The following is a 56,762-nucleotide window of genomic DNA, read 5'->3' as shown; positions in this document are numbered from 1 at the left end:
TTTTATTGCTTTCGTTTGCCTTACTCAGACGGCACTCGTTGCAAACGAGCGCTAGCGGTGGGAAACCAATCTAAACTTTACCAACATTCATTTAGGACAATCCACAATTATTTAATTATTTGAGTTAGTCACCAAATTATAATTTTTGGGATCCTTAAAGCCCGCTTTTAGAAGTGCGCTTTTTTTATTTTACAAGTATTATAAATAATCGCTTATTCCTTTAAAAAACAGTTTTGTCATCTCAATAAAGAATCAGATTTTTCAAGCCATAAAGCTTAACCAAGAGTTTAGAAATTATTAACAAAATCTTCAAAAGCATCATTATAGTAAATGGTAATTTCAGTCCCCTTTAAAATATCCGTTTTAGCCACAAATGTTTGAATTAGGTTTTCAAAATCCCGCTCATCAACTTTGGCATTCGGTTGACTACTATGATTAAAAAAACTTCCCGCATCACTTATGCAAATAGCATCATATTCCTCTGTCCAAGGAAATTGAAGGGTTGCCAAAACTTCTGGCAAGTTTTCATTTACATGAACCAACACCATGTGACTCGTAACTAATTGCTCTCCTCTTGTAATGTTTCGTGTTGCAAAAACACCTTTTCCGTGTAATGGCGATTGTATTATTTCTAATAGAGTACCCATTTTTTTTCTTGTGATTTTACACTTATGGCGTAAATGCTTTAATTTCAACAATACCTGTTTCTAAACCATTAGATTTGGCAGTAACTTTTATAGTTCCCATTTCACCTTTTTTAGAGCGCACAATAACCAATGCCAGTCCATTAAAAGCATGACGTTTTTTTGAAACAAACGCTGTTAAGTCGGATGCATCACCATTATCCGTCGCAATAATTTCTCCAGGCCCTTCTATTTCAAACTCCAATAAGTTATTGGCGGTTGGAACTATCAATCCATTTTTATCTTTCACTTCAATGGTTATAAAAGATAGATCTTTCCCATCGGCATCAATCGTAGTTCTATCTGCCTTTACCATTAATTTAGAAGCTTCCTCAGTCGTTTTTACTGTTTTCTCTGCCCAAACTTTTCCGTTTTTATAAGCAACAGCTTTTAGTTCTCCGGGTTGATACGTCACATCATCCCAACGCAAACGGTATTCATAATCGCCCTTTTTCTTTTTTCCCAGCGATTTTCCGTTAAGAAATAATTCAACTTCATCACCCGAGGTAAATACATGCACAGGAGTTATTTTGTCCATACGCTCAGGCCAATTCCAATGTGGCAAAATATGAACCATTGGCAAATCTGGTCGCCATCTCGATTGGTATAAATAAAAGCGGTCTTTCGGGAAACCTGCTAAATCTATGATGCCGTTATAAGAACTTCGTGCATCATAATAAGGCGTTGGTTCGCCTAGATAATCAAAACCTGTCCACACAAATTCCCCAGCGGAATAGGGATGTTTGTCTAACGAGGCAAAAACCTTATCGGCACTAGATCCAAAATCAACAGCATAAAGCTCATAAGCGCTTACTTGTTTTATTTTAGAATCACCACCCATACCATCGCGAATGGGTGAACTCATTAAATCTGATACTGGAAACAAATACACACCACGACTACTAGCAGCAGAAGCCGTTTCGCTACTAAGAATCACTTTGTTTGGAAACTTTTTGTGATACGGTTCGTATTGTGGTTTTGTTTTAATTCTATCGGTAACGTTATCAAAAATGGGGTCTTGGCGAATGCCTTCCCCTTGATAATTAAAACTTATCACATCCATCGCATTTGAAAAAGGCATATCTGATTTTGCCCAATTCATAGCACTAGTTGTTGGCCTGGTTGAGTCTTCTTCTTTCACGATATCAGACAATCTTTTCCCTATCGCTGCGCCTTCTTCATCAGTATATTGCTCACCAACCTCGTTGCCATAACTCCATATTATAATGGATGGATGGTTTTTATCTCTCCGTACCATCGCTCTTGTGTCAGCTTCATGCCAATCTGGAAAAATCAAATGGAAATCGTGGGGCGTTTTCTTCCGTTCCCAAGAATCAAACACTTCATCAATGACCAAAAAACCCATTTTATCTGTTAGTTCTAACAATTCTGGTGCGGGTGGATTATGTGCCATACGAATGGCATTCACGCCCATTTCCTTTAAAATTTCTAATTTACGTTCTGCTGCACGCACGTTAAATGCCGCTCCCATAGCTCCCAAATCGTGATGTTCATTAACGCCTTGTATTTTTATTAATTCGCCATTGACCAATATGCCTTGATTAGGGTCTAGTTTGATGTTTTTAATACCAAACGTTGTTTCGTATTCATCGATTAAAACACCTTCACGCAGTATGGAAGTGATGGCTTTGTACAGATTTGGTGTTTGCGTTGGTGGAGGCCCCCAAAGCTGGGGATTTTCTACGGTTACTGAACCTTTTATGGTTTCACTATTTCCTGCTGAAATTTTAGTCGTAGTCTTTTCTATCGTGGCGACATTTGCTCCGATGTCATCATTGTTGCATGTGTAAATTTCTGTGATGGTTTCAATGTCTGCATCTGAATCAGAATTATTTTTAACTGTAACATCAAAATGAATGTTTGCTGATTCTTTAGAAACATTTGAAGTTGTTACCGTCGTTCCCCAATGCGACACATGCACTTTATTAGTTTTAGTCAACCAAACATTACGATAGATGCCACCACCTGGATACCAACGTGCCGAATGATTCGGATTGTCTAATCGTATCGCAATTTGATTTTCTCCTGAAAAGTTAAGGTAAGGTGTTAAATCTAATCGAAACGAATTATAACCATAAGGCCAACCGCCCACCAACTGTCCATTTAACCAAACTATGGCATACGACATGGCACCGTCAATATCTAAATAAATCGATTTATTTTTATCTGCTTCTGTAACATCAATTTTTCTTCTGTACCAAGCAATCCCATTACTAGGTAAACGTCCCATGCCACCGCCAACTTCCGCATTTGAGCCTTCTTGGAACGGTCCTTTTATCGCCCAATCGTGTGGTAAGTTTACGTTCTCCCAGCTGCTATCATCAAACGTTGCTTGCACAAATGGGAAGTCGCTTCCTGGATGTCCTTCTGGACGTACATGATGATTAATTGTATCTTTTATAAACGGATTCGCTGCTGGTAAAATATACGGTTTCAATGCTTTTTTAGAAGCCTCAAGTTTTTCCGCTTCTGTTGCAGGCGTATCGGCTTCTTTTGCATCATTTGCATTCACTACTTCTGGACGAACATCATAAAACAAATCATCAGCGTCTTCTAAAGAAGCGTATTTCATAAACTTCCAGTTGTCATTTATGGAAATACATTCCCTTGGAATTTCGTTTTTTGTTGTTGATGATTTACAAGATATTATAATAATAAAACATGTTGATATCAATAAATTAAGTACACGAGAAGTCAATTTGCACATATATTTCCTTTTAAATTATTAATGTCGAAAACAGAATGAAATTCCATTTTTTAAACCTGTTCAAGATAAGAAATCTATGAGAAATTTTAATGAATAGTGGGTATTCGTTTAGTCTTGCGTTACGAATGTTGTCGCCTTGCCAATTTTGAAGCAACCACACTAATAATTAATATTTGAATGGCATGAAATAGCATAAGGGGTAATAAGATGATTCCAATGGACGCCATATTTCCAAAAAGTATTTTAGAAAAAACAGTGCCATGTACCAAGGATTTTTTGGTTCCACAAAACTGGGCGGTGATTTGGTCTTCTTTATTGAAATCTAACTTTTTGGCCATAAAACCTGTCAAGAAGAAAGCTAAGAAAAATAATAGCATTACCCCTATAAAAAGTAATAACAAATCTAAAATTGATACCGAACTAAATATGTTTTCTTCAAACGATTCAGCAAAACTCTTGTAAATAATTAGTAAGATGATAGACTTATCAAACATCGTCAATTTTGCACTGTGCTTCAGAGCAAAAGTGCCTAGAAAACGTTGCAACAATAGTCCTAAAATAACAGGTAGGATAATTTGTAGAATGAGTTTTGTATAAATTTCGGTAAAGTCGAAATCCGTTTGCGCCGGATTTACAAACAATCCCATCCACAATGGCGTAAGAGCAATGCCTATAATTCCAGAAATACTGGCATTAAAAATGGCCGCAGGTATGTTTCCTTTTGCCATAGACACCATGACTACAGATGATGATACCGTTGATGGTAAGGCTGCTAAAAAAAAGAATGCCAACCACATCGTGTTTTGCTCTTCTGTTTGCAAAAATGGATGAAAAGCTAAAACAAGAAGTGGAAAAATTAAAAAGGTTGAGACTTGAACTAAAATGTGTAATTTCCAGTTTTTAAGACCTGCTTTTAATTTATCTGGACTTAATTTAAGTCCGTAAAAAAAGAAAATCAACGAAATTCCTATGGTGCTAATCGTGTCAAGAGGAATGGGGCTTTCTTTTGTCCCCCAATGTGGAAAGAGATAAGCCATAACAATTACAGCTATAATGGCTATTACAAACTTATCAATCTTTAATTTCATATTTTTAAGATGAGGAAAATATTAAAGAAATTCACTTAGTATTATATACTTTTCTCAAAACAATAAAACATACCCTTTCTAAAATATACTTGTCCGGCTGAACTATAACCTAATCTCTGATAAAATTCCAGAGATTTTGGGTTACCAGAAAATGCATCTAGTCTTATGGCGACATAGCCGTCATTTTTAGCTTTTGTTTCAACAAATTGCATTAATTTTTTAGCAATTCCTATACCCTGAAATTTAGATTTAACCGCTAAACGATGAATAATTAAAGGTTTATCATCATGAAATTTCCAATCAATAGCATTATATTCCTCATTAAAAATTTCGTTAAAAGCAATATATCCTATTAGTTGCTCATTATCAAAATATCCATATCCATGATGATTAATAATATCATTTTCAATAATCTTGAAATCTGGATAAATTTCATCCCATTGATCAATATTATTTTCTAACATATTTCTTTTAACATCATTAAAAATATCAAGCGCATTTTTTAAATAGTCAATCGAAATCTGTTTAATCATTTGCCTTCAAATAAACATAAATACTTTGGCTTTTACTTGTATCAAAACCTAATCAGGAAACTTAGCCCGAATTTTATCCAAACACAAATTATGAATACTACCAACGTGTGTATGTTTTTTTGAGGTGTCTGGTTTGTATGTGCCATCTTGTACTTGTCCACCAATTTTTTGGTAGGCTTCCCTAAAACTTTGCCCTTCAACAACAAGCGTGTTAATATTATCAACCGTAAAAAGGTATTTGTACAAATCGTTATTTACATCAACATCTTTCACAATAATTTGCTGAATCGAGTAATTGAAAATATCTAAAATATCCTTGACGTCTTCAAAAGCTGCAATCATGTTTTCTTTTAGTAACTGAAAATCCCTGTGGTAGCCACTTGGCAAATTGTTTGTTATTAACAGCATTTCAGTTTGTAGCGCTTGTATTTTATTGCATTTACCACGAATCAACTCAAAAACATCTGGATTCTTTTTGTGTGGCATGATGCTACTACCCGTTGTTAAGGCATCCGGAAAGGAAATAAATCCGAAATTCTGACTCATATACAAACAGACATCCATGGCAAAACGGCTCATGGTATTACACAAACTGCCTAAACTGGCCGCAATGGTACGTTCACTTTTCCCTCTGCTCATTTGTGCCGCAACCACATTGTATTTTAAGGTTGCAAAATCCATTTCTTTAGTTGTGAATTCCCTATCAATTGGAAATGAACTACCATACCCGGCAGCAGAACCTAACGGATTTTGATCGACGGTTTTCAAGGCGGCATTTAGTAAATATACATCGTCAATTAAGACCTCAGCATATGCTGAAAACCATAACCCAAACGATGATGGCATGGCAACCTGTAAATGTGTATAACCTGGAAGGACTTTGTCTTTATACCTATCGGCTAAACCTAAAAGGGTTTCAAAAAGGATTTCTGTTTTTTGTTTTACTAAACCTAAATTCTCCTTGTAATATAGCTGCAACGCCACTAACACTTGATCATTTCTAGAACGCGCGGTGTGGATTTTTTTTCCAACCTCACCTAGGGTTTTTGTTAATTCAAACTCAATTTTAGAGTGTACATCTTCAAATTGTGGGTCAATAACAAAGGTTCCATTATCAATTTGAGTTTCAATTTTTTTTAAACCTCCTAACAATTCTATCAGTTCGTTAGCAGTAAGAATGCCAATTTTTTGAAGCATTTTAGCATGTGCCCTAGATGCAATAACATCGTACTTTGCTATATGAACATCAATTTCCCTATCATTGCCAACAGTAAATTGCTCTATTTTTTTATCGATTGATATGCCTTTGTCCCAGAGTTTCATTTCTTAATGTTTAGTCGTTTGTTGTTTAGTTGTTGAGTCGACCATACGACCGAAAAACAAACTCACAACAAACATTTATATAATTACATTATTCAAAAATTTTATTTCTTTTTATGCTAAATTGTTTAGTTGTTAAGTCGACTCTACGACAAACAACTAAACAACAAACATTTATACAATTACACGATTTAACAAATCTATATATATTTTAATTCCTTCTTCTATTTCATGCAAATAAATAAATTCGTCTGCTGAATGTGAGCGCTGACTATCACCTGGTCCTAATTTTAATGATTTACATGATAACCACGCTTGATCTGATAAGGTTGGTGAGCCGTAGGTTGTTCTACCTAATGCAATCCCTGCTTGTACCAATGGATGTTCAACAGGAATAGAAGAGGAGTTTAAATGCAAACTACGCGGCACAATACTAAAACATGGCGCGTTTTTTTGTAAAAACTCAGCAATTTCAGTATTGGTATAGGCATCGTTTACACGAACATCAATAACCAACTCCACATCGGCCGGCACCACATTATGCTGTTTTCCTGCATTAATTTGCGTCACCGTTAATTTTACATCGCCCAATGCTTCCGTGCTTTTTTCAAACTTTAAATCCCTGAACCACTGTAATGTTTCAATGGTTTTATAAATCGGGTTATCGTCATTAGGATGTGCCGCATGACTTGCCGTTCCTTTTACTTTGGCATCGAAAACCACCAAACCTTTTTCGGCAACTGCTAAATTCATCAAGGTCGGTTCGCCTACAATGGCAACATCTATCTTAGGAATAGTAGTAAGCATACTATTTAATCCGTTTGGACCACTGCTTTCTTCTTCCGCGGAAGCGACCAAAATCAAATTATATTTTAAATCTTTTTGATTGTAAAAATGGGTGAATGTTGCTATTAAAGACACCAAACAACCACCGGCATCGTTACTGCCCAAACCATACAATTTACCATCCTCAACAATGGCTTTAAACGGGTCTTTTGTATAGGCTGTGTTTGGTTTTACGGTATCGTGATGTGAGTTAAGCAACATATTTGGCTTGCTGGCATCAAAGTATTTGTTAACGGCCCACACATTATTTTGGTTTCTTTTATATTCGATGTTATAGCGCTGCATCCAAGCTTCAATATGCGATGCCGTTTGGTCTTCTTCCGATGAAAAAGATGGGGTTTCTATCAACTGTTTTAATAGTGATATCGCATCGTTTGTTAATTGTTGAATAGACATATTATAAAGATATTCTTGTAAAATTATCATTTTCTTGGGTTAACATGGACGTGTTTCCCATATTTATGGTTTTTACACCGTGGTTTAAAGCATCGAAACAGTTTTCTAACTTTGGCAGCATGCCATCTGCAATAATGCCTTGCTCCAATAATTCATTGTATATATTAGAATCGATATGTTTTATGACTGAATTTTTATCGTTGATGTCTTTTAAAACACCATTCAACTCAAAACAATAATAAATGGATGTTTCGTAAAGTTCGCTCATACCAACGGCTACTTGTGAGGTAATGGTATCGGCATTGGTGTTTAATAATTGTCCCTTACCATCATGCGTAATGGCACAAAATACAGGAGTAAAATCTGCCTTAATTAATGTATCGATAGACTTGTGTGCTACTTTTTTAACATCACCCACAAAACCAAAATCAACCTCTTTTACAGGTCTTTTTTCTGATGAAATACTATTTACATCAGCTCCCGTTAACCCAATCGCATCCACATGTAACGCTTGTAATTGCGCTACAATATTTTTGTTTACCAAACCACCGTAAACCATGGTAATAACTTCCAGGGTTTCAGCATCAGTAATACGTCTGCCATTGACCATTTTAGATTCAATGCCTAATTTTGCTGCCATACTAGTAGCACGTTTTCCACCACCATGTACTAAAATTTTTTTTCCTTTTAAGTTAGCAAATAGCTTTAGAAATGCTTTTAAAGACGCATCGTCTTCAATAATATTTCCTCCTATTTTTACTATGGATAGTTTTTCCATATTCTTAAAGCCTCCCCTAACCCCTCCAAAGGAGGGGGATTAGTTAAGCGTTTTTAATTTATAATTCTTTTTAATTTAATCATTTTTGCCACAAATATCTCGATTGAGTGAGCATCTCTCCCCTTTGGGGAGATTAAGAGGGGCTTCTTTCTAATATTTTTTTCAATACCAATTGTGCTGCATACGTTCTGTTATTGGCTTGTTGGATTACAATAGAGCTATCGCTATCTAAAACAGCATCTTCAACGATGACATTTCGTCTTACGGGTAAACAGTGCATAAATTTAGCATCGCCCAATTTCGCTTTGGTTATCATCCAATTAGGGTCGGTATTCAATATTTTTCCATAATCGCTATAACTACTCCAATTTTTCACATATACAAAATCAGCATTTTTAAAGGTTTCCTCCTGGTTATGAGTTATCGGCGTATTACCAGTTATCTCTGGATTTAAATTATAACCTTCAGGATTTGTAATCACAAACTCCACATCCATTTTTTGCATGGCTTGGACAAAACTATTGGCTACGGCGTGTGGTAATGCTTTCACATGAGGTGCCCAACTTAACACCACTTTCGGTTTTGCTTTTTTAGCAAATTCTGAAATGGTAATGGCATCCGTAAACCCTTGTAATGGATGTCCTGTGGCACTTTCCATATTTACAATCGGCACAGAAGCGTATTTTATAAATGCATTTATAACATGTTCACTTTCATCTAATGTCTTATCAGTCAACGTTGGAAATGCTCTAACGGCAATGATATCACAATATTGGGACACGACAGCAGCAGCTTCTTTAATATGCTCTGCCGTATTACCGTTCATAACCGTACCATCTCCAAACTCAATACCCCAAGCATCTCCAGAAACATTCATCACAATAGGATTCATTCCTAAATTTAAAGCCGCCTTTTGAGTACTTAAACGTGTTCGTAAACTGGAATTAAAAAACAGCAACCCAATGGTTTTATGCTGCCCCAGAGTGACATGCTTTAACGGATTTGCTTTTAATGCTTTAGCGTCCTCAATCCAAGAATGGAGATTGTCTATATCGTGTATAGAGGTATAATTCTTCATCTGTAATCTATTTTATTTTAGTAAACGGCACTTTATTATTGAAAGCATTTACCATAAAATTATCTTCCAATCCGTTTACAATCCAAGTTTCTATATTTGCTTTTTTAGTAACCGCAGCAGCTTCAATTTTAGACTGCATGCCTCCACTGCCATGAGACGATTTTGAACTTACTACCTGCTTTAACAACTCCTCAAAATCTTCAACAACTTCAATGGTTTTTGGCGTCCCATTTTCCATAGATTCTTTGGTATAAATACCATTTGTATTGGTTGCAATAATGAATAAATCTGCTTTCAAAAGTGAAGCCGTTAATGCCCCTAATTTATCATTATCACCAAACTTAATTTCATCGGTTGCCACGGTGTCGTTTTCATTAATGATTGGAATGTAATTATTACTAACCAAAACATTAATGGTATTGACGATATTCGTTCTGCTTTGCTCTCTTTCAAAATCGGAATACGATAACAAACACTGCGATGTCAACAAACCAGCTTCTCTAAAAATTTCTTGATAAATGCGAATTAAATGTGGCTGACCAATAGAAGCTAGAGCCTGTTTCACATTAATATCTTTCCCTTTGCTTTCTAATTTTACAAACTGTTTCGCGACAGCAATCGCCCCAGAACTTACAATAATAAACTCACAGCTATCCTGTAAATGAGCGATTTGATTCGCCATATCCTCAATCTTACCTCTCGAAATATTATCAGTTTCTTTGGTCAGCGTGTTAGAGCCCACTTTAAGTAATATTCTTTTCTTTTTCTGCATTATCTTATTTGTCCATTGCCGTGAATATACCATTTATTGGTTACTAAATGTTGTAAACCTATCGGACCTCTTTGGTGCAATTTATCGGTACTGATAGCCAATTCACCACCTAAACCTAATTGATAGCCATCCGTAAATCTGGTAGAGGCGTTATGGTATACAGCAGCATTATCAATATTTGCCATGAATGTTTTAGCTTCCATATCATTCTTAGTTATTATTGAAGAAGAATGTCCGCCAGAATAAGTGTTTATCATCGCAATAGCATCTTGGGTCGAATCAATTTCACCAATGACAATTTTATAGTCTAAAAATTCTTCAGACCATATGTTTTTTGAAGGAATTAAAGCAACCTCATCATACTTTGACAAAGTTTCATCACCCAAAATCTCAACTTTAAATTCTTTTAGTTTTGAAATTAGGTTTTTTACAAAAGACTCTTTATTAGGCAGTTTATTATCAATCAGCACCTTATCCAATGCATTGCACGCCGAAATTTTTGTGGTTTTCGCATTTATAATCACATCCATGGCTATTTGCAAATCGGCTTCTTTATGCACATACACAAAATTGTTCCCACGACCACTAATAATAACTGGGCATGTCGCATGTTCTTTCACAAAAGCAATTAATCGTTCGCCACCACGAGGCACAATTAAATCCACTTTTTGAGTTGGTTTTTCTAAAAACGCTTGGGTTTCGGTTCTATCAAATTGTAAATATTCCACCCAATCGGTTGAAACACCATTTTCTTTCAAAGCTTGATGCCACAAGTCAACTATTTTTAAATTCGATTTTAAGGATTCTTTTCCTCCTTTTAATAAAATTTTGTTTCCTGATTTAAAAGCAATTCCAGCAGCCTCCACCGTCACATCTGGACGCGATTCATAAATAATTAACACCGTTCCAAACGAGGCTGTTTTATTATAAACTTGCATGCCATTATCGTGCTTGAAAGCAAAACGCTCTACACCTACAGGATCTTCTTGAGATGCTAAATGCGTTACCGAGGCAATCATATCGTCCACTTTGGAATCATCAACTTTTAAACGGTCGTACATAGAAATATCATTCCCATCATAAGCATCTAAATCGGCTTTGTTAATCTTGATAATAGCGGCTCTTTCAGAATCTAAAAGTGCTGCCATTTTAAGTAATACGGCGTTTCTTGTTTCTACGTTTAATAATGTTTTCATTTTTTTGTTTTTTTTTGAGTTGCAAAGCTGCAAAGTTTCAGAGTTTCTAAGCTTTGAGGCTTTGTTACTTTGAAACTTTGAGACTTTATTTCTCTGTTTTTATTTTTCAACTTCTATTGGCACTAGAGTTTTCTTAAGCGCTTCAAAAAATTGATTTACATGTACTTTTTTAATGGTTAATGGTGGTAAAATTCTAATTAACTTTTTATTTGAAGCACCACCTGTAAAAATATGATGCTCGTAAATAAGCTTTTTTCTAAGGTCTCCGATTTCAAAATCGAATTCCAATCCAATCATTAATCCTTTTCCTTTAATTGTTTTTATCTGCGGAATTGTTTTAGCTATGCTAATAAAATACTCTGAAATGACATTGACATTATCTATCAATTTTTCTTCTTCAATCGTGTTTAAGACTGCTAAACCAGCGGCACACGCCAAATGATTTCCGCCAAATGTAGTGCCTAACATACCATGTTTTGCTTCAATATTTGGGTGAATTAAAATACCTCCTATTGGGAATCCGTTCCCCATGCCTTTAGCAATGGAAATAACTTCAGGGGTTACGTTGTAATACTGAAATGCAAAGAATTTACCTGAACGTCCGTAACCCGATTGTACCTCATCTGCAATAAAATAGGTATTGTTCGCTTTACAAAGAGCATCTACTTGTTCGAAAAACGCGGCAGTTCCCTGATCTAATCCGCCAACACCTTGAATAAACTCCACAATAACGGCGCAGACATCTCCTTTTTCTACTTCTCTTTTAACGCCTTCAATATCATTCAACGCTAAAAAAGTGACTTGTTGTTGCGCGTTGATTGGTGCTACAATATTTTTATTATCGGTTGCGGCCACCGCTGCTGATGTACGTCCGTGAAATGAATTATTAAAAGCAATAACGCGTGCTTTCCCTGTTTTAAACGATGCTAATTTTAAAGCATTTTCGTTGGCTTCGGCACCAGAATTGCAAAAAAACAATTCGTAACCTTTACATCCTGATAATTTTTCAATCTTATCAGCTAATTCAACTTGTAACGGATTTTGAATCGCATTCGAATAAAATCCAAGTTTAGAGACTTGATTGGTAATGGCCTTGACATATTTGGGATGTGAATGCCCAATTGAAATCACGGCATGACCTCCGTAAAGGTCTAAGTATTCAACTCCTTTTTCGTCGTAAACGTACATATCTTTTCCAGATACAGGCGTTACATTATATAATGGATAAACGTCAAATAATGGCATTTTAATTCTTTTTTATTTGGTTAATTTTCTCAAAAGACGCTACGATACCTTGTATTAAAGCCGAACTCAACCCTTGGTGCTCCATCGCATTTAAACCTTCAATCGTACAACCACTTGGAGTTGTTACACGGTCTATTTCCTGCTCAGGATGTCTTCCAGATTCCAGTAACAAACTGGCGGCTCCAAAACACGTTTGCGTAGCTAATTCATGTGCCTGCTCTGCTTCAAAACCTAATTGTATGGCACCTTGCGTTGTAGCACGCACAAGGCGCATCCAAAATGCGATACCGCTTGCGCAAATAACAGTTGCTGCTTGCACTAAATCTTCAGGAATGACCATCGTAGTCCCTAATTGGTTAAATATGGTTTGGGCCATCTCTACTTTATCTTGCGCTTTTTCATTGGCGGCAATACAAGTCATGGATTTTCCAATAGAAATAGCGGTATTTGGCATGACGCGAATAATATTTTTATCTTTCCCAATAATGCCTTCAATTCTAGCAATATCAACACCTGCAGCTACGGAAATAACGACATGGTTCGTGGTAATTTTTGAAGCTACACTTTCAAGAACTGCATTGATATGTTTGGGTTGCAAAGCGAAAATAACCATTTCGGATTGTTCTACTGCCAACACATTATCGCTGGTAATAGTTACATTTTCGACCGAATTAAAACTATTTACAGCCGTCGTATTCTTATCGCTTAAGTATAAAGATGTAAACGTTTTGTTTTTAATAAGCCCTTTGGCGATGGAGCTTCCTAAATTTCCTGTTCCTATAATGGCTATTTTCATTTTTATTGTTTTTAATTGTTTCCTCCCCTAACCCCTCCGAAGGAGGGGAAACCCGCATGAGTTCCTCCCCTTTGGGGAGGTTAGGTGGGGCTAAAAATACGTTGCTTTTAATTGCAATCCTGTTGTTTCTTCTAAACCAAACATTAAATTCATATTCTGAATCGCTTGTCCGGAAGCTCCTTTTAAAAGGTTATCTATAATACTTGTCACTAACAATTTATTATTGTGTTTATGCAAATGAATTAAACATTTGTTGGTATTCACTACTTGTTTTAAATGCAACACCTCATCTGAAACGAATGTAAACTTAGCATCTTTATAAAACGCTTTAAACAAATCTATAGCTTCTGCTAAACTACCTTCAAAATTGGTATAAACCGTAGCGAAAATACCTCGCGAAAAATTTCCTCTATTTGGCATAAACAGAATTTCGGAAGAAAAGCTATTTTGCAATTGCTTAACCGACTGATTAATCTCTCCTAAATGTTGGTGCGTAAATGGCTTATAATAAGAAAAGTTGTTATCTCTCCATGGAAAATGTGAGGTTTCCGATAATGACGTTCCTGCTCCCGTAGCACCAGTGACAGCGTTCACATGTACATCATCACTCAACACATTTTGCTGTGCCAATGGCAATACTGCCAATTGAATTGCTGTTGCAAAACATCCTGGATTTGCAATATAATCTGCTTTTTTAATGGTTTCTCTTTGTAATTCTGGCAAACCATAAACAAAAGATTTCCCATTGAATTCTTTATCTTTCTCAAGTCTGAAATCATTACCTAAATCAATAATTTTAGTTTTATCAGAAAACGTATTCGCCGATAAAAACTTAACCGAATTTCCATGACCCAAACATAAAAACAATACATCTACATTCGGATTGATGGTATCAATAAACTTAAGGTCTAAGTCTCCTAATAAATCTTGATGAACGCTACTAATTTTATTGCCAGCATTAGATGTGCTATACACAAAATTAATATCGGTTTCAGAATGATTGATCAATAATCGTATCAATTCTCCTGCCGTGTAACCTGCGCCACCAATAATCCCTACTTGTATTTTTTTCATTTTTAAATTTCTTTTACAAACTTTTTAATTGAGATGCTGAAACAATCCCGATAGCTATCGGGACAGCATGACAAAGCTCAGCAACTAAATTATAATTATGGTTCCGAATTTACTTGTTGATATATTTTGTTCTGATTACCAAAAATTTTAATAAACCCTTTTGCTTCTTCTGGAGTCCAGCCTTTATTTTCTTCACCATAACTTCCAAACTTCGCATTCATTAAATCGTGTTTAGATGTAATTCCATCCAACGTAAAATGATATGGCTTTAAAGTGACTACAACATCGCCACTTACTTTATCTTGACTGCTTACTAAAAATGCTTCTATATTTCTCATTACGGGATCTAAATATTGACCTTCGTGCAAATGCATCCCATAAAAACTAGCTAAATATTCTTTATGTTGCAACTGCCATTTTGTAAGCGTATGCTTTTCCAATAAATGATGGGCTTTAATGGTTATTAATGCAGCAGCAGCTTCAAAACCAACCCTCCCTTTTATACCAACAATCGTATCTCCCACATGAATATCCCTACCAATAGCATAAGCTTTTGCTAGATTGTTTAATACTTCAATATTTATTTCAGGGTCATTTTCTATACCATTTATAGCTACCAGTTCCCCTTTCATAAAAGTCAGTTTTACTTTCTCAGGTTCAGCGTGTTTTAGTTGCGATGGATAGGCTTCTTCAGGTAAAGGTTTATTGGATGTCAAGGTTTCAGAACCGCCAACACTAGTCCCCCACAGTCCTTTGTTTACTGAATACTTCGCTTTTTCCCAAGACATATCAATGCCGTTGGCTTTTAAATAGTCAATTTCTTCTTGTCTGCTTAACTTTTTATCTCTAATAGGGGTAACGATTTGAATTTCTGGTGCCAATGTTTGGAAAATCATATCGAAACGTACTTGATCATTTCCAGCCCCCGTACTTCCATGAGCTATATATTCTGCATCTATACTTTTAGCATACTCAACAATTTCAATGGCCTGAATGATTCGTTCAGCACTTACAGATAAGGGATAGGTGTTATTTTTTAAAACATTTCCAAAAATTAAATACTTAACCACCTTTTGGTAAAATGTGGCTACTGCATCAATATTTTTATACGTAGTAACGCCCATTTTATAAGCATTCCTTTCAATATGGTCAATTTCCGATTTGGTAAATCCGCCAGTGTTTACGCTCACCGCATGTACATCAAATTCTTTTGACAAACTTACTGCACAGTAAGAAGTGTCTAAACCACCACTGTATGCTATTACTAATTTTTTCATTGAAAATCTTTTTTACTTTTTATCTTTTTTTAAAAACATGGTTTCTTTAATATGCTTTAGTCTATTAAAAACCTTTTCTGTTATTTTTCTGGGTTCGCTTTTATCTTGATTCTTAGGATCGTACAACATCCCAGTACACAAACACATTTTTCTATTGGTACGTGTTAAAACATCGTAATTTTTGCAGGTTTGGCAACCGTCCCAAAACGTTGGATCGTCTGTTAATTCTGAAAACGGTACTGGTTTGTAACCTAAATCCGTATTCATTTTCATAACCGCTAAGCCTGTTGTAATACTAAAAACTTTAGCATCTGGAAACTTAGTCCTTGAATGTTTAAATACCTTATGCTTTATTTTTTTTGCTAATCCAGCACCTCGATAAGCTGGGTGGACAATTAATCCTGAATTGGCTACAAACTTACCATGACCCCAAAGCTCAATATAACAAAATCCTGCAAATTTATCACCATCTAAGGCAATAACCGCATTTCCATTAACCATTTTTTTTGTTATATATTCGGGTGTACGTCTAGCAATACCCGTACCTCTAACTGCGGCTGACTCTGCAATAGTTTCGCAAATAATTTCTGCGTATTTAGAATGTGATTGATCGGCAATTACAACTTCCATTATAATTATATAATATTTTAAAATTAGAGTTATTTTTATTGGTGAACTAGATGTATCAGTTCTTTAAATTTAAGTTTATACGCCCTACGGGCGGCGCGGGTAAATAAAGCACATAAAATATGTGTTAATTACTATATTAAATAAATTTTGAAATGTTATGGATGAAGTTTTATACACTATAAAAAAAATTAAAATTACGTTTCGGTTTTTGGTCATTGAATGACTAGAAGCTGCGACGAGATATACTCGCGCGGAAACCGGGTGATGAAGGACGTATTTTATTTTTTAATGTATTCATAGTGTAAAATTATGATTTTATTCATTAAGTCTGTTAAAATTATATACTTTTTTATAAAAATTATTAATATCTCGTCTTTTTTAGAGTTTTGTTTTTAATTCTTCAAGATTAAACCCATTTAATTATGCTTATAAAAGCAAAAAGCGCATACAATTGTAAGCGCTTTCTTGATGTTATTTGTAGGCTTTTTATAATTAAAGCTCTCTAACCCAAATGTTTCTATAACTTACTTCACTATTATGATTTTGTAAAAGTAAAGGGGCTTTTCCATGCGGTTTGTATTTAGGCCACCCGATGAAGGTCATGGGGCCGATTAATTCAAAATGATCCTGAATTAATACCCCATTATGCAACACGGTCATGGTTGCTTTTTTAACAACATCTCCATACATTCCAAATACTGGTGCATGATATATAATATCATACGTATTCCATTCGCCTGTTGGAACTGATGCTTTTGCTAAAGGAATGGATTGCTTATAAACAGACCCAACTTGTCCGTTTACATACGTTTCGTTATCATTATTATCAAGTACTTGTACTTCATACAACTTTTGAATAATAACGCCACTATTTCCTCTATTTTGTCCGTCACCAACTATTTTTTCTGGCGATTTCCATTCTATATGCAGTTGTACGTCTCCAAAATTACGCTTGGTTTGTATATCTCCTACACCTCTGCCTAATTTCACCGTCATACTACCATCCTTATTGAGTGTCCATTTAACTTCCGAAGAATCTCTAGGACTTACCCATTCGTTAAAATTAGTTCCATCAAATAACACAATAGCATCACTTGGAGGCGCCCCATTTTGTCCTGGAGTAACTGTTGGCGGCTTAGGACTCCATATTTCCGTAGCCTCAGGTTTGGTAGGCTCCGTATAATCTTCATTGCTGTTTTCTTGAGCCCACAAAGCGAAAGAAACCAAAGTAACGAAAAGAGATAAACTTATTTTCTTCATAATCCTAAGATTTTCTTTAGATGCTCTTTATCAACGTCGCCACCTGCAAAATCATCAAAACTTCTTTCAGCAGCTTCAATAATATGACTTTGTATGAAAGGAGCTCCTTCTCTAGCACCTTGCTCAGAAGATTTTATGCAACATTCCCATTCCATAACGGCCCAAACATCACATTTATACTTCGTTAATTTTGAAAAAATACTTTTAAAATCCACCTGTCCATCTCCCAAAGAACGAAAACGTCCTGCGCGGTCTGCCCAATCTGAATAACCACCATAAACACCTTGTTTCCCTGTCGGGTTAAATTCGGCATCCTTAACATGGAATGCTTTAATAAATTCGTGGTAGTAATCAATGAATGTTAAATAATCCAATTGTTGAAGCACATAATGACTAGGGTCGTAAAGAATGTTAGCCCGTTTATGATTACCTGTGGCTTTTAAAAAACGTTCAAAAGAAATACCATCATGTAAATCTTCTCCAGGATGGATCTCATAACAAACATCAACCCCATGTTCATCAAAATGATTTAAAATAGGCAACCAGCGTTTTGCTAATTCTTCAAATCCCATTTCTACAAGCCCTTTAGGTCGTTGTGGCCAAGGATAAACGGTATGCCATAAAAATCCACCAGAAAATGTAGCGTGGGATTTTAATCCCAATCGTCCACTAGCAGTACCTGAATTCTTAACGGTTTTAATAGCCCATTCTGTTCTAGCTTTAGGATTGTTTCTAACTGACTCTGGTGCAAAACCATCAAACATGGTATCATAAGCCGGGTGAACAGCCACCAATTGTCCTTGTAAATGTGTGGACAATTCAGTGATTTCCAATCCGTATGAATTAACTTTCCCTTTGAGTTCATCACAATAGGTTTGACTTTCTGCAGCCTTATCTACATCAATTAAATGTGTTTCCCAAGTTGGGATTTGAATGCCTTTATAACCTAAATCTGCTGCCCATTGGCACATCCCATCCAAACTATTGAATGGTGCTTCGCTTCCTGCGAATTGCGCTAAGAAAACAGCAGGTCCTTTTAATGTTTTCATATGTAGTTTATATTTGTTTTTTTAATGGTCATATGTTATCGCCTTGAGGAAAATCTTCACTTCTTTTACGATTGCAAATCATGGCGATTTCATCTGTTTATGTTTATAATTAATTTAATTTTACCCAAGCGGCATTATTTTTATCACTTTCTACTGAAGCGTAGATAAATTTCATGCCTCTTATGCCATCTTCAACGGTTGGATAATCTGGTTTTTCAATGTTTCTGCCTTCTTTAAGAGCCATTAAATGCGTAGCAAAGTTTTTATAAATAGTTGCAAATGCCTCTAAATATCCTTCTGGATGTCCCGCAGGAATTCTTGTAACGGAGGATGATTCTGGATATAAACCATTTCCATTAGGCGTATATATTTGTTTTGGTTTGTCTAACCAACGTGTTATTAATTCGTTAGGGTTCTCTTGATGCCACTCGATGCTTCCTATTTCGCCATATACTCGAATGGCTAAGTTATTTTCTTCCCCTAAAGCAATTTGAGAAATCGACATGGTTCCTTTAGCACCGTTTTCCATACGAAGCAATAAATTACCGTCGTCATCTAAAATCCTGCCTTTACCAAATCTCCCCAGGTCGGCTGCTAATTCTTTAATTTTTAAACCAGTAATATATTCAACCAAATTTTCTGCATGTGTTCCAATATCTCCCAAAGCACCACCTATTCCAGAACGTTTTGGATCTACACGCCAAGATGCTTGTTTGTTATCCGTGCTTTCAACAGCGGTAGATAACCAACCTTGTAAATACTGTACTTGTATTTTTCGAATGTTTCCTAAATCACCATTATCAACCATCGCTTTTGCCTGTTTAACCATGGCGTTTCCTGTGTAGTTGTGCGTTAATGCAAATAATTTGTTACTTTTTTCAATTACTTTTTGAAGCTCTATAGCTTCATCTAAAGTGAGTGTAACAGGTTTATCGCAAACGACATGAAAGCCATGTTCTAAAGCAAACTTAGCTGGTGGAAAATGCATATGATTGGGAGTTACAATGGCAACAAAATCCATTCTTATATCCTCTGGGAGCTCTTTTTCCTTTAAAATCATTTCCTCATAGCTTTCATAACACCTGTTTTCTGGAAGAAATAAATTTTTTCCTGATTGAATTGATTTTTCTGAATTGCTACTAAAAGCCCCACAAACTAGTTCAATTAATCCGTCAATTGAAGCCGCTTTTCTGTGTACATCACCAATGAATGATCCTGTGCCTCCACCAATCATTCCCATTCTTAATTTTCTTGTCATTCTTCTTTATGCTTTTAGTGTTTTACTTCTTTTCATATAAACATTCAATCCCAAAAAGGCAATAATTAGTATAGCTGGTAAAATAGACATGGTTCGTAACGCTTCTCCTGGGCTGGCATTATCCATTAAATTCCCCATTATTGGCAATACTAAAGAAACCGAAAACATACCCGCTCCTCCCATAATAGAAAGTCCTAAAGCTCCTGTTTCTGGCAAATATTCAGCCACAAATCCGAGCATTGTTGGCCAAAAGAACGTAACGCCAATAGCGAAAACTGCTGCTGCCAAAAACACCATTCCGCCACTGGTAACGGTTAATAACCATAACCCAATGAATGTAAAAATGGCTGAATACAATAACATGCCAGCCGGTTTTAATTTATGTACAACCTGACCAGCAAACATTCTACCCAATGCCATTATTCCGTTAATAAATGCCAATACTAAAAGTGGCACTTCAACGGATTGTTTTAATAAAGATTCTATACGTTGTGTAGTCCCTAATTCGGAGGCTGCTGTTAAAAACATACAAAACACCATAAATAGGAATAAGGGTTTGCCTATACTTGAAAACATTTTGCTATTACTAATGCCCATTTGGACACGCTCTGTAACTGGGAATTTTTGTCCATAAAATAACACTCCATAAATAATAGCAGGAATAAATAAAGTTGCCACCATAATTTGCCAACTTAAGCCCAAAACATCCATTACCAACCATCCAACGAGTGATCCAATTACTATACCACCAGGAAACCAAACATGAAATCTATTAAGCATTTTAGTTTTTTCGTTGGTGTACATAGAGGCTATCATAGGGTTTAAAGCCGCTTCAACCATACCATTTCCAATACCAACAAACAGGGTCGCTAAGAATAATGAAGTCATAGAATCCGCCATTATTGTCCAAATAATACCAATAGCATGTGTTACAAAAGCCATCCAAGTAATTTTTTTAATTCCTAAAAAATCAACTAATGGCCCTCCAAAAAGCATAGCCAAAGTAAAACCAAAAAATGCTGGGGTGAAAGCATACCCAATTTGCTCTAGGGTCAATCCTACGCCTTCAGGTCCAAAAACGGTTTCCAATCTTGCTCTAATAGCAAATGTCATCGCTGTTGTGATTAAAGCTAGACAACTTGCCAAAAAAAGCCTGTTCTTATTAATGTGTTCCATATTTAATTTAGTTTAGTTAGTAAAAGTTTAAGATGTTTATTAAAAATGCCTTATAAAAACAGCTATATTTTTCAATAAAAATAAATTTTAATTATTGAACTCTTAGCTTATTATTTTTTAATTATTTTAAAATGTATTTTTAACACTTTACCGCTAAGATATAAAAAATAGTTTTTTATTTTGTTATGAATAATGTAAGCAAAAAAAAAGCCCTTTTTAATTAAAGAGCTTTTTTTAAGTGAAAAACCACCTAACGAATATCTAGTTATAAATTTATTCCACTATAAACTTACCTTTCATCAAAGCATAATGCCCTGGAAAGCTACATAAAAAATCATAAGTCCCAGCTTCGGGAGCATCAAACTCCACAGACGTCGTTTGTCCTCCGCCTATTAAATCGGTATGTGCTACAATATCATTTTCCGAACCTACAGGAATGTACTTCGTATCTCTAGCAACAGCGGCTTTAGCGCCAAATTCAGCCACATCAACACCTTGTTTAAGTATCACAAAATTGTGCCCCATAACATTAACATCCATCTTGCCTTTGTGTCGCAAGGTTATTTTAATTTTTTGACCTGCTTTTACTTTGATTTCAGACAAATCAAACTTCATCATATCATCGCCTGAAATAACAATCTCAGTAACGTTGCTATTAATTTCAGCTTTTGGTTCTTCTTCTTTTTGAACCCCTAATTTAATAGTTTCTTTTGGTTCTTCTTTCTTTTCTCCACCACAGCTTGTTAAAACGACTAGTGAAAAAATAGTTCCCAATACATAGTTAATGTGTCTCTTGTTCATGCTTAAATTTAGTTTTGTTTTATAAAATATAATCTGTACTAATAAAATTGGATGTTTTCTTGTTTAACAACTCATTCAAAATAGCATTGTTGTATTCATTATCTTTTGATGCTACAAATGTTCTGATAGAGAAAGACCTTAATGCATCATGCACACTCAATGTACTAACTGCTGAATCCTTTCTACCTGTGAATGGATATACATCCGGTCCACGTTGACAAGAACTGTTCAAATTTACTCGACACACCAAATTTACTAAAGTATCTATTAACGGTGATAGTGTATTAACATTTTTTCCGAACAAACTGACTTGCTGACCATAATTTGATTCGGCCATATCGTCTAATGGTTCTTCAATATCTGAAAAAGAAACCACTGGAATTACTGGTCCAAACTGCTCTTCAATGAACACTCTCATGTCTTTTTTAACAGGATATAATACGGCAGGGTAAATAAAATTCTCTGACGTTTCACCTCCTTTTTTGTTAAGAATTTTAGCTCCCTTGCTAATAGCATCATCAATTAATTCTTGTATATATGCTGGTTTATCCACTTCGGGAAGCGGTGTTAACTTAACCCCAGGTTCCCAAGGGTTCCCAAATTTTAACGAATCAACTTTATATGAAAAACGTCTGTTAAATTCTTCAACAACAGATTCATGAACATATAATATCTTCAATGCCGTACAACGCTGCCCATTAAAAGATAAGGTGCCCGTAATACATTCATCTACGGCTAAATCTAAATCGGCATCGGGCAATACGATGGCAGGATTTTTAGCCTCTAAACCCAATACCAAACGTAATCTGTTCTTTTTCGGATGTTTTTCTTGAAGTATATTGGCCGATTTGCTATTCCCAATCAATGCTAAAACATCAACCTTCCCAGATTCCATAATGGGGGCAGCCAACACGCGACCTCTACCATAAATTATGTTTACAACACCTTTAGGGAAACTTTTTTGAAACGCCTCAAGTAATGGGTAAATTAAAAGCACTCCAAGTTTTGCCGGTTTAAAAATAACCGTATTACCCATAATCAATGCAGGAATAAGCAAGGTAAAAGTTTCGTTAAGTGGATAATTATAGGGCCCTAAACATAAAACAACACCAAGAGGTCCTCTACGGATGTGCGCATATACACCGTCATTTTTTTCAAACTTTGCAGAATCTCTATCAATTTGTTTATAAGCTTCAATAGTATCATAAATATAATCAACCGTTCTATCAAATTCTTTTTCAGAATCGGGTAGATTTTTACCTATTTCCCACATTAAAAGTTTCACAACCTCTTCTCTTTTGGTTTTCATAAGCTTAACAAAGGTCTCCATACAAGCTATGCGGTCCACAACCTTCATGGTTGGCCACAAACCTTGTCCGTTATCATAAGCTTCATGTGCCGCATTTAAAGCTTCTATAGCTTCATTTCCCCCAAGTTCTGGAACAGTCCCCAATAAGGTTGGTTTATAATCTTGGGTTGAAGAAATAGTAGAATATACTTCGGAAGTAGCTCCTTGCCATTGTTTAAGTTCTCCTGAAACCAAATATGATTTTTGATGTAAAAGAGAATTGATTTTATATGCTTCTGGTATTTCTGAAAATGTTGTAGTCATGACGAAAATTTATATATGTAAACTATTGCTAAGATACCTATATTTTTTATCATGAAGCTTTCAATAAGAGGACACCTACCAAAAAATAGTATATTCTTAACACTTAGTTAAATTGTATATAAGATGTATAAACCGAAATCGATTTCGCGAATATATTTTAATAGCTAAAATCAAACTAAAAATCGAAATAAGTCTGGTTTGTCATTAAGATAATCTCCAAAAAAGTTACGCTGCTTCATTTTTGTGATTAATGGCTCTAAATCGTTGGCAGATTTTAATTCAATCCCAACCAATGCCGCTCCATTTTCGCGGTTTGTTTTTTTGGTATATTCAAAATGCGTGATGTCATCTGTTGGCCCAAGAATATCAACCACAAATTCTCTTAAAGCACCAGCGCGTTGCGGAAATTTTACAATAAAATAATGTTTTAAATTGGCATATAATAAAGCACGCTCCTTTATTTCGGCCGTTCTGGTAATATCATTATTACCTCCACTAATCACACACACTACATTTTTGCCTTTTATCGCTTCAGCATAAAAATATAATGCCGAAATACTTAAAGCACCTGCAGGCTCAACAACAATAGCATCTTTATTATAAAGCTCTAAAATGGTCTGGCACACTTTTCCTTCAGGCACGGTGATCATGGCGTGAAGATTTTCTTTGCAAATAGGAAAGGTAAGGTCTCCCACACGTTTTACAGCGGCACCATCAACAAATTTTTCAATGTGTTGAAGTTCCGTGTTTTTATTGTTTTTTATTGAAACAGACATAGAAGGAGCGCCTTCAGGCTCAACGCCTATGATTTTTGTGCTGGGTGATAATTCTTTAAAAACAGATGATAAACCCGCTGCCAAACCACCGCCACCAACGGCTATAAACACATAATCAATAGGCTCTTTTGTTTGCTCTAGAATTTCTAGACCAATGGTGGCTTGTCCTTCAATAACTTTTTCATCATCAAAAGGGTGAATGAATGTTTTATTAAGTTCTTTACATTCTAACATAGAGGCATGGTAAGCATCATCATAGGTGTCGCCAACCAACTTTATCTCTATAAAATCCTCACCAAACATTTTAACCTGTTCGATTTTTTGGTTTGGCGTGGGTGTGGGCATGTAAATGGTTCCTTTTATCTTCAATAACTTACAAGATAAAGCAACGCCTTGGGCATGATTGCCAGCACTGGCACAAACAACGCCGTTTTTAGATTCCTCTATTGTTAGTGAGCTAATTTTGTTGTAAGCACCTCTGATTTTATAGGAACGTACTTGTTGAAGATCCTCACGTTTTAAAAGGATATTTGCTCCAAACTGTTTTGAATATCTTTCGCTAGGGCTTAAAGGCGTAACTGCCGACACCTTCTTAATGGTATCGGCAGCTACTTTTATATTTTTAATACTAGGAAAATATATGGTCTTTTCCTTATTCATAAATATATGTATTAAACTATAGGTTTCATAGCTTTCATGGAAGCTCTTAAGAACGTTCCTATTTTTTCAACAGGATGATTTCTTAAAGCTGCATTTACATGTATTAACTTGGCGTTATCAACACTTTTCCCGTTGTCTTTAGCATACGCTTTACCAATGACGTCGGTATCTATTTTTTCCATGAAGTCTCCTAATAAAGGTTTACAAGCATGATCGAATAAATAACATCCGTATTCAGCGGTATCAGAAATCACACGGTTCATTTCATATAATTTCTTTCTTGCGATGGTATTGGCAATAAGTGGTGTTTCGTGTAATGATTCGTAGTAAGCCGATGCATCAATGATTCCAGAATCGGTCATCGCTTCAAAAGCAAGCTCTACTCCAGCTCTTACAAAAGCAACCATGAGCACGCCTTTATCATAATATTCCTGTTCAGAAATAGTGACATTACCAGCAGGTGTTTTTTCAAAAGCTGTTTCTGCAGTAGCCGCTCTCCACCCTAATAAATTTTTATCATCATTAGCCCAATCTTCCATCATCCCTTTAGAAAAGTTTCCTTCCATAATATCATCCATGTGTTTTTGAAACAATGGACGCATGATATCTTTTAACTCTTCCGATAATTCAAATGCTTTAATTTTTGCTGGGTTTGAAAGTCTATCCATCATATTGGTAATACCACCATATTTTAGACCTTCTGTAATAGTTTCCCAACCGTATTGGATTAATTTTGAAGCATAGCCAGCATCGATTCCTTTTTCAATCATTTTATTGAAACAAAGAATAGAACCTGTCTGTAATAATCCACATAAAATGGTTTGTTCTCCCATTAAATCACTTTTAACCTCAGCGATGAATGATGATGCCAAAACACCTGCTCTATCACCACCAGTGGCAGCAGCATAGGCTTTTGCTTGAGCCCAACCTTTTCCTTCGGGGTCGTTTTCTTGATGTACAGCAATTAACGTTGGTACACCAAATCCTCTTTTATATTCCTCCCTTACTTCTGTACCAGGACATTTAGGAGCCACCATAATAACGGTTAAATCTTTACGTATTTGGGTGCCTTCTTCAACGATATTAAACCCGTGGGAATACGATAACGTTGCGCCTTTTTTCATTAACGGCATAACCGCTTTAATAACACTTGTATGTTGTTTGTCTGGTGTTAAATTCAATACCAAATCGGCCGTTGGAATCAATTCTTCATAAGTCCCAACTTTAAATCCATTTTCAGTGGCATTTAAATAAGATGTACGTTTTTCTTTAATAGCCTCTGCACGTAATGTATAAGAAATATCCAAACCAGAATCCCTCATATTCAATCCTTGGTTTAAGCCTTGTGCCCCACATCCTACGATGACAATTTTTTTACCTTTTAAAACTTCTACGCCATCTGCAAATTCTGCAGTTTCCATAAATCTACACTTCGACAATTGATTTAATTTATCTCTTAGCGACAGCGTATTAAAATAATTTCCCATTCTTAAATGTTGTTTTTATGTTATAATTGGTTATTGAATGCTGATAGCATTTCACTTATTTTCATTTCTTCTTTAGTCACGGCAATGCGTCCAGAACGTACAAATTGCATGATTCCGAAAACATTAAGTTCTCTTCGTAATAATTCAATTTCGTGACGTCTGCCAGATTTTTCAAGCACAAAAAACTTTTTGTTTACTGTTACAATCCTTGCATTACTATCTTTTATAATATTCTGAATTTGTGGTTCTTCAAACAATAAATCAGATTTTATTTTAAACATACACGATTCTGTATAAATGGTTTCTTCATCTGTATGGTAATAAGCTCGCAAAGCTTCAACTTGTTTCTCAATTTGCTTAACCACTTTAATTGCTTGACTTTCAGTGATATTTACAACAATAACAAATCTGTTGACGTTTTCAATTTCAGATTGAGACGTTGTTAGGCTTTCAATATTGATATGTCTGCGCTGAAAAATAGCAGATATGCGATTAAGCAAGCCAATATTGTTTTCGGTATAAACCGAAATGGTGAATGATTTTATTTCTTCGCTCATTTTTTTAAGAGATATTAGAGAATAGATATAAGAAAAAAGACTTTTACAATCCTGTTTTTAACACTTACACCTCTCTTGTTTTCTATATTCTTTTATCTGTGTTCTTGTTTCTTCAATTAACTTAAACGTATATCTGAAACTGAGGCTCCAGATGGTATCATTGGAAACACATTATCTTCCTTCTCTACGCAAACCTCTAAGAAATACGCATCTTTTGATGCAATCATTTCTTTTACGGCAGTAGCCAATTCGTCCCGTTTTGTTACACGTTTGCCTTCAATATAATAGCCTTTGGCGATGGTAACAAAATCTGGGTTGGTCATTTCGGTTGAAGCATATCTTTTGTCAAAAAATAACTGTTGCCACTGACGCACCATTCCTAAAAATTCATTGTTCAAAACTACGATTTTTACTGGTACTTTATTCTGAAAAATAGTCCCGAGTTCTTGAATGGTCATTTGATAACCACCGTCTCCTATAATAGCGACAACTTCTCTATCTGGCGCTGCCATTTTAGCACCAATGGCGGCAGGGAGCGCAAAGCCCATAGTACCCAATCCACCAGAAGTGATATTACTTTTAGTGATATTAAATTCCGAATAACGACAGGCAATCATTTGATGTTGACCGACATCGGACACAATAGCGGCATTACCCTTGGTATTGATATTTATCTGTCTTAATACCTCTCCCATGGTTAAACCTTCTTTTGTGGGCGTAATATCATCCTTTATGATTTTTTCAAATTCAATGGCGTATAAATCCTTAAATTTTTGATGCCATTCATTGTGAGTATTATTATTTAACAAAGGCAATAATGCTGTAAGACTTGATTTAGCATCACCTAAAACAGCCACATCCGTTTTTACATTTTTGTCAACTTCTGCTGGATCAATTTCAAAATGGATAACCTTAGCTTGTTTTGCATAGGTATTCAAATTCCCTGTAACTCGGTCGTCAAAACGCATTCCTATGGCAATGAGCACATCACATTCATTAGTTAATACATTTGGCGCATAATTACCATGCATACCAACCATTCCTATATTTAAAGGATGTGATGTTGGTATGGCCGAAGCTCCAAGGATAGTCCATGCAGATGGAATACCTGCTTTTTCAATAACTGCTTTTAATTGCTCTTCTGCCTGACTTAATATAATACCTTGTCCCCAAACAATTAATGGTTTTTTAGCATTGTTTATTAACTCGGCCGCTTTAGCAACTGTCTCTAAATCTGTTGGCGGTACAGGTATATAACTTCTTACGCCTTTACATTTTTCGTATTTAAAATCAAGTTCCCCAAATTGCGCATCTTTAGTAATATCGACCAAAACAGGTCCTGGTCGCCCACTTTTTGCTAAATAAAATGCTTTAGCTAATGCTTCTGGGATTTGAGATGCTTCAGTAACTTGACAGTTCCATTTTGTTACCGGGGTAGAAATACCCACAATATCCGTTTCTTGAAAGGCATCGCTTCCCAATAAATGGGATGCTACTTGGCCTGTAATACAAACTAAAGGTGTGGAATCTATTTGCGCATCGGCAATACCCGTCACTAAATTGGTAGCTCCAGGACCCGATGTTGCCATGGCAACGCCTACTCTACCAGAAATACGTGCATAACCTTGGGCTGCGTGTGCAGCGCCTTGTTCGTGACGCGTTAAAATATGACTTATTTGATCTTTGAACTTATATAGTTCATCATACACTGGCATGATAGCACCTCCTGGATATCCATAAAGTATATCAACGCCTTCTGCTATTAAACATCTTATTATAGCTTCGCTGCCCGTTATTCGTTCTGTTTTTTCAGTCACGTTCTGTGTTTTATTGGCTGTTTGTGTTTTCATACTCATTATATTGAGATTTCCGCCTTTGCGGAAATGAAAAAATTTCTATTTAGAATGCATCAGTTACACAACCCTTTGAAGCTGATGATACTGATTTTGCATATTTATATAATATACCTTTATTATGTTTTAACGCTGGTTCAATCCATTGCGACTTTCTTTTAGATAATTCTTCATCAGAAATCAATACGTTGATGGAATTATCTTCTGCGCTAATTTTAATTTTATCGCCCGTTTTAAGCAATCCTATGGCGCCACCAGATTGCGCTTCAGGAGTGATATGACCCACTACAAAACCGTGAGTACCTCCAGAAAAACGACCATCTGTTATTAATGCTACGGATTTCCCTAAACCTGCACCCATAATGAGCGAGGTTGGCTTTAACATTTCTGGCATACCTGGACCACCTTTTGGCCCTACATATCTAATAACAACAACATCTCCTTTTTCTACTTCACCATTAGAAATCCCTGTATTTGCTGCTTGTTCACCATCATAGACAACCGCTTTTCCTTCAAAAACCAATCCTTCATTTCCTGATATTTTTGCAACAGCACCCTCAGTTGCTAAGTTTCCATAAAGAATTTGTAAATTCCCTGAAGATTTTAAAGGGTTCTCTTTTGGATGAATGACATCTTGATCATTTTCAAACTTAAGTGGTTCAACATCTTTTAAGTTTTCAGCCAAGGTTTTTCCTGTTACGGTCATACAATCACCATGTAAATAACCATTGTCCAGTAAATATTTCATCACGGCAGGTGTTCCACCAATACCATGAACATCTTCCATTAAATATTTTCCGCTAGGTTTTAAATCCGCTATTAAAGGTGTTCTATCGCTAACTTTTTGAAAATCCTCTAAAGTAAACTCGATATCAGCCGCATGTGCGATCGCTAAGAAATGTAAAACGGCATTGGTAGATCCTCCAAGAGCATTTACAAGCGCAATAGCATTTTCAATAGATTTTTTAGAAATGATATCTAAAGGTTTTAAATCCAGTTCTAAAAGATTTTTGATAGCGATTGCTGTCCTTTCGCTTTCTGATAATTTATTCGGATTTTCTGCTGGAATAGACGAATTATAAGGCAGCGCAAAACCCATACATTCTATTGCAGATGCCATTGTATTTGCTGTATACATACCGCCACATGCTCCTGCACCTGGAATGGCACTTTTTATAATCTCTCTATACTCTTCTTCACCAATTTCACCTGCCACTTTTTGTCCTAAAGCTTCAAAAGCGGAAACAATATTTAATTTTCTTCCTTTATATTTACCTGAAGCTATGGTACCACCGTACATCATTATTGATGGTCGATTTAAACGCAACATAGCAATAACTGCTCCTGGCATATTTTTATCACAACCTACAACAGATATAAGCGCATCATAACTTTGAGCATTCACAACCGTTTCAATAGAGTCTGCAATGATATCGCGAGAAGCTAAAGAATAATTCATACCTGAAGTACCCATGGAAATACCATCACTAACGCCAATAGTATTAAATCCTAAACCAACCAAACCAGCTATTTTACACTCAATTTTAACCTCGGCAGCCAAACCATTTAAATGCATATTGCACGGATTTCCATCATATCCAGTACTGGCAATACCCACTTGAGCTTTATGCATATCCTCATCAGACAAACCCACAGCGTATAACATGGCTTGGGATGCTGGCTGAGACTCATCTTGTGTTAATCTTTTACTATGTTTATTTAGTTCTTTCATAATTATTTATAGAAATTTAAGCTCTATAATTGGTTAATTACTAATATCTTAAGTTATTAAGAATTTTGTTAAAAATTCAATAATGATTAAAATGAGTTCCAAAATTAAATCATTACCGCTTTCATATCATGATTTATAGTTATTGACGGTTAAATCCACAGCTAATAAAAATCATTTAATTCATTTATAATCAAATATTTAATTCATTTTTTTTATGATGTCCAATATCAAAAAATTCTTCATAAAAAAACCTTCCGTTTAGGGAAGGCCGTAATTTATATAGTTATTAAATACGCTCCCTATCGTTGTGAAATAATCACAATGACGATGACAGAAACTATATTTAAAATTTGTTTTTTCATTTTTGCGTTACAAATATTTCGATTTAAAAATAAATAACCTAATCTTTTCTATAAAAAATGAAAATCAATTTGTTTTTCCTTTTATTTTTTTACTTTTGCAAGCATAATAACAGAGGAAAGATTTGACTGATTGCAACCTCTTTATGTAGAACTTCTTTTTAAAAGATACTGAAACAAGTTCAGCATAAATAAAAATGCTAAAGGCAGTGAAAACTCCCTGCGACGTTATCGTCAAATCTCCCTTATAATATATAATTCAATGGCATATTTATTTACTTCGGAAAGTGTATCTGAAGGACATCCGGACAAAGTAGCAGATCAAATTAGTGATGCTTTAATCGATAATTTTTTAGCATTCGACAGAGACTCTAAAGTCGCTTGCGAAACCTTGGTAACAACAGGACAAGTAGTCCTTGCTGGTGAGGTAAAATCACACACCTATTTAGACGTACAAAAAATTGCAAGAGATACCATAAACAAGATTGGTTATACCAAAGGCGAGTATATGTTCGATGGAAATTCTTGTGGTGTACTATCTGCCATTCATGAACAATCAGACGACATCAATCGTGGAGTTGACAGAGCAACAAAAGAGCAACAAGGTGCCGGAGATCAAGGAATGATGTTTGGTTACGCTACCAACGAAACCGAAAATTATATGCCTTTGGCATTAGATTTATCACATAGATTGTTGATTGAACTTGCCGCTTTACGTAGAGAAAACAAAGAGATTACCTATATAAGACCCGATTCTAAAAGTCAGGTAACCATAGAATATAGCGATGATAATATTCCACAACGTATCGATGCCATTGTTTTATCAACCCAACATGACGATTTTGCAGATGATGATACCATGCTTGCAAAAATTAGAAAAGATATTGTTGGGATTTTAATCCCACGCGTAAAAGCCAAATTACCGAAGGATATTCAAGCGTTATTTAATGATGATATCACATACCATATAAACCCAACCGGAAAGTTCGTAATTGGCGGTCCACATGGTGATACAGGATTAACTGGTCGTAAAATTATTGTGGACACCTACGGAGGCAAAGGCGCCCATGGTGGTGGTGCATTTTCTGGAAAAGACCCAAGTAAAGTGGATAGAAGTGCGGCGTATGCTACACGACATATTGCTAAAAATTTGGTTGCCGCTGGTGTTGCCGATGAAATTTTAGTACAAGTAAGTTATGCCATTGGCGTGGTAGAGCCTATGGGTATTTTTATTAATACTTACGGAACTTGCTCTTTTAATATGACCGATGGCGAAATCGCTGAGATTGTTTCTAAGCTTTTTGATATGCGCCCATTTGCTATTGAAGAACGCTTAAAATTGCGCTCGCCTATATATAGCGAAACGGCTGCTTACGGACACATGGGACGTAAAAATGAAACCATTACCAAAACATTTACACAACCAACTGGTGAATCTGTTACCTTAGACGTAGAATTGTTTACTTGGGAAAAATTAGATTATATAGATAAAGTAAAAACTGCTTTTGGTTTATAAACACAATTTTTAAAAATGTAATATAAGACTGCCATAATACGCAGTCTTTTTTGTTTATTTGAATTTGAACAAATTTTCAACTACTTTCGTTTACCTGCTTATATAAAAACCATCTTAAACTCAATCACATGGGCATTAAAAAAATATGCAATGCATAAATTCATACATTATGGACTACTGTCATTTTTAATCATTACTTCTATAATGAGCTGTAAAGTGTCTTCTGTTTCAGAAATTAGATTAAATGAAAATTGGAGTTTTAAAAATTCCAAAGACACCTTGTGGAGTCAAGCAAGCGTTCCAGGTACCGTTCATACCGATTTACTTTATTTAGAAAAAATAGAAGATCCTTACTATCGCTTAAACGAACATGAGTTGCAATGGATAGACAAAACAGATTGGCATTACCAAACCACTTTCAACCTTTCAAAAGAAGCTATTTCAAAACAACATATTGAATTAGATTTTTCGGGACTCGACACTTATAGCAAAGTATATTTAAACTTTTCTTTGTTACTTGAAACAGATAATATGTTTCGTCATTATAGTGTAGATGCCAAGCAATTGCTAAAAGTTGGAGACAATGTATTACAAATCCATTTTGAATCTCCCATTAACAAAGGTGTTGAAAAACATGATGCTTTAGGTTATAAGCTTCCTTTATCTGATAACGACCTTGCAAAAATCGGACAAGTACATGGAGAAAAACATGTGAGTCCATTTACCAGAAAAGCAGGCTATCATTTTGGATGGGATTGGGGACCTCGGCTAGTCACATCTGGCATTTGGAGACCCATAACATTAAGAAGTTGGAACCATCTTAAAATTGAAGACGTCTTTATCCAACAAAATAGTATCAGTGAAAAAGCTAACATGACCGCTTTTATTGAAGTTGATGCAACAGGCAAAAGCGATAAAGCAAAAGCGGAAATATTTGTAAATGGGGAATCCATAAAAACAGCTAATTTAGATTTAACCAATGGGAAAAATAATCTCAGCATTCCTTTTGAAATTGAAAATCCGCAATTGTGGTGGCCCAATGGTATGGGCGAACAATATTTATATGTTGTTGAAGTAAAACTGACTTCCAATGAGTATGTAGATTCCAAATCACATAAAATAGGATTGAGAACCATCGAATTAATTAGAGAACCTGATACATTTGGCACCTCGTTTTACTTTAAAGTCAATGGCCATCCTGTCTTTATGAAAGGTGCCAATTACATTCCTCAAGATGTATTTCTACCTAGAGTCAAAAAAGAAAATTATGGGCATATCGTGTCTTCTGCCAAAGCGGCCAATATGAATATGCTGCGAGTATGGGGCGGCGGTATTTATGAGAACGATGAATTTTACGAATTATGCGATGAGATGGGTCTATTGGTTTGGCAGGATTTTATGTTTGCTTGTTCTATGTATCCTGACGATTCAAAATTTTTAGAAAATGTAAAACAAGAGGCCATAGATAATGTTAAAAGACTAAGAAACCACACCTCTATTGCACTTTGGTGCGGCAATAATGAAGCCCTTATCGCTTGGGAAAGTTGGGGTTGGAAAGATAAAATTACCAGAGAACAATCCAAAGACGTCGCCAATACCATTTGGAAAGCGTACGACACTATTTTCCATAAAATACTGCCAAAAGTGGTCGTTAATTATGACCCGACACGTCCTTATTGGCCATCCTCGCCAGGCAGTGATTTTGGCGGAAAAGAATCACATGATAAAGGAGATGCCCATTATTGGATGGTTTGGTGGGGCAAAGAACCTTTCGAAAAATACAACACGGCAATACCTCGATTTATGTCGGAATACGGTTTTCAATCATTTCCGGAATTAGCAACGGTAGAAAAATATACGCTTCCTCAAGATCATAACATTTATTCCGATGTAATGAAATCGCACCAACGTTCTAGTATTGGCAATGAAACCATAGAAGATTACATGCTTCGGTACTACAAAAGTCCTAAGGATTTTGCGAGTTTTCTTTATGTAAGTCAGTTGTTGCAAGCATACGGCGTACAAGTGGGTATTGAAGCGCACAGACGTAATAGAGATCGTTGCATGGGCAGTTTATATTGGCAAATTAACGACTGTTGGCCTGTGGCATCTTGGTCTAGCATCGATTATCATGGCAAATGGAAGGCATTGCATTACACCGCAAAACAATCCTTTGAAAACTTTTTAATCAGTTTTGAAGATAAAGGAGAACATATTGATGTATTTGTAGTTTCAGATTCGCTAAAGCCCATTAATGCCACATTAAAAATTACGGCCATTGATTTTGATGGGAACATTTTAAAACAACAGGAAACACCGATTGAAGTCAAAGAAAATCAATCAAAAAAATACATCAGTTTATTAAAAAACGGTTTTTTAACTGCCATAGATTCTACCAAGGTATTGCTGAAAGCAGAATTATTGAATACTGCCGACAATAAAACAATTACAGAAAACATATTGTATTTATCGGCATTTAAAAACCTTAAACTTCCAGCACCAGAGTTAACCTATGCTGTTACCGAAACTAACGACCATTTTATAGTTACCTTAAAGACAAAAAAACTAGCCAAAAACGTTTTCTTAGCATCAGGTTCAAGCAATAATTTCTCTGATAATTATTTTGATATGCTACCAAATACCGAGAAAACGATAAGCATTAAAAAAACGAAATTAGAGACTTTGGAATCGTTTACAGCAAAACTAAACGTGATAACTTTGGTAGATACCTATGACAATTCTGAAATATCATTATTAAAACAATTCACCAATATGTTTAAAATGACATTTGGTAGTAGGTAAATGGAGTTCGAGAAGCTATGAGATACTATACCAGTGTATTACCTGACAATAGCTAAAAGTATTTACCTGTTCGCACCTCGTCTAAAGTTTCCTGTGTGTAGACACTTGATGCTTTAGGAATGAACCGCAACTTACATGTTATTTTCAGCATGTATTGAAGTTAATATCTTATATAACTTTGACTTAGATATGAAGTGTTAACGAATGTTAGGAGTGTATAAAAACTGGATTAAAGGATTTATTCACAATAATTTTATTTAAAAAAACATATGATTATGGGTGGCATAAAAAAATTCCTGTATTGCTCCGTGCTTGTTTTTAGTACAGGGCTTATACTTATAACCCTACTTTCCCTTATATACGACCTCAGGCTCTGGTATTTTAAGATTCTGGATTTCCCGAGGCCACAGTACCTTCTTCTGGGAATACTGTTTCTATTTCTCCTCATCTTGCTAATCAAAAAATGGAAATTTCCTTCCTTGTTTCTCCTACTTGGCCTTATAGCGGTAATAATTATAAACGGAATTGTTATATACCCCTATCTGCTTGGAGAAAAATCAGTTCCAGATTTCCGGACTGGAATAATAAAACCAGACGACACTTTTAGCGTGTTATTGGCAAATGTATTAATCGATAATCGGCAATCCGAAGCCTTTTTAAAAATTATAAAACAACAGGATCCTGATATTCTTCTCGCTATGGAAGTAAACGATTGGTGGGCGAAGGAATTACTGGTTCTAAAACAAAATTATCCTTACCAATTGGAATATCCTTTGGACAATGCTTATGGTATGTCTTTATATTCTAAATTACCTATGAAAAACAAGGAGATAAAATTTTTAAAGCATGATGATGTACCCTCATTTCACGTAATTATGACATTGCCTTCGGGAAATTTCTTCAATTTCCACGGAATTCACCCTGTTGCCCCCGTTCCAAGTAAAAAGTATCCCGACAATGTAAAAGAAGAGGAAGTTGCACTGTTGAAAATCGGGAAATTAGTTGCTAATAACCCATTACCATCAATAGTTGCTGGGGATTTTAATGATGTTTCGTGGTCTCACACTTCCAGGATGTTTGGCCAACAGGGAAATTTAAAAAATGTAAGGATCGGTCGTGGACTTTACAATACTTTTGATGCTACGTCTTTCATTTTACGATGGCCATTAGATCACTATTTTGTTACCGAAGAATTTAAGCTCGTGGAATTAGAGCGACTTTCGAAATTTGGTTCTGACCACTTTCCATTATACGTTAAGCTTGTATTGGAACCCAGCCACCACTAAGCTCCACTTCGTGCCATTCAAGCTAGTAATATTAAGTACTTGATATAAACTTTTACTATTTCTAAAACCTGAAAACCATCTAATTTTACTTTTTAATACAACCGCCACTAGACAGAGCTTAGCGGAAGCGATTAGAGGGAGAAGATTTCTAAAAAAGAAAATTATTTTACGAAAACAAGTTAAATGAACCTTCCAAAGCCTTAATTCAAATCTCGCCAAACTAATTATAAACGCTTAAATTTTTACCTGAAAATCGGATTACTTTTTACACCAGCCAACAATAAATAACCTTAACAATACGTCAGCATACAAAACGCTCGTTCAATAGTTTATTTTGCAACTATTTCAAAAACCCCTTCGATGTAATTTAACTAGGTGAATGGTATTTAATTTTGAATTTGTCAGAAAAAAATCATAACTTAGTCTAAATCACATCATTATAGTTGGCAAGAATAAATGATAACTAAATACTTTATATTATGATAACTTCTAAAAATTATATTAGAGAAATTATCTCTACCATATTTTTAATTAGCGTATTAGCTACTTTTTTATTAACACAGTCCTGTAAAAATGATAAAAAACAAACACAATCTAATATTGTTGAAGTAGAAAAAGAGAACGTGATAGAAATAATAACAGAGCATATGGATTTCCAGATGCCCGACACTATCACCTCGGGGTGGAATACATTTCGTTATAATAATCTTTCACCTCAAACACATTTTTTTCTGATAGATAAATATCCGGAAGGAAAGACTTCTGAAGATGCTAAAAAATTTGTGGCACCTGTATTTGATAGTGCTATGAAACTTATTACAGAAGGAAAAACTGAAGAAGGCTTTGCGGAGTTTTCAAATCTTCCAGAGTGGTTCAGTGAAGTCGTGTTTGTTGGAGGCTCAGGGCTACTTTCTCCGGGTAAAGTGGGAGAAACAATGATTAATTTAAAACCTGGAAAATACATTGTGGAATGCTATGTAAAAATGAGCAATGGGGTATTTCATACCTCCATGGGAATGACGAAAGATCTCGTAGTGTCAGAAACAACTTCCGGTAACAAGGAATTAATGGCAGATATTGAAATTAATATTTCGAGCACTGATGGAATTATATTTAACGACTCTATTCGCTCTGGCAAACACACCTTTTCTGTATATTACAAAGATCAAACAGTACATGAAAATTTTGTTGGACATGATATTAACCTCGTTAAACTCAATGAAGATGCAAATTTAAATGAGCTGGAAAATTGGATGAACTGGGCTAACCCGAAAGGATTAATAGAGCCTGCTCCTGCTTCAATCATTTTTCTAGGTGGTGTTAATGATATGCCTGCTGAAAGTCACGGATATTTTATCGCAACACTAGAACCTGGAAAGTATGCTTTGATATCGGAAGTACCAGAAACAATAAGAAAAAATATGCTTAAAACATTTATAGTGTCTGAATAGAATTTAATAGTGCAATCACTATAACTGAAATCATATTCTCCTGTGGGATGCTACGGTTTATATATCATCCGTCAAACAAATGTTTAAAAAATCCTGCCTCAAACTCGCCAAGCTAATTTTCGAAGTTTCAATTTTAACCAAGGTGACGGGGGGCCTTTTTACATTCGTTGACAATAAACTCTCTATTAATTTTTAATTGTTAGACTTTATCTGTAAAGACTAATAATTTGGTTTACCTTTGTTGTTCCAAAAGCTATCGGAATCATTTCTCTCCGCACAATTCATTAAATCGATTTCATATCATTATAGCTGTAACCCATAGAAAAACAAAAATTTAAAAATGACCTGACATTTTAAAGGTGTGTCATCTGAAAAACATTAAGAGTAAGAAATTTTAAAATTAAGAAAACATGAATACAATAAAAACTTTACTAATAGTAGTATCTATTTTAGTTCTACATTCTTGTGCTACAAGTGCAACATTCCCAGTATCTGACTTAGTGCCAGCAGCTGATATTTCCGCAAAGAAAAAAACGGATAGCAACAAAAACATAACGCTTGAAATAACAGCTAGAAACTTAGCAAGTCCTGATAGATTAAAGCCTTCAGGGAATAATTATAGTGTTTGGATTGTTACAGAGGAGCATGGCATTAAAAATGTTGGCCAATTAATAATTGATAATGCTGAAAAATCAACTTTAAAAACGGTAACACCATTCGACTTTAATGAATTATTTATAACTGTTGAAGATCAAGGTGATTTAAAATACCCGACTGGAACCGAGGTTTCTAGAACTAGAATTTAAAACATAGTATCTGACAAACTTATCCTAAACTTGCCAAACTTGTTTTCAATGTTTCAATTTTAGCTAAGGCATCAGCTTCTTTTTTGCGTTCGTTGGCAATAACCTGTTCTGGTGCGCCAGCAACAAAACGCTCGTTCGACAGTTTATTTTGCACCGATTTTAAAAAACCTTCGGTGTAATTTAACTCGTCTGTTAGTTTTTTAATTTCTTCTTCCACGTTTACAGAACCCGCCATAGGCACAAAATACTCGTTGGATTTTACCCTAAATGTTAAGGCACCATCAACAGCTTCAGAAACATAGTTTATACCTTCCAGATTAACAAGTTTAATTATAACATCATCAAAAGTTGCATGGGCTTTTTCATTATTTATGACTGAAAAAGCGATGGCATCTTTAAAAGCAATATTTTTCTGTTTTCTAATATTTCTTATGCCAGAAATCACTTCCGAAGCAAATTCAAATTCGGTAATTATGGATTCATTTATCGATTTTGGTTCTGGCCACTTTGAAATAATCAAAGCTTCTTCGGGCGTTCTTTCTGCAATATAATGCCAAATATCTTCGGTTAAAAACGGCATAAATGGATGCATTATTTTTAGATTGTTTTCAAAAATGGCAATGGCACTTTTAAATGTTTTGGCATCTATAGGCTTTTGATATTCTGGTTTTATCATTTCTAAAAACCAACCACAAAAATCATCAAAAATCAATTTGTAAATAGTCATTAACGCATCGCTTAATCTGTATTTACTAAAGTGATCCTCTATGTCCAATAACATTTTTTGGAATTTAGATTCGTACCAATCGACCGCTATCTTGCTGGAATTTGGTTGCGGAATGGTGTCATCAATATCCCAACCATCAACCAAACGGTAAGCGTTCCATACTTTATTTCCAAAACCTTTTCCTTGTTGGCAAAGCGATTCGTCAAACAATAAATCGTTACCAGCGGCAGAACTTAATAACAATCCAACACGCACACCATCAGCGGTGTATTCTTCAATGAGTTTTAAAGCATCAGGCGAATTGCCAAGCGATTTACTCATTTTCCGACGTTGTTTATCGCGAACCAATCCTGTTAAATACACGTTTTCAAAAGGTTTTTCTCCTTTATATTCGTAGCCTGCAATGATCATACGGGCTACCCAAAAAAATAAAATATCTGGGCCAGTCACTAAATCGTTGGTTGGATAGTAATATTTTATGTCTTTATTTTCTGGATGTCTAATGCCATCAAACACGCTAATCGGCCATAGCCATGAACTAAACCAGGTATCTAAGGCATCGGTATCCTGTATTAAGTTGTTTGTTGTTAGTTGTTGGTTGTTGGTTTTTTGTTTGGCTAATTTTAAAGCATCATCAATTGTTTCTGCAACTACAAAGTCTTCTTTGCCGTCGCCATAATAATATGCTGGAATTTGTTGTCCCCAAAGTAACTGACGGGAAATATTCCAATCGCGGATATTTTCCATCCAATGACGGTAGGTGTTTTCAAATTTCTTTGGAAACAATTTAATTTCAGAGTTTTCACCTAAAACTGCTTTTATGGCAGGTTTCACCAAATCCTCCATTTTCAAAAACCACTGATCTGACAATCTAGGTTCAATAATGGCTTTGGTTCTTTCGGATGTTCCTATTTTATTAATATGGCTTTCGGTTTTAACTAAAAACCCTTTGTCTTCCAATTCTTTGGTAATCTCTTTTCTAACTACAAACCGGTCTTTGCCTTGATAATGCAATCCGAAACTGTTAAGAGACGCATCATCATTAAAAATATCAACAACCATAAGACTGTGCTTATCTCCTAAATTTTTGTCATTTTCATCATGTGCTGGCGTCACTTTTAAACAACCTGTACCAAATTCCATATCGACATAATCGTCTTCAATAATTGGAATCACACGATTACAAATAGGTACAATGGCTTTTTTTCCTTTTAAATGTTTGAAACGTGCATCATTCGGATTGATGCAAATGGCGGTATCTCCAAAAATGGTTTCGGGTCGTGTGGTTGCTATGGTTAGAGCCTCCCCTAAACCCTCCGAGTCCCGATAGCTATCGGGAGGGGAACCATCTTCGTTAAGGATTTTGTATTTTAAATAATATAAATTGCCTTGGCGTTCTTCATAAATCACTTCTTCATCAGATAAAGTGGTTTTAGCTTCAGGATCCCAATTAACCATGCGGTAACCTCTGTAAATCAATCCTTTGTTAAATAAATCAACAAATACTTTGATGACAGCTTCACTCATATCGCCATCCATAGTGAACTTGGTTCTGTCCCAATCACATGAACATCCTAGTTTTTTTAGCTGTTCTAGAATAACACCACCATATTCGTGTGTCCAATCCCAAGCGTGTTTTAAAAATTCCTCGCGTGATAAATCATTTTTATCAATCCCTTCTTCTTTAAGCTTGGCTACAACTTTAGCTTCCGTTGCTATAGAGGCGTGGTCTGTTCCAGGTACCCAGCAAGCATTTTTACCTTGTAAACGCGCACGACGAATCAATACATCTTGAATGGTATTATTTAACATATGTCCCATGTGCAAAACTCCAGTGACGTTTGGTGGTGGTATAACAATAGTATAAGGCTCTCTGTCGTCTGGCTCTGAATGAAAGTAATTATGTTTCATCCAGTAGTTATACCATTTAGTTTCTACCTGACTTGCATCATATTTAGATGGAATTTGCATACTTTGGAACAGTTTTTGAATGTTTATTTGCAAAAATACTTATATTTACTTTCTTGTGAAAGCAGATGATTGGTATTGAACTGAAATAATACTTTTTATGAAATTTTGATTTTTGAATAGTACAAATGAACGATAAAAATGCATTTCATCCATTTTTTTTGCGTTTTGCAGAAAAAGAAAGTATGTTTACAATGTATTAAGAAAAAAAAGAATAATAAGACGCTCAAAAGATTAATAAAAAAGATTTTTTGACGGTGTAAATAAAAAAATTTTAAAACTAAACCCATGAAACAATTAATTACAATTTTATTTGTCGGATTAATCAGTTTATCCGTGAACGCTCAAGATAAAGTAGCAAAAATCGAATTTAAAACAGATACTATTGACTATGGAACCATTGAAAAAGGTTCTAACGGTGTTCGCGTTTTTGAATTCACAAACACTGGTGATGCACCATTAATTATTTCTAATGTAACTTCTACTTGCGGATGTACCGTTCCAAGTTGGACCAAGGTGCCTGTCATGCCAAAAGAAACAGGAAAAATTGAGGTTAAATATGATACCAATAGAGTAAACCCAATTAGAAAAACAATAACCGTTATCTCTAATGCTGAAACGCCTACAGTAGCTTTAAAAATTAAAGGTGATGTAGTGGATGCTAAAGATAGTAGCGTTTTAGAAAAAAAAGATAAAAGTGTTGTACAACAATAAACTTTAACTCTTATAAGAACAGAAAGCCTAAGCATGTGTTTAGGCTTTCTTATTTGAATACATCTTCCAAATTAAATTCATATAACTTTTCCACACCTGCCCTATCAATTTTCAACTTTATACGTTTACCAATATCATCATAAAACATATGGGTTAAATCTTGTAATGATAAATTATGGGTGGGTTTGCCATTAATACTTAAAATAATATCGTTTACCTTTAACCCGGCTCGATCGGCTGGAGACCCTTTTCTTAATTCCACAATGGAGTATGATGGCTTTAATGATATTTTATAAGCGTTATCAAATACGATTCTGTTACCATATTCGCTAGCAGCTTCATTACCTATTCTATTATCGTTTAAAGTGCTGTTATCAATTTCTTTAACAAACCTTACGCCATCATGAGCCAATTCAATACCACTTCTATTATAAGCAAATTTATTATTGAAGTTAGCATTTTTTTTAAGTGTTATCTTTGTATTACCATAATCCATAATAATATTAAAACGCTTCAAAATATTACCAGAAACACTCCCATTTCTGTCTTTAAATTGGGTAGCTATAGAAATAGATACAGCATCTGGAAATGCCACATTAGCCTCTTTAAACTCAAAATGTTTTAAAGAAAAGGTTTCAATTTTTGAGCGCTTACCATAAACACTTCCACTAAGACCATGACCTAAAAAATCATCAAAATACTTTCCGGTTGTGACAATTCCCAACGAATCATTTTCAAACAACCACAACGCATCGCTCCCTCCAGAATCTATAAGAAGTTTTACGGGAATGGTTTTATTGTTTATGGTAACAGTGCCATTTAAATAGGGCTTATTGTTATAAAATTCAAGATTAAACGTTTCACACTTTTTACACTTTTTATATTTATAAGCATTTGGTTCTGTTAATTTTAAATATTTTTTTGAATAATTTATTTCCACTATCAAATCTTTAAAAATATCGTAACCAATGATACCATGTACCGGAATTCCGAGCTTAGGTGCAAAATTCAAGTTAGTATTAAATATAGCGTACAAATCTTGATGTAGGTTTATGGCGTCACCTATTCTTAAAACATTATTAGTGGATTTTAAGGCCTCAACAGAATCTCCTCCTCCCAGCCCTTTTAGAAAAATAGCTTCCGTATTCTTTACTTTTAAAGTGTCAGAAACATTTAAAAAATTAAAAATCATTGGTTTACTTACGCCAGTATCCAATAAAAAAGAAAGTGTTACCCCATTTATTTCAACCGGAATTATAATAACATTGTTTATTAAACTAAATTTAACTTTGTCAGATTTATGTTTGTTTTGAACACTAAACTTATCTTGAGAATAGCTACCGATAACAAAACATAAAAAAGACAGGATAATGCACGGTAATTTCTTCATAAAGTAAGAATAAAGATTTTCATCCATCAATTTACAAATCTTTACTTTCGGTTGGCGATTTAGAATTAATTTTTAAAAAAACTTTAAGATAATTTTCTCAACTTTGCACCCTAAATTTTTTTTAATGCCAACTATATCCAGAAAAGGGGAACTTATGCCCCAATCGCCTATCCGAAAATTGGTGCCTTATGCTGAACAAGCAGTTAAGGATGGGAAATCTATATACTATTTGAATATTGGACAACCAGATATTAAAACTCCTGAGGTTGCTCTAAAAGCTGTAAGAGAAAATACCGTTGAAATTTTATCATACTCAAAATCTGAAGGTTCTGAAGTGTACAGGGAAAAAATTGCGGCATATTATGAAAAGCATGATATACATGTATCTGAAACAGACATTGTTGTAACAACAGGTGCCAGTGAAGCGTTGCTTTTTGTGTTTGGAAGTATTATGGATCCTGATGATGAAGTCATCATTTGTGAACCTTTTTATGCTAATTATATTGCATTTTCAGTAGCATCCGGTGTTAATGTGGTTCCTATTGTTTCAAAAATTGAAGATAATTTCGCATTGCCTTCCATTGAAGCATTTGAAAAATTGATTACACCAAAAACAAAGGCTATTTTAATTTGTAATCCGGGAAACCCAACAGGTTATTTGTATTCAAAGGAAGAAATTCAAAAATTAACAGCGATTGTTAAAAAACATGATTTATTTTTAATTGCAGATGAAGTATATCGTGAATTTATATATGATGGTAATGAACATTATTCCATTATGCATGAAGAAGGATTAGATGAGCATGCGATTATGATTGATTCTGTGTCTAAACGCTACAGTATGTGTGGTGCTCGTGTTGGCTGTTTGGTCTCTAAAAATAAAAGTGTTATAAAAACCGTTATAAAATTTGCCCAGGCACGTTTAAGTCCGCCAACCTATGCACAAATAGCAAGTGAAGCTGCACTAGACACGCCACAAAGTTATTTTGATGATGTGATTGCCGAATATATCGAGCGTAGAGACACGTTAATTGCAGAATTACAAAAAATAGAAGGCATTAAAGTAACCAAACCTAAAGGTGCTTTTTATTGTGTAGTAGAATTGCCAATAAAAAACTCCGACCATTTTGCTCAATGGCTTTTAGAGCATTTTGATGTGAACGGCGAAACAGTTATGGTAGCTCCTGCTGGTGGTTTTTATTCCACTCCTGGTCTTGGCTTGAACCAAATAAGAATTGCTTACGTATTGAACAAAGAAAGCTTAATTAAAGCTGTAAATATTATAAAAGAAGCCTTAAAAGTATATAAAGATTAGTGCAAATAACCCATAACATATCTTTAAAGCCTTATAACACATTTGGTATTGATGCCAAAGCAAAACACTTTGTTTCGGTAGCAACCATTGCTGAATTAATAAAGGTTTTAGGACTTACCGAATATCCTGATAAATTAATTTTAGGCGGCGGCAGCAATATGTTACTTACCAAAAATCAAGATTTACTTGTTGTTCACATCAATATAAAAGGCATTTCCATTGTCTCGGACAATAATGACTCTGTTTTGGTTAAAGCTAACGCAGGTGAAAATTGGCACGAGTTTGTTTTGTGGTGTATCAATAAGGATTTTGGAGGTATTGAAAACCTGTCATTAATCCCAGGAAATGTTGGTTCAGCTCCCATTCAAAATATTGGGGCTTATGGTGTGGAGTTAAAAGATGCTTTTTTTTCATGTGAAGCCATCTCTTTAGAAACAAAAAAGATAGAAACCTTTATAAAAGAAGATTGCCATTTCGATTACAGAAACTCTATTTTCAAACAACACGCAAAAGGCAAATATATTATTACCAGTGTTACTTTCAATCTTAGTAAACACAATCACAAGCTTCACATTAATTATGGAACTATTTCAACTCAGCTTGATGAGATGAAAATTAGTAACCCTACCATACAAGATATTTCAAAAGCTGTAATTTCAATAAGAACACAAAAACTTCCTAACCCAAAAGAAATTGGCAACAGTGGTAGTTTTTTTAAAAACCCTGTTATAACAAAATTACATTATCAAACGTTATTAGAGAATTTTGAAGATATGCCAAGTTATACCGTTTCGGATGATGAAGTTAAAGTGCCCGCGGGTTGGCTTATTGAAAAAGCAGGTTTTAAAGGAAAACGTTTTGGAGATTATGGTGTACATAAAAATCAAGCTTTGGTATTGGTTAACTATGGAAATGCCAAAGGCTCTGATATATTAGAATTAGCAGAATTAATTCAAAAAACAATTAAAAGACTTTTTGATATTTCAGTTGAAGCCGAAGTAAATATTTTATAATTCAAAAAAAAATCTAATTTTACTTAATTTTCATCAATTTGAATTTATCTATAAAACACATTTATCTTGATATCCACCATTGAAAAAGAAATAGTTAGTTTACTTGAACATGGAGACAAAAAGGCCATTAATTTGTTGTATGAAAACTACGCAGATGCTTTGTATGGTGTTATTAAAAAAATAATAACTGATGACGATACGGCCCAAGATGTCCTTCAAGAAAGCTTTGTGAAAATATGGCGATACTCTAAAAAATATGATGCCACGAAAGCCAAATTATTTACTTGGCTTTACAGAATTGCATACAACACAGCTATTGACAAAGTCCGATCTTTAAAAACCAAAAGTGATAACGAAATCCAAATTGAAACTTCATCCGTATATAAAATAACATCAAACGAGTTAAACCAGGATGTTTTAGATATAAAAAAACATTTAAACACGCTGGATGAAAAATATCAAATTGTGCTTCATGCACTCTTTTTTGAGGGCATGACACAACAAGAAGCCAGTGAAGAACTAGATATTCCTCTTGGTACTATAAAATCGAGATTAAAAATCGGGTTACGTGAATTAAAAAAAATTTACAGCCCTTAACATAAAAAATGTCATGAATGCAAAAATAACTACTTTTTTAGATTCTGGCCTACTAGAAAAATATCTATTGGGAGACACTACTTCTGCCGAAACAGAAATGACTGAAACTTATCTCTCAAAATATCCTGAGGTACAGAATGCCTACAATACATTACAATTTAACCTAGAAGTGGTTGCTAAAAGTAATGCTGTTGATGCCCCCAAACACATCTTAGAAACTATTTTAGATGAGATTGACGAAACACCTGTTGTTAATATGAATACTTATAAAAAGTATAAAAATTGGCATAAACTTGGTATTGCAGCGAGTATTGCCGCTCTAATTTTTGCCGGGTGGTCCTTTTCTCTTTACGATCAAAAAGAAAAACTATCCGAAGAAAATCAAGTAGTTGTTGATGAAATTTTCGATTTAAGAAGTGACATAGAAATGAACAATAAAAAATTGGATGACATCATGCGCCAATTTAAACAACTTAATGACCCTGAGACATATAAGTATATTATTGAAGGAAATAGTCGTGCAAAAAACTTAAAAACCGTGGCATATATTAATGCTAAAGATAAAACGTCTATGATTGACGTGGTATCACTTCCTAAATTACCGGAAGAACAATGCTACCAAATATGGGCAGAATTACAAGGTAAAATGGTAAGCTTGGGTATTTTAAGTGAAACAGACAGACAATTAAAAACCATTCCTTATACTGAAAATGCGCTTGGTTTAAACATAACCATCGAGCCTAAAGGAGGTAACACCATTGCTTCTTTACAAAACTCTGTAGCCGAAATTACTTTACAATAGATTAATAGCAAAATCCCTCAGTAAAAAGCCTCATTTATTCAAATAAATGAGGCTTTTTTAATGCGCTGTCTTGTCCTGAAGAAGCTTTGAACAAACAGCTATTAATCAAGAACTCAAAGAAAAATTATCTGAAGCTAAATAAACATACGTAAAGGCAGCAAAACTTCCTACACCAAAATAATAATATTCCAACAATCATAATTCAAACACTTTATCGATATTAGTAAAAGCATTATCTTTGCAAAAATTTATGTAATGAAACTTCTTTTAATAACATTCCTATTGTTAGGCTTGGGAATAGCAGGTATAGCAATAAAAATTTGGGGTAAAAAAGACGGCAAATTTTCTGGTACTTGTGCAAGTCAAAATCCCATGCTTAACAAAAATGGTGAAGCTTGTGGGTTTTGTGGAAAAACACCTGAGCAATTTAGTGATTGCAATGAACCTCAACATTCCAAGTAATATATGGTTTTTCTTGATGTGGTATTCTACGCATTTACCGTTGTAGTTTTTATTCAAGTCATATTTTATATATTCTTCTTCGGAAAGTTTGCTTTTCTTAAACCTATAAAAAAAAGACCTAATAATATTGAGGTCTCTGTTATTGTTTGTGCAAAAAATGAGGCTGAAAATTTAAAAAACTTTTTGCCTTCAATCATTTCCCAGGATTATACTAGTTTTGAAATTGTACTTATCAATGATGCTTCCCATGACGATACCCTTGAAGTTATGGAAGCCTTTTCAGAAAAACATTCAAACATAAAAATTGTTGATGTAAAAAATACGGAGGCGTTTTGGGCCAATAAAAAATACGCTTTAACACTTGGTATAAAAGCTTCAAAACACAATTATCTTTTATTTACCGATGCCGATTGCAAACCTGTTTCTAAATACTGGATTAGTGAAATGAGTTCTCATTTTAGCAACGAAAAAAGCATTGTTTTGGGTTATGGCGCATATTCTAAAATCAAAAAATCCTTCTTAAATAAACTCATTCGTTTTGAAACGTTAACTACGGCTATTCATTATTTTTCTTTTGCTAATCTAGGATTACCTTACATGGGCGTTGGAAGAAATTTGGCATATACAAAAAATGAATTTTTTAAAGCGAATGGTTTTGTTTCACACATAAAAGTTCGTTCAGGTGATGACGATTTATTTATCAATCAAATAGCTTCAAAAACCAACACCGCTATTTGTATTTCAAATGAAGGTTTCACAGAATCCATTCCAGAAACCACATTTAAAAATTGGTTCAATCAAAAAAGACGACATATTTCAACAGCAAATTACTATAAGCTGAAGCACAAAATTTCATTGGCAGTTATTTATATTACCAACTTATTATTTTGGTTTTTCGCTTTTATACTTTTAGTTACTTTACATTATTGGCCAATTGTTGTTGCTCTGTTATTGCTAAAAATCATAGTTCAGTTTACAGTTATAGGAGCATCTTGTAAAAAGCTGAACGAAAAGGACCTTTTATTACTAATACCGTTTTTAGAAATCTTTTTAATTGTGTTTCAATTAGCTATCTTTATAAATAATCTTATTTCAAAACCAAACCATTGGAAATAGAAGAAGCCATTGTTCGCGCCAAAAAAAACGATCAGAAAGCATTTAATTTTCTGCTAGATACTTTTTGGGATGATGTATATGGTTTTCAATTAAAACGTATTGAAAACGAGAATGATGCCGAGGATATCACCATCCAAACATTTTCTAGGGCTTTTGATAAAATTAATACGTTTGATGATTCATATAAGTTTAAAACATGGCTGATAACCATTTCAAAAAACATACATATTGATTTGCTTCGGAAGGAAAAAAATTCCATTTCGCAATACACTTCCAATGATGATAAATCGGTTTATCAAATTTTAGATGAATCGCCTTCGCCAGAAGACGAACTCATTACCGAGCAGCATTTGGCCAAATTACTTCGCGACATTAAAAAGCTAAAGCCTCATTATCAAGAAATTATTAATTTGCGTTATTTTCAAGAATTAAGCTATAAAGAAATATCCGTAGAGCTTAAAGAACCTATAAATAATGTGAAAGTAAAACTTTTGAGAGCTAAAAAATTATTGGCTGATGTTATTCAAAATAATCAATGATCACTAAGTTTAAAAATTTAGGGCCTGGTTTATTATTTGCTGGTGCGGCCATAGGCGTGTCGCATTTAGTACAATCCACCCGTGCTGGAGCCGATTTTGGCTTAGGGCTACTTTGGGCCTTGCTTTTAGTAAACGTGTGTAAATATCCGTTTTTTCAGTTTGGCCCTAGATATGCAACAGCCACTAATGAAAGTTTACTGGATGGCTACAAAAAATTGGGCACATGGGTTTTAATTAGTTATTACATCATCACATTTGCAACCATGTTTACCATCCAAACGGCCGTAACCATTGTAACTGCTGGTTTAGCCTCTAGCTTGTTTGGACGTTTTATTAGCGTAGAAATTTGGACCATTGTTATTTTAGTCATCTGTTTTTGTTTATTGATTTTCGGAAAATACAAACTACTTGATAGATTAATGAAAATTATTGTCATCACATTAACCATAAGCACCATAATAGCTGTCATTATGGCTTATCTTAATAGTTCTGGGGAATTAACTTTAACACAAATACTTCCAAAAAACACTGTCGACATCGCTTTTTTAATTGCTTTTATGGGTTGGATGCCAGCTCCTTTAGATGTTTCTGTTTGGCAATCTTTATGGTGTATTGAAAAAAACAACGACACCAAAAAATACACGCCTAAGTCTGCCCTATTTGATTTTAACGTTGGCTATATAAGCACCATTTTTATTGGTGTTGGATTTGTACTATTGGGAGCTTATGTCATGTTTCATAGTGGAGAAACGTTTAGCGATTCTGCTGGACAATTCGCCAATCAGCTTATAAATATGTACACCATTAATCTAGGAAGTTGGGCTTATGTAATTATTGGGATTGCCGCTTTTACAACCATGTTCAGTACTACATTAACCACTTTAGATGCCTCTCCAAGAGCGATGGCAAGAACTACAGAGTTACTCTTTAAAAAACCCTCTTTTTTTAACTACACCTTTTGGATTATTTTATTGTCCATAGGAACCATTGTTATTTTTCTTTTTTTAGCATCTGGTATGGGTTTATTAATAAAAATTGCAACTATCCTCTCCTTTATTACAGCTCCTTTTTTTGCTATTATAAATTATGTGCTGATATCAAGTAAACACACACCTAAAGAATGGCATCCATCTGTAAAACTCCATATTTTAAGTTGGTTAGGTATCCTCTTTTTAATAGGTTTCAGCATGTGGTATCTTAGCACTTTATAGCCGCTTTTTAATGGAATACTTCGTATCTTTGTGACTTTATTTTAAAGTATGAATACCGAAACTATTTCAAGCATATTACCTGAGGAAAGACTACCAAAACCAAAATGGTTACGCGTAAAACTTCCGACAGGAAAAAAATATACAGAGTTAAGAGGCTTAGTTGATAAATACAAACTAAACACTATTTGCACCTCTGGAAGTTGTCCAAATATGGGAGAATGCTGGGGCGAAGGCACTGCTACATTTATGATCTTAGGAAATATTTGTACGCGCTCTTGTGGATTTTGTGGTGTAAAAACAGGACGGCCAGAAACCGTAGATTGGGATGAACCCGAAAAAGTAGCGCGTTCCATAAAAATCATGAAAATTAAACACGCTGTTTTAACAAGTGTTGATAGAGACGATTTAAAAGATATGGGAAGTATTATGTGGGCAGAAACGATAAAAGCGGTTAGACGCATGAATCCTGAAACCACCCTTGAAACTCTTATCCCAGATTTCCAGGGTATTGAACAACATATCGATAGAATTATTGATGTTGCACCCCAAGTGGTTTCGCATAATATAGAAACCGTTAAACGTTTAACCCGAGAAGTACGAATTCAAGCGAAATATGAAAGAAGCTTGGGTGTTTTAAAATATTTAAAACAACAAGGACAACGAAGGACAAAATCGGGAATTATGCTAGGTTTGGGTGAAACCAGGGAAGAAGTGATAGAAACCCTTCATGACTTAAAAGCAAATGATGTGGACGTAGTAACTATTGGCCAATATTTACAACCTAGCAAAAAACACTTACCAGTAAAACAATTTATAAATCCAGACCAATTTAAGGAGTACGAAGCCATTGGCTTAAGTTTAGGATTTCGTCATGTTGAAAGTAGTGCACTTGTACGCTCATCTTATAGAGCTCAAAAACATATAGAATAAACTATGATTCGTATAGCTATTAACGGCTTTGGACGCATTGGTAGACGGGTTTTTAGACTACTTCAAGAATACAATAACATTGAGGTTGTTGCCATAAACGATCTAGCTGATACTAAAACCCTTAGCCATTTACTCAAATACGATAGTATTCATGGTATTTTTAATGGAACTATTTCACATGATGACGATCATATTATTGTAAACCAAAAAAAAGTTACTTTACTAAATGCCAATCATCCAAAAAATATTGATTGGAAACCCTTTGAAATAGATTTTGTTATTGAATCGACCGGTAAATTTAAAACTTCAAAAGATTTACAATTTCATATTATCAATGGTGCTAAAAGGGTCATTTTAAGTGTTCCACCCATAGAAGATGATATCAAAACCATTATAATGGGCGTAAATGATACCTTTTTAGATGGTACTGAAACCATCGTTTCCAATGCATCATGCACCACAAATAATGCCGCCCCAATGATTGATATAATTAACAAACTATGTGGCATCAATCAAGCTTACATAACAACGGTTCACTCTTACACTACCGACCAAAGTTTACACGACCAACCGCATAGCGATTTACGGAGAGCCAGAGCTGCAGGACAATCCATTGTGCCTACTACAACTGGAGCCGCAAAAGCACTCACAAAAATATTCCCAGAACTCTCCAATGTTATTGGAGGTTGTGGCATTAGAGTCCCAGTTGCGAACGGATCTTTAACCGATATTACTTTTAATGTAAAAAAAACGGTTTCCATTGAAGATATAAACAATGCTTTCAAAAAAGCATCCTTACATCACTATAAAAACATATTGGAATATACAGAAGACCCAATTGTTTCAATAGATATTGTTGGAAATACTCATTCCTGCATTTTTGATTCTCAAATGACTTCTGTAATAGGTAGCATGGTAAAAATAATCGGTTGGTATGATAATGAAACAGGATATTCTGCAAGAATTATTGATTTATTGTGCAATTTATCGGAAAAAAATGTTGTTTTATCGACAAAATAATTATATTTGTTCACTATAGTTGATTGATATGCCTCAAATTAAAAGACACTTATATATTGTTATAATGCTATTGAGCATTAGCATGTGGTCGCAAAAAACAATTGACGACGATCCTGAGATATTACAAAACAATATAGATTATCGTATTTCACAATCAGACATTGATGTTGAAAATTACAACTATTTTGAAGCACAAAAAAAACTTGATGAGGCTTTAGACTTGGCTATTAAAGCTGAAAATAATAAAAGTATTGGTATTATCTATTCTAAAAAAGGCAAATTACAACTTATTATAGAAGAACAAGACGAAGCCTTAAAATCCCTAAACAAAGCTATTGAAGTACAACGTTTTTCAAAGGACAATATTAACCTTGCTAATTCTTATAAAACCTTAGGAGAAGTATATTTAAGCAAAAAAAATTACACCCAAGCTTTAGACTATTTCAATGCGTCAAAAAATCTCTTTGAACAAGAGGGGTTAAACAAAAATTTGGCAGAAACCCTTTATTTAGAGGGCAAAACCTATCTTAATCTTGAAAATTATAAACAAGCGAGAATCTTGTTTGAACAATCTATAGCACTAACTAAAAAAGAAAATCTCTTAAAAATTGAAAGTACAGCCTTAATTAACCAAGGGAAAGTTTATGCCTCTTTAGGTGATAATGAAAAAGCCCAGGCCTTTGCTAATGAAGGTTTACAAATGGCTAAGAACAATAATTATCCAGAGGTTCTAAGCGATGCTTATTCCATATTAAGTGACATTAATCTAAATATTGAAAACTATCAAGCTTCAAATCATTATTTAAAAGCCTATATAAATTTATCTGATTCCCTTAGGTTGGTTAAAAAAGCCAATTTATCGCCAGAAAAGAGAATTCAATCTTTAATGAACGATCAAATTGAAAAAAACAAAAAAACAGAAGAAGAATTGGTTGAAGCCAATAGCAAAAACGACTTAGGCACTTTAATTTCTATTTTAAGTGTGGCGCTTATAACCATCCTATCTTTATTAACGCTTTCGCTTTACAAAAACAATAACATTAGGCTAAAAACAAATAACATGCTGCATAAAAAAAATGCAGAACTCATTATAGCCAAGGAAAAAGCTGAATTAGCCTCAAAAACCAAAGCCAATTTCTTATCAACAGTAACGCACGAGCTCAGAACACCATTATATGCTGTTACAGGTTTAAGCAATATGTTATTAGAAGAAAACCCAAGACCAGAGCAAGTACAGCATTTAAAATCATTGAAATTTTCTGGAGATTATCTTTTAACATTTATAAATGACATCCTTCAAATAAATAAAATTGAAGCTAATAAAGTTGATATAGATCCAGAATCATTCAACCTGAAAAAGAAAATAAACAATATTGTTTTAGCATTGAATAACTCGGCACAAGACAATAATGTTAAAATACATTTTGAATACGATAAACATTTACCAGAGAACTTTATAGCCGATCAATTAAAAATCTCGCAAATTCTAATAAACTTAATTGGCAACTCCATTAAGTTCACTAAAGATGGGGATATTTGGATTAGAGTTTACAAAACGGAGCAAAATGACAACATGTACACCTTACGTTTTGAAATTGAAGATAACGGTATTGGCATAAGCGAAGAAAAACAACAAAACATGTTTGAAAGTTTCTCCCAAGGATCCATTCAAATAAACAGAAAATATGGCGGTACCGGACTTGGCCTTTCTATTGTAAAAGGGTTGATTGATATTTTAAAAGGAAAAATATTTGTTAAAAGTGAACTTGGGAAAGGGACTACCTTTTATTTTGAAATTCCGCTTGAATATACCATTCAAAAGGAAAAAGAAGCCCCTGAACGCAAATCAAATCTATTTGAAGATGCAGATGATTTAGATTTATCAAATGTTAGGATTTTGGTAGTTGAAGACAATAAAATCAATCAAATGATTACTAAAAAGATTCTAACAAAAATGAATCTTAAATGTGATATTGTTGATAATGGCGAATCTGCTGTAGAAATGATTAAAGCTAATAAATTTGATATTATATTAATGGATATTCATATGCCAGGAATCAGCGGTATTGAAGCCACTAAAATTGTAAGGACCTTTGATAAGGAATTAACCATTTTTGCGCTTACGGCCGTTACTATTGAAGACAAAATGCATGAGTTTGAGGAAGCTGGTTTTACTGATATTATACCAAAACCATTCAAACAAGAAGAGTTTGAGAAAAAACTCTACAACGCATTGGCAGCAAATAAAGATAAATCAGCTACAGCTTAGAAACTGTTTAAATATTATCTAAAAGCCATTTTTTGTTTCTTTTTGACCCATATTTCGTTGGAATTTTTTTCTAATAGCTCTGCTATTAAAAAAAAAATCCGCCTCATCTGATTCAAAAATAATTCAAAAAAGCATCAATAAACAAAACTTAAACAGTTTCTTGAACTTTTTTACAAAAATCTTTTATTAAGGTATTGAACTTTGGTTCGTTATCTAAACCAATGGCTATGGGCAAGTAAAATAATTTGCTTTTTAAAGAGGTAAATTGTTTTAACCTCATAAAATCCTTTTCGGTAGTAATAATCATTTCTTTTGTTTCGAGTTCTTTAATGTCCTTTTCAGAAAAATCATGATGATCATTGAAATTAAGATGTTCAAATTTAAACTGTTTTTCTTTTAAAAATTGAACCAAGGCGCTTGCATTGGCAATGCCCGTTACCAAAGCAAAATCTTTTAAATCATTCAGTTTTATACTTCTTTCACCAGAGAAAACATTTTCAGCATAATTTATAAAACTAAAAAAAACATGTTGATACGGGGCTACATCTAATTTTTTAATAATGGTTACTTTATCGTCTTCGGTCAAATCCGTAGGGCATTTAGTAACCACAATAACATTTGCCCGCTTGGCACCACTTTTGGGTTCTCTTAAATTACCAGTTGGCAATACAAAATCGTCTGTATACATATTATGATAAGCAGTAAGCAAAATATTAAATCCTGCTTTTACTTTTCTGTGTTGAAATGCATCATCTAATAGGATGACTTCCGGCCTATTTTCAAGTGATATCAACGTTTTAATGCCGTTATTTCTATCGGAATCAACAGCAACCAAAACATCATTCTTAAATTTATTATAAAACTGAAACGGCTCATCACCTAAAGTATCTACAGATGATTTTTCATTGGCTAATTGAAATCCTTTGGTTTTACGTTTATATCCACGGCTTAAAGTTGCCACTTTATAATCATGCTTAAGTAAATGAATCAAATACTCTACCATCGGCGTTTTTCCTGTCCCTCCAACACTTAAATTTCCTATACATATTATTGGGAAATCATAAGAAATGGATTTTTTAATACCTAAATCGTATAATTTATTACGCAAAGTTGTAATCGCATAATAAATAGGCACAAATGGAAACGTTATCTTTCTAATCAATTTCATTACAACAAAGTAAATATTTTATCTTTGTTTAATAATAAAAAATAGCATTTTTATGATTGTTCAAGATGTCATGAATCACTTAGAAGCATTATCCCCTTTAGCATATGCTGAAGATTTTGATAATGTTGGTCTCTTAGTAGGCCATAAAAACATGCCCATTACAGGCATTCTTGTAACACTTGACACGCTTGAAACCGTTATAGATGAAGCCATTGAAACAAAATGCAATCTTATTGTTAGCTTCCACCCTATTATTTTTAAAGGCTTAAAAAAGTTAACTGGCAAAACTTATGTAGAACGTGTAGTGATGAAAGCCATTAAACATGACATTGCCATTTACAGTATGCACACTGCTTTAGACAATGCTTTTCAAGGTGTAAATGATATGATTTGCAATCAGTTGGAGTTAACAAATAAGCGCATATTAATTCCACAAAATCAAACCATAAAAAAGTTGACCACTTTTGTTCCAATTAAAGAATCCGAACAGTTACGAAATGCTTTATTTCAAGCGGGAGCAGGCAGTATTGGCAATTATAATGATTGTAGTTTTAATGTGGAAGGGATTGGCACATTTAACGGAAATGAAAATTCCAATCCAACAAAAGGCGAAAAAGGACAAGTTCATTCTGAAAAAGAA

The 56,762-nt window shown here is 34.5% G+C and carries 47 protein-coding genes (1 of these 47 only partly in view); 18 read left to right on the top strand and 29 right to left on the bottom strand.

All coding sequences use genetic code 11. From position 1 onward, the window contains the following. Positions 1-287: 287 nt before the first annotated feature. From CSW08_RS16295 to ilvD, 26 genes are all read right to left on the bottom strand, one after another. Complete coding sequence (locus CSW08_RS16295) at positions 288-647, bottom strand: SET domain-containing protein (protein ID WP_106660949.1); 360 nt, start codon at positions 645-647, stop codon at positions 288-290. Positions 648-669: 22 nt separating this feature from the next. Beyond that, complete coding sequence (galB, locus tag CSW08_RS16290) at positions 670-3,411, bottom strand: beta-galactosidase GalB (protein ID WP_106660948.1); 2,742 nt, start codon at positions 3,409-3,411, stop codon at positions 670-672. Positions 3,412-3,530: 119 nt separating this feature from the next. Beyond that, positions 3,531-4,499, bottom strand: coding sequence for a bile acid:sodium symporter family protein (locus CSW08_RS16285; RefSeq protein ID WP_106660946.1), 969 nt, complete (start codon positions 4,497-4,499; stop codon positions 3,531-3,533). 41 nt (positions 4,500-4,540) lie between these two features. After that, positions 4,541-5,032: a GNAT family N-acetyltransferase gene (locus tag CSW08_RS16280; protein ID WP_106660945.1), complete on the bottom strand. Its 492-nt coding sequence runs from the start codon at positions 5,030-5,032 to the stop codon at positions 4,541-4,543. Positions 5,033-5,080: 48 nt separating this feature from the next. Further along, positions 5,081-6,355: an argininosuccinate lyase gene (gene argH / locus CSW08_RS16275; protein WP_106660943.1), complete on the bottom strand. Its 1,275-nt coding sequence runs from the start codon at positions 6,353-6,355 to the stop codon at positions 5,081-5,083. 171 nt (positions 6,356-6,526) lie between these two features. After that, positions 6,527-7,624 (bottom strand): M20 family metallo-hydrolase, encoded by a 1,098-nt coding sequence (locus CSW08_RS16270; protein WP_394337039.1) that lies wholly within the window; start codon positions 7,622-7,624, stop codon positions 6,527-6,529. Continuing rightward, on the bottom strand, positions 7,596-8,372 hold the full coding sequence (argB, locus tag CSW08_RS16265; protein WP_106660940.1) for an acetylglutamate kinase: 777 nt from the start codon (positions 8,370-8,372) through the stop codon (positions 7,596-7,598). The genes CSW08_RS16270 and argB overlap by 29 nt, the downstream gene beginning before the upstream one ends. Before the next feature lie 133 nt (positions 8,373-8,505). After that, entirely contained in the window at positions 8,506-9,450 is a 945-nt protein-coding gene (locus tag CSW08_RS16260; RefSeq protein ID WP_106660938.1) for a Rossmann-fold NAD(P)-binding domain-containing protein, read from the bottom strand. Between the two features lie 7 nt (positions 9,451-9,457). Further along, entirely contained in the window at positions 9,458-10,222 is a 765-nt protein-coding gene (proB, locus tag CSW08_RS16255; protein WP_106660968.1) for a glutamate 5-kinase, read from the bottom strand. Continuing rightward, positions 10,222-11,451 (bottom strand): glutamate-5-semialdehyde dehydrogenase, encoded by a 1,230-nt coding sequence (locus tag CSW08_RS16250; RefSeq protein ID WP_394337038.1) that lies wholly within the window; start codon positions 11,449-11,451, stop codon positions 10,222-10,224. Before CSW08_RS16250 ends, proB begins: the two co-directional genes overlap by 1 nt. 66 nt (positions 11,452-11,517) lie before the next feature. Then, complete coding sequence (locus tag CSW08_RS16245) at positions 11,518-12,663, bottom strand: aspartate aminotransferase family protein (RefSeq protein ID WP_106660934.1); 1,146 nt, start codon at positions 12,661-12,663, stop codon at positions 11,518-11,520. Between the two features lies 1 nt (position 12,664). After that, the gene (gene proC / locus CSW08_RS16240) at positions 12,665-13,459 is read right to left on the bottom strand and encodes a pyrroline-5-carboxylate reductase (RefSeq protein WP_106660933.1); all 795 of its coding nucleotides are present in this window, start codon (positions 13,457-13,459) and stop codon (positions 12,665-12,667) included. 90 nt (positions 13,460-13,549) lie between these two features. Next, positions 13,550-14,533 carry an N-acetyl-gamma-glutamyl-phosphate reductase gene (gene argC, locus CSW08_RS16235; RefSeq protein ID WP_106660931.1) on the bottom strand — a complete coding sequence of 328 codons (984 nt, stop codon included), beginning with the start codon at positions 14,531-14,533 and terminating at the stop codon, positions 13,550-13,552. A gap of 95 nt (positions 14,534-14,628) precedes the next feature. Further along, a complete protein-coding gene (locus CSW08_RS16230) occupies positions 14,629-15,810 on the bottom strand; it encodes an argininosuccinate synthase (RefSeq protein WP_106660929.1) in 1,182 nt (393 codons plus the stop codon). Between the two features lie 12 nt (positions 15,811-15,822). Beyond that, positions 15,823-16,440 carry a GNAT family N-acetyltransferase gene (locus CSW08_RS16225; RefSeq protein ID WP_106660927.1) on the bottom strand — a complete coding sequence of 206 codons (618 nt, stop codon included), beginning with the start codon at positions 16,438-16,440 and terminating at the stop codon, positions 15,823-15,825. Between the two features lie 492 nt (positions 16,441-16,932). Beyond that, positions 16,933-17,700 carry a 3-keto-disaccharide hydrolase gene (locus tag CSW08_RS16220; RefSeq protein WP_106660926.1) on the bottom strand — a complete coding sequence of 256 codons (768 nt, stop codon included), beginning with the start codon at positions 17,698-17,700 and terminating at the stop codon, positions 16,933-16,935. Continuing rightward, positions 17,697-18,749 carry a sugar phosphate isomerase/epimerase family protein gene (locus CSW08_RS16215; RefSeq protein WP_106660924.1) on the bottom strand — a complete coding sequence of 351 codons (1,053 nt, stop codon included), beginning with the start codon at positions 18,747-18,749 and terminating at the stop codon, positions 17,697-17,699. Before CSW08_RS16215 ends, CSW08_RS16220 begins: the two co-directional genes overlap by 4 nt. A gap of 109 nt (positions 18,750-18,858) precedes the next feature. Further along, positions 18,859-20,007 (bottom strand): Gfo/Idh/MocA family protein, encoded by a 1,149-nt coding sequence (locus CSW08_RS16210; RefSeq protein WP_238987294.1) that lies wholly within the window; start codon positions 20,005-20,007, stop codon positions 18,859-18,861. 6 nt (positions 20,008-20,013) lie between these two features. After that, the gene (locus CSW08_RS16205; protein WP_106660923.1) at positions 20,014-21,183 is read right to left on the bottom strand and encodes an MFS transporter; all 1,170 of its coding nucleotides are present in this window, start codon (positions 21,181-21,183) and stop codon (positions 20,014-20,016) included. A gap of 273 nt (positions 21,184-21,456) precedes the next feature. Next, on the bottom strand, positions 21,457-21,984 hold the full coding sequence (gene azu / locus CSW08_RS16200) for an azurin (protein ID WP_106660921.1): 528 nt from the start codon (positions 21,982-21,984) through the stop codon (positions 21,457-21,459). A gap of 19 nt (positions 21,985-22,003) precedes the next feature. After that, on the bottom strand, positions 22,004-23,596 hold the full coding sequence (locus tag CSW08_RS16195; protein ID WP_106660919.1) for an NADP-dependent glyceraldehyde-3-phosphate dehydrogenase: 1,593 nt from the start codon (positions 23,594-23,596) through the stop codon (positions 22,004-22,006). 170 nt (positions 23,597-23,766) lie between these two features. Further along, the gene (ilvA, locus tag CSW08_RS16190; protein ID WP_106660917.1) at positions 23,767-25,032 is read right to left on the bottom strand and encodes a threonine ammonia-lyase IlvA; all 1,266 of its coding nucleotides are present in this window, start codon (positions 25,030-25,032) and stop codon (positions 23,767-23,769) included. Between the two features lie 11 nt (positions 25,033-25,043). Next, complete coding sequence (gene ilvC / locus CSW08_RS16185; RefSeq protein ID WP_106660915.1) at positions 25,044-26,519, bottom strand: ketol-acid reductoisomerase; 1,476 nt, start codon at positions 26,517-26,519, stop codon at positions 25,044-25,046. A gap of 20 nt (positions 26,520-26,539) precedes the next feature. Further along, complete coding sequence (gene ilvN, locus CSW08_RS16180; RefSeq protein WP_106660914.1) at positions 26,540-27,076, bottom strand: acetolactate synthase small subunit; 537 nt, start codon at positions 27,074-27,076, stop codon at positions 26,540-26,542. 116 nt (positions 27,077-27,192) lie between these two features. Beyond that, entirely contained in the window at positions 27,193-28,926 is a 1,734-nt protein-coding gene (ilvB, locus tag CSW08_RS16175; protein WP_106660912.1) for a biosynthetic-type acetolactate synthase large subunit, read from the bottom strand. A 49-nt stretch (positions 28,927-28,975) separates the two neighbouring features. Next, positions 28,976-30,661, bottom strand: coding sequence for a dihydroxy-acid dehydratase (ilvD, locus tag CSW08_RS16170; protein WP_106660910.1), 1,686 nt, complete (start codon positions 30,659-30,661; stop codon positions 28,976-28,978). A gap of 621 nt (positions 30,662-31,282) precedes the next feature. Between ilvD and metK the strand changes: the two genes are divergently transcribed. The 5 genes from metK to CSW08_RS16145 all read left to right on the top strand — a co-directional run bounded on the left by metK (position 31,283) and on the right by CSW08_RS16145 (position 38,881). After that, on the top strand, positions 31,283-32,536 hold the full coding sequence (gene metK / locus CSW08_RS16165; protein WP_106660908.1) for a methionine adenosyltransferase: 1,254 nt from the start codon (positions 31,283-31,285) through the stop codon (positions 32,534-32,536). 150 nt (positions 32,537-32,686) lie between these two features. Then, positions 32,687-35,338: a beta-mannosidase gene (locus tag CSW08_RS16160; protein ID WP_106660907.1), complete on the top strand. Its 2,652-nt coding sequence runs from the start codon at positions 32,687-32,689 to the stop codon at positions 35,336-35,338. 479 nt (positions 35,339-35,817) lie between these two features. Next, positions 35,818-36,624, top strand: coding sequence for an endonuclease/exonuclease/phosphatase family protein (locus tag CSW08_RS16155; protein ID WP_238987293.1), 807 nt, complete (start codon positions 35,818-35,820; stop codon positions 36,622-36,624). Positions 36,625-37,103: 479 nt separating this feature from the next. Continuing rightward, positions 37,104-38,075 carry a hypothetical protein gene (locus tag CSW08_RS16150; protein ID WP_106660904.1) on the top strand — a complete coding sequence of 324 codons (972 nt, stop codon included), beginning with the start codon at positions 37,104-37,106 and terminating at the stop codon, positions 38,073-38,075. Between the two features lie 410 nt (positions 38,076-38,485). After that, positions 38,486-38,881: a hypothetical protein gene (locus CSW08_RS16145; RefSeq protein WP_106660902.1), complete on the top strand. Its 396-nt coding sequence runs from the start codon at positions 38,486-38,488 to the stop codon at positions 38,879-38,881. 19 nt (positions 38,882-38,900) lie between these two features. On the opposite strand, the gene CSW08_RS16140 is transcribed toward CSW08_RS16145, so the two are convergent. Next, positions 38,901-41,579, bottom strand: a complete 2,679-nt coding sequence (locus CSW08_RS16140) for a valine--tRNA ligase (protein WP_106660901.1) — start codon at positions 41,577-41,579, stop codon at positions 38,901-38,903. 285 nt (positions 41,580-41,864) lie between these two features. Between CSW08_RS16140 and CSW08_RS16135 the strand changes: the two genes are divergently transcribed. After that, positions 41,865-42,290, top strand: coding sequence for a DUF1573 domain-containing protein (locus CSW08_RS16135; protein WP_106660899.1), 426 nt, complete (start codon positions 41,865-41,867; stop codon positions 42,288-42,290). Positions 42,291-42,339: 49 nt separating this feature from the next. Here CSW08_RS16135 and CSW08_RS16130 read toward each other — a convergent pair whose 3' ends face one another. Then, positions 42,340-43,680: an aspartyl protease family protein gene (locus CSW08_RS16130; RefSeq protein WP_106660965.1), complete on the bottom strand. Its 1,341-nt coding sequence runs from the start codon at positions 43,678-43,680 to the stop codon at positions 42,340-42,342. Between the two features lie 124 nt (positions 43,681-43,804). Between CSW08_RS16130 and CSW08_RS16125 the strand changes: the two genes are divergently transcribed. The 11 genes from CSW08_RS16125 to CSW08_RS16075 all read left to right on the top strand — a co-directional run bounded on the left by CSW08_RS16125 (position 43,805) and on the right by CSW08_RS16075 (position 54,954). Then, the gene (locus CSW08_RS16125; RefSeq protein WP_106660898.1) at positions 43,805-44,995 is read left to right on the top strand and encodes a pyridoxal phosphate-dependent aminotransferase; all 1,191 of its coding nucleotides are present in this window, start codon (positions 43,805-43,807) and stop codon (positions 44,993-44,995) included. Then, complete coding sequence (gene murB, locus CSW08_RS16120; RefSeq protein ID WP_106660896.1) at positions 44,995-46,008, top strand: UDP-N-acetylmuramate dehydrogenase; 1,014 nt, start codon at positions 44,995-44,997, stop codon at positions 46,006-46,008. The genes CSW08_RS16125 and murB overlap by 1 nt, the downstream gene beginning before the upstream one ends. 66 nt (positions 46,009-46,074) lie before the next feature. Next, a complete protein-coding gene (locus CSW08_RS16115; protein ID WP_106660895.1) occupies positions 46,075-46,605 on the top strand; it encodes an RNA polymerase sigma factor in 531 nt (176 codons plus the stop codon). A 13-nt stretch (positions 46,606-46,618) separates the two neighbouring features. Next, positions 46,619-47,407 carry an anti-sigma factor gene (locus CSW08_RS16110; protein WP_106660893.1) on the top strand — a complete coding sequence of 263 codons (789 nt, stop codon included), beginning with the start codon at positions 46,619-46,621 and terminating at the stop codon, positions 47,405-47,407. Between the two features lie 255 nt (positions 47,408-47,662). Then, a complete protein-coding gene (locus tag CSW08_RS16105) occupies positions 47,663-47,869 on the top strand; it encodes a membrane or secreted protein (RefSeq protein WP_106660892.1) in 207 nt (68 codons plus the stop codon). 3 nt (positions 47,870-47,872) lie between these two features. Continuing rightward, on the top strand, positions 47,873-48,985 hold the full coding sequence (locus CSW08_RS16100; protein WP_106660891.1) for a glycosyltransferase: 1,113 nt from the start codon (positions 47,873-47,875) through the stop codon (positions 48,983-48,985). Then, positions 48,976-49,524 carry an RNA polymerase sigma factor gene (locus CSW08_RS16095; protein ID WP_106660890.1) on the top strand — a complete coding sequence of 183 codons (549 nt, stop codon included), beginning with the start codon at positions 48,976-48,978 and terminating at the stop codon, positions 49,522-49,524. Before CSW08_RS16100 ends, CSW08_RS16095 begins: the two co-directional genes overlap by 10 nt. Next, positions 49,521-50,735 carry an Nramp family divalent metal transporter gene (locus tag CSW08_RS16090; protein WP_106660889.1) on the top strand — a complete coding sequence of 405 codons (1,215 nt, stop codon included), beginning with the start codon at positions 49,521-49,523 and terminating at the stop codon, positions 50,733-50,735. The genes CSW08_RS16095 and CSW08_RS16090 overlap by 4 nt, the downstream gene beginning before the upstream one ends. A 48-nt stretch (positions 50,736-50,783) precedes the next feature. Continuing rightward, positions 50,784-51,665, top strand: a complete 882-nt coding sequence (gene lipA / locus CSW08_RS16085; RefSeq protein ID WP_106660888.1) for a lipoyl synthase — start codon at positions 50,784-50,786, stop codon at positions 51,663-51,665. 3 nt (positions 51,666-51,668) lie between these two features. Beyond that, positions 51,669-52,685, top strand: coding sequence for a type I glyceraldehyde-3-phosphate dehydrogenase (gap, locus tag CSW08_RS16080; RefSeq protein ID WP_106660887.1), 1,017 nt, complete (start codon positions 51,669-51,671; stop codon positions 52,683-52,685). A 64-nt stretch (positions 52,686-52,749) separates the two neighbouring features. Beyond that, positions 52,750-54,954: an ATP-binding protein gene (locus tag CSW08_RS16075; protein ID WP_238987292.1), complete on the top strand. Its 2,205-nt coding sequence runs from the start codon at positions 52,750-52,752 to the stop codon at positions 54,952-54,954. A 148-nt stretch (positions 54,955-55,102) separates the two neighbouring features. Here CSW08_RS16075 and lpxK read toward each other — a convergent pair whose 3' ends face one another. Beyond that, entirely contained in the window at positions 55,103-56,122 is a 1,020-nt protein-coding gene (gene lpxK, locus CSW08_RS16070; protein ID WP_106660885.1) for a tetraacyldisaccharide 4'-kinase, read from the bottom strand. A 52-nt stretch (positions 56,123-56,174) separates the two neighbouring features. Between lpxK and CSW08_RS16065 the strand changes: the two genes are divergently transcribed. After that, positions 56,175-56,762, top strand: the 5' portion of a protein-coding gene (locus CSW08_RS16065; protein WP_106660884.1) for a Nif3-like dinuclear metal center hexameric protein. 507 nt of this gene lie beyond the right edge of the window; 588 of the gene's 1,095 nt are visible here — the first part of the coding sequence; it begins with the start codon at positions 56,175-56,177; the stop codon falls past the right edge of the window.

Source organism: Confluentibacter flavum (assembly GCF_002843175.1).
GTDB lineage: Bacteria > Bacteroidota > Bacteroidia > Flavobacteriales > Flavobacteriaceae > Confluentibacter > Confluentibacter flavum.
This window is presented reverse-complemented; position numbering and strand designations above follow the sequence as displayed.

Excerpts from the sequence above, each read along its gene's own strand:
- CSW08_RS16295 (WP_106660949.1), bottom strand. The coding sequence starts at position 647 with ATGGGTACTCTATTAGAAATAATACAATCGCCATTACACGGAAAAGGT.
- galB (WP_106660948.1), bottom strand. The coding sequence starts at position 3,411 with ATGTGCAAATTGACTTCTCGTGTACTTAATTTATTGATATCAACATGT.
- CSW08_RS16285 (WP_106660946.1), bottom strand. The coding sequence starts at position 4,499 with ATGAAATTAAAGATTGATAAGTTTGTAATAGCCATTATAGCTGTAATT.
- CSW08_RS16280 (WP_106660945.1), bottom strand. The coding sequence starts at position 5,032 with ATGATTAAACAGATTTCGATTGACTATTTAAAAAATGCGCTTGATATT.
- argH (WP_106660943.1), bottom strand. The coding sequence starts at position 6,355 with ATGAAACTCTGGGACAAAGGCATATCAATCGATAAAAAAATAGAGCAA.
- CSW08_RS16270 (WP_394337039.1), bottom strand. The coding sequence starts at position 7,624 with ATGATAATTTTACAAGAATATCTTTATAATATGTCTATTCAACAATTA.
- argB (WP_106660940.1), bottom strand. The coding sequence starts at position 8,372 with ATGGAAAAACTATCCATAGTAAAAATAGGAGGAAATATTATTGAAGAC.
- CSW08_RS16260 (WP_106660938.1), bottom strand. The coding sequence starts at position 9,450 with ATGAAGAATTATACCTCTATACACGATATAGACAATCTCCATTCTTGG.
- proB (WP_106660968.1), bottom strand. The coding sequence starts at position 10,222 with ATGCAGAAAAAGAAAAGAATATTACTTAAAGTGGGCTCTAACACGCTG.
- CSW08_RS16245 (WP_106660934.1), bottom strand. The coding sequence starts at position 12,663 with ATGCCATTATTTGACGTTTATCCATTATATAATGTAACGCCTGTATCT.
- proC (WP_106660933.1), bottom strand. The coding sequence starts at position 13,459 with ATGAAAATAGCCATTATAGGAACAGGAAATTTAGGAAGCTCCATCGCC.
- argC (WP_106660931.1), bottom strand. The coding sequence starts at position 14,533 with ATGAAAAAAATACAAGTAGGGATTATTGGTGGCGCAGGTTACACGGCA.
- CSW08_RS16230 (WP_106660929.1), bottom strand. The coding sequence starts at position 15,810 with ATGAAAAAATTAGTAATAGCATACAGTGGTGGTTTAGACACTTCTTAC.
- CSW08_RS16225 (WP_106660927.1), bottom strand. The coding sequence starts at position 16,440 with ATGGAAGTTGTAATTGCCGATCAATCACATTCTAAATACGCAGAAATT.
- CSW08_RS16220 (WP_106660926.1), bottom strand. The coding sequence starts at position 17,700 with ATGAAGAAAATAAGTTTATCTCTTTTCGTTACTTTGGTTTCTTTCGCT.
- CSW08_RS16215 (WP_106660924.1), bottom strand. The coding sequence starts at position 18,749 with ATGAAAACATTAAAAGGACCTGCTGTTTTCTTAGCGCAATTCGCAGGA.
- CSW08_RS16210 (WP_238987294.1), bottom strand. The coding sequence starts at position 20,007 with ATGACAAGAAAATTAAGAATGGGAATGATTGGTGGAGGCACAGGATCA.
- CSW08_RS16205 (WP_106660923.1), bottom strand. The coding sequence starts at position 21,183 with ATGGAACACATTAATAAGAACAGGCTTTTTTTGGCAAGTTGTCTAGCT.
- azu (WP_106660921.1), bottom strand. The coding sequence starts at position 21,984 with ATGAACAAGAGACACATTAACTATGTATTGGGAACTATTTTTTCACTA.
- CSW08_RS16195 (WP_106660919.1), bottom strand. The coding sequence starts at position 23,596 with ATGACTACAACATTTTCAGAAATACCAGAAGCATATAAAATCAATTCT.
- ilvA (WP_106660917.1), bottom strand. The coding sequence starts at position 25,032 with ATGAATAAGGAAAAGACCATATATTTTCCTAGTATTAAAAATATAAAA.
- ilvC (WP_106660915.1), bottom strand. The coding sequence starts at position 26,519 with ATGGGAAATTATTTTAATACGCTGTCGCTAAGAGATAAATTAAATCAA.
- ilvN (WP_106660914.1), bottom strand. The coding sequence starts at position 27,076 with ATGAGCGAAGAAATAAAATCATTCACCATTTCGGTTTATACCGAAAAC.
- ilvB (WP_106660912.1), bottom strand. The coding sequence starts at position 28,926 with ATGAAAACACAAACAGCCAATAAAACACAGAACGTGACTGAAAAAACA.
- ilvD (WP_106660910.1), bottom strand. The coding sequence starts at position 30,661 with ATGAAAGAACTAAATAAACATAGTAAAAGATTAACACAAGATGAGTCT.
- metK (WP_106660908.1), top strand. The coding sequence starts at position 31,283 with ATGGCATATTTATTTACTTCGGAAAGTGTATCTGAAGGACATCCGGAC.
- CSW08_RS16160 (WP_106660907.1), top strand. The coding sequence starts at position 32,687 with ATGCATAAATTCATACATTATGGACTACTGTCATTTTTAATCATTACT.
- CSW08_RS16150 (WP_106660904.1), top strand. The coding sequence starts at position 37,104 with ATGATAACTTCTAAAAATTATATTAGAGAAATTATCTCTACCATATTT.
- CSW08_RS16145 (WP_106660902.1), top strand. The coding sequence starts at position 38,486 with ATGAATACAATAAAAACTTTACTAATAGTAGTATCTATTTTAGTTCTA.
- CSW08_RS16140 (WP_106660901.1), bottom strand. The coding sequence starts at position 41,579 with ATGCAAATTCCATCTAAATATGATGCAAGTCAGGTAGAAACTAAATGG.
- CSW08_RS16135 (WP_106660899.1), top strand. The coding sequence starts at position 41,865 with ATGAAACAATTAATTACAATTTTATTTGTCGGATTAATCAGTTTATCC.
- CSW08_RS16130 (WP_106660965.1), bottom strand. The coding sequence starts at position 43,680 with ATGAAGAAATTACCGTGCATTATCCTGTCTTTTTTATGTTTTGTTATC.
- CSW08_RS16125 (WP_106660898.1), top strand. The coding sequence starts at position 43,805 with ATGCCAACTATATCCAGAAAAGGGGAACTTATGCCCCAATCGCCTATC.
- CSW08_RS16110 (WP_106660893.1), top strand. The coding sequence starts at position 46,619 with ATGAATGCAAAAATAACTACTTTTTTAGATTCTGGCCTACTAGAAAAA.
- CSW08_RS16105 (WP_106660892.1), top strand. The coding sequence starts at position 47,663 with ATGAAACTTCTTTTAATAACATTCCTATTGTTAGGCTTGGGAATAGCA.
- CSW08_RS16100 (WP_106660891.1), top strand. The coding sequence starts at position 47,873 with ATGGTTTTTCTTGATGTGGTATTCTACGCATTTACCGTTGTAGTTTTT.
- CSW08_RS16090 (WP_106660889.1), top strand. The coding sequence starts at position 49,521 with ATGATCACTAAGTTTAAAAATTTAGGGCCTGGTTTATTATTTGCTGGT.
- lipA (WP_106660888.1), top strand. The coding sequence starts at position 50,784 with ATGAATACCGAAACTATTTCAAGCATATTACCTGAGGAAAGACTACCA.
- gap (WP_106660887.1), top strand. The coding sequence starts at position 51,669 with ATGATTCGTATAGCTATTAACGGCTTTGGACGCATTGGTAGACGGGTT.
- CSW08_RS16075 (WP_238987292.1), top strand. The coding sequence starts at position 52,750 with ATGCTATTGAGCATTAGCATGTGGTCGCAAAAAACAATTGACGACGAT.
- lpxK (WP_106660885.1), bottom strand. The coding sequence starts at position 56,122 with ATGAAATTGATTAGAAAGATAACGTTTCCATTTGTGCCTATTTATTAT.